The 56,379-nt window shown below is 68.4% G+C and carries 53 protein-coding genes and 1 pseudogene (1 of these 54 only partly in view); 22 read left to right on the top strand and 32 right to left on the bottom strand.

The genetic code is table 11. The features are described 5' to 3' along the window. The first annotated feature begins 93 nt into the window (after positions 1–93). The 4 genes from LGR54_RS21345 (at position 94) to LGR54_RS21330 (ending at position 5,174) form a co-directional block, all read left to right on the top strand. A complete protein-coding gene (locus tag LGR54_RS21345; RefSeq protein ID WP_230363982.1) occupies positions 94–1,128 on the top strand; it encodes an LLM class flavin-dependent oxidoreductase in 1,035 nt (344 codons plus the stop codon). A gap of 363 nt (positions 1,129–1,491) precedes the next feature. Continuing rightward, on the top strand, positions 1,492–2,184 hold the full coding sequence (locus LGR54_RS21340) for a gluconate 2-dehydrogenase subunit 3 family protein (protein ID WP_230363981.1): 693 nt from the start codon (positions 1,492–1,494) through the stop codon (positions 2,182–2,184). A gap of 3 nt (positions 2,185–2,187) precedes the next feature. Next, on the top strand, positions 2,188–3,954 hold the full coding sequence (locus LGR54_RS21335) for a GMC family oxidoreductase (protein ID WP_230363980.1): 1,767 nt from the start codon (positions 2,188–2,190) through the stop codon (positions 3,952–3,954). Then, entirely contained in the window at positions 3,951–5,174 is a 1,224-nt protein-coding gene (locus tag LGR54_RS21330; protein WP_230363979.1) for a cytochrome c, read from the top strand. The genes LGR54_RS21335 and LGR54_RS21330 overlap by 4 nt, the downstream gene beginning before the upstream one ends. A gap of 63 nt (positions 5,175–5,237) precedes the next feature. On the opposite strand, the gene LGR54_RS21325 is transcribed toward LGR54_RS21330, so the two are convergent. Next, positions 5,238–6,464, bottom strand: a complete 1,227-nt coding sequence (locus LGR54_RS21325) for an MFS transporter (protein ID WP_230363978.1) — start codon at positions 6,462–6,464, stop codon at positions 5,238–5,240. Between the two features lie 117 nt (positions 6,465–6,581). Here LGR54_RS21325 and LGR54_RS21320 point away from each other — a divergent pair, with 117 nt between their 5' ends. The 3 genes from LGR54_RS21320 to LGR54_RS21310 all read left to right on the top strand — a co-directional run bounded on the left by LGR54_RS21320 (position 6,582) and on the right by LGR54_RS21310 (position 8,691). Next, positions 6,582–7,361 (top strand): helix-turn-helix domain-containing protein, encoded by a 780-nt coding sequence (locus tag LGR54_RS21320; RefSeq protein ID WP_230363977.1) that lies wholly within the window; start codon positions 6,582–6,584, stop codon positions 7,359–7,361. Positions 7,362–7,470: 109 nt separating this feature from the next. After that, positions 7,471–8,397: a cation transporter gene (locus LGR54_RS21315; protein ID WP_230364000.1), complete on the top strand. Its 927-nt coding sequence runs from the start codon at positions 7,471–7,473 to the stop codon at positions 8,395–8,397. A 117-nt stretch (positions 8,398–8,514) separates the two neighbouring features. After that, entirely contained in the window at positions 8,515–8,691 is a 177-nt protein-coding gene (locus LGR54_RS21310; RefSeq protein ID WP_230363976.1) for a hypothetical protein, read from the top strand. Here the strand turns inward: LGR54_RS21310 and LGR54_RS26120 are convergent. Both LGR54_RS26120 and LGR54_RS21305 read right to left on the bottom strand, forming a co-directional pair. Further along, positions 8,688–8,984 carry a transposase gene (locus tag LGR54_RS26120; protein ID WP_370638253.1) on the bottom strand — a complete coding sequence of 99 codons (297 nt, stop codon included), beginning with the start codon at positions 8,982–8,984 and terminating at the stop codon, positions 8,688–8,690. The two genes, LGR54_RS21310 and LGR54_RS26120, sit on opposite strands and share 4 nt — an antisense overlap. A gap of 460 nt (positions 8,985–9,444) precedes the next feature. Continuing rightward, complete coding sequence (locus tag LGR54_RS21305; RefSeq protein WP_230363975.1) at positions 9,445–9,984, bottom strand: hypothetical protein; 540 nt, start codon at positions 9,982–9,984, stop codon at positions 9,445–9,447. Positions 9,985–10,202: 218 nt separating this feature from the next. Here LGR54_RS21305 and LGR54_RS21300 point away from each other — a divergent pair, with 218 nt between their 5' ends. Continuing rightward, on the top strand, positions 10,203–11,060 hold the full coding sequence (locus LGR54_RS21300; RefSeq protein ID WP_230363974.1) for an AraC family transcriptional regulator: 858 nt from the start codon (positions 10,203–10,205) through the stop codon (positions 11,058–11,060). A 107-nt stretch (positions 11,061–11,167) separates the two neighbouring features. After that, positions 11,168–11,797, top strand: coding sequence for a trimeric intracellular cation channel family protein (locus LGR54_RS21295; RefSeq protein WP_230363973.1), 630 nt, complete (start codon positions 11,168–11,170; stop codon positions 11,795–11,797). A 9-nt stretch (positions 11,798–11,806) separates the two neighbouring features. Here LGR54_RS21295 and LGR54_RS21290 read toward each other — a convergent pair whose 3' ends face one another. Both LGR54_RS21290 and LGR54_RS21285 read right to left on the bottom strand, forming a co-directional pair. Continuing rightward, positions 11,807–13,153 (bottom strand): LLM class flavin-dependent oxidoreductase, encoded by a 1,347-nt coding sequence (locus LGR54_RS21290; protein WP_230363972.1) that lies wholly within the window; start codon positions 13,151–13,153, stop codon positions 11,807–11,809. Positions 13,154–13,295: 142 nt separating this feature from the next. Then, a complete protein-coding gene (locus LGR54_RS21285; protein ID WP_230363971.1) occupies positions 13,296–13,958 on the bottom strand; it encodes a DedA family protein in 663 nt (220 codons plus the stop codon). A 302-nt stretch (positions 13,959–14,260) separates the two neighbouring features. Between LGR54_RS21285 and LGR54_RS21280 the strand changes: the two genes are divergently transcribed. Then, positions 14,261–15,103 (top strand): oxidoreductase, encoded by an 843-nt coding sequence (locus LGR54_RS21280; RefSeq protein ID WP_230363970.1) that lies wholly within the window; start codon positions 14,261–14,263, stop codon positions 15,101–15,103. 43 nt (positions 15,104–15,146) lie between these two features. Here the strand turns inward: LGR54_RS21280 and LGR54_RS21275 are convergent, their stop codons facing one another. The 10 genes from LGR54_RS21275 to lepA form a co-directional block, all read right to left on the bottom strand. After that, positions 15,147–16,034, bottom strand: a complete 888-nt coding sequence (locus LGR54_RS21275; protein WP_230363969.1) for a LysR family transcriptional regulator — start codon at positions 16,032–16,034, stop codon at positions 15,147–15,149. Between the two features lie 148 nt (positions 16,035–16,182). Next, entirely contained in the window at positions 16,183–16,950 is a 768-nt protein-coding gene (locus tag LGR54_RS21270) for a phosphodiesterase (protein WP_230363968.1), read from the bottom strand. After that, a complete protein-coding gene (locus LGR54_RS21265) occupies positions 16,947–17,756 on the bottom strand; it encodes an inositol monophosphatase (protein ID WP_230363967.1) in 810 nt (269 codons plus the stop codon). Before LGR54_RS21265 ends, LGR54_RS21270 begins: the two co-directional genes overlap by 4 nt. Before the next feature lie 4 nt (positions 17,757–17,760). Continuing rightward, a complete protein-coding gene (locus LGR54_RS21260) occupies positions 17,761–18,813 on the bottom strand; it encodes a LacI family DNA-binding transcriptional regulator (RefSeq protein ID WP_230363966.1) in 1,053 nt (350 codons plus the stop codon). Between the two features lie 2 nt (positions 18,814–18,815). Beyond that, positions 18,816–19,622 carry an ABC transporter permease gene (locus LGR54_RS21255; RefSeq protein WP_230363999.1) on the bottom strand — a complete coding sequence of 269 codons (807 nt, stop codon included), beginning with the start codon at positions 19,620–19,622 and terminating at the stop codon, positions 18,816–18,818. 44 nt (positions 19,623–19,666) lie between these two features. Continuing rightward, entirely contained in the window at positions 19,667–20,488 is an 822-nt protein-coding gene (locus LGR54_RS21250) for an ABC transporter permease (protein ID WP_230363965.1), read from the bottom strand. Between the two features lie 54 nt (positions 20,489–20,542). Then, a complete protein-coding gene (locus LGR54_RS21245; protein ID WP_230363964.1) occupies positions 20,543–21,694 on the bottom strand; it encodes an extracellular solute-binding protein in 1,152 nt (383 codons plus the stop codon). Between the two features lie 33 nt (positions 21,695–21,727). Continuing rightward, the gene (locus LGR54_RS21240) at positions 21,728–22,906 is read right to left on the bottom strand and encodes an ABC transporter ATP-binding protein (protein ID WP_230363963.1); all 1,179 of its coding nucleotides are present in this window, start codon (positions 22,904–22,906) and stop codon (positions 21,728–21,730) included. A gap of 414 nt (positions 22,907–23,320) precedes the next feature. After that, entirely contained in the window at positions 23,321–23,509 is a 189-nt protein-coding gene (locus tag LGR54_RS21235) for a YegP family protein (protein ID WP_230363962.1), read from the bottom strand. Between the two features lie 74 nt (positions 23,510–23,583). After that, positions 23,584–25,389 (bottom strand): translation elongation factor 4, encoded by a 1,806-nt coding sequence (gene lepA, locus LGR54_RS21230; RefSeq protein ID WP_230363961.1) that lies wholly within the window; start codon positions 25,387–25,389, stop codon positions 23,584–23,586. 115 nt (positions 25,390–25,504) lie between these two features. Here lepA and LGR54_RS21225 point away from each other — a divergent pair, with 115 nt between their 5' ends. Both LGR54_RS21225 and LGR54_RS21220 read left to right on the top strand, forming a co-directional pair. Further along, entirely contained in the window at positions 25,505–26,140 is a 636-nt protein-coding gene (locus tag LGR54_RS21225; RefSeq protein ID WP_230363960.1) for an MBL fold metallo-hydrolase, read from the top strand. Positions 26,141–26,227: 87 nt separating this feature from the next. Continuing rightward, positions 26,228–27,109: an MBL fold metallo-hydrolase gene (locus LGR54_RS21220; RefSeq protein WP_230363959.1), complete on the top strand. Its 882-nt coding sequence runs from the start codon at positions 26,228–26,230 to the stop codon at positions 27,107–27,109. A gap of 6 nt (positions 27,110–27,115) precedes the next feature. On the opposite strand, the gene LGR54_RS21215 is transcribed toward LGR54_RS21220, so the two are convergent. The 9 genes from LGR54_RS21215 to pdxY all read right to left on the bottom strand — a co-directional run bounded on the left by LGR54_RS21215 (position 27,116) and on the right by pdxY (position 38,278). Further along, the gene (locus LGR54_RS21215; protein WP_230363958.1) at positions 27,116–29,122 is read right to left on the bottom strand and encodes an EAL domain-containing protein; all 2,007 of its coding nucleotides are present in this window, start codon (positions 29,120–29,122) and stop codon (positions 27,116–27,118) included. A 161-nt stretch (positions 29,123–29,283) separates the two neighbouring features. After that, positions 29,284–30,579 carry an amidohydrolase family protein gene (locus LGR54_RS21210; RefSeq protein ID WP_230363957.1) on the bottom strand — a complete coding sequence of 432 codons (1,296 nt, stop codon included), beginning with the start codon at positions 30,577–30,579 and terminating at the stop codon, positions 29,284–29,286. Further along, entirely contained in the window at positions 30,576–31,520 is a 945-nt protein-coding gene (locus LGR54_RS21205; protein ID WP_230363956.1) for an ABC transporter permease, read from the bottom strand. The genes LGR54_RS21210 and LGR54_RS21205 overlap by 4 nt, the downstream gene beginning before the upstream one ends. Next, positions 31,520–32,587 (bottom strand): ABC transporter permease, encoded by a 1,068-nt coding sequence (locus LGR54_RS21200; RefSeq protein WP_230363955.1) that lies wholly within the window; start codon positions 32,585–32,587, stop codon positions 31,520–31,522. Before LGR54_RS21200 ends, LGR54_RS21205 begins: the two co-directional genes overlap by 1 nt. Further along, entirely contained in the window at positions 32,584–34,167 is a 1,584-nt protein-coding gene (locus tag LGR54_RS21195; RefSeq protein WP_230363954.1) for an ABC transporter ATP-binding protein, read from the bottom strand. Before LGR54_RS21195 ends, LGR54_RS21200 begins: the two co-directional genes overlap by 4 nt. 407 nt (positions 34,168–34,574) lie before the next feature. Continuing rightward, the gene (locus LGR54_RS21190) at positions 34,575–35,639 is read right to left on the bottom strand and encodes a BMP family protein (RefSeq protein WP_370638252.1); all 1,065 of its coding nucleotides are present in this window, start codon (positions 35,637–35,639) and stop codon (positions 34,575–34,577) included. Positions 35,640–35,733: 94 nt separating this feature from the next. Further along, a complete protein-coding gene (locus tag LGR54_RS21185; protein WP_230363952.1) occupies positions 35,734–36,480 on the bottom strand; it encodes an NUDIX hydrolase in 747 nt (248 codons plus the stop codon). Between the two features lie 48 nt (positions 36,481–36,528). After that, the gene (locus tag LGR54_RS21180) at positions 36,529–37,425 is read right to left on the bottom strand and encodes a PhzF family phenazine biosynthesis protein (protein ID WP_230363951.1); all 897 of its coding nucleotides are present in this window, start codon (positions 37,423–37,425) and stop codon (positions 36,529–36,531) included. A gap of 4 nt (positions 37,426–37,429) precedes the next feature. Further along, positions 37,430–38,278, bottom strand: coding sequence for a pyridoxal kinase PdxY (gene pdxY / locus LGR54_RS21175; RefSeq protein WP_230363950.1), 849 nt, complete (start codon positions 38,276–38,278; stop codon positions 37,430–37,432). A gap of 189 nt (positions 38,279–38,467) precedes the next feature. On the opposite strand from pdxY, the gene LGR54_RS21170 reads away from it, so the two are divergent. Continuing rightward, entirely contained in the window at positions 38,468–39,736 is a 1,269-nt protein-coding gene (locus LGR54_RS21170; protein WP_230363949.1) for an amidase, read from the top strand. A 6-nt stretch (positions 39,737–39,742) separates the two neighbouring features. On the opposite strand, the gene LGR54_RS21165 is transcribed toward LGR54_RS21170, so the two are convergent. From LGR54_RS21165 to LGR54_RS21145, 5 genes and pseudogenes are all read right to left on the bottom strand, one after another. After that, complete coding sequence (locus tag LGR54_RS21165; protein ID WP_230363948.1) at positions 39,743–40,453, bottom strand: LssY C-terminal domain-containing protein; 711 nt, start codon at positions 40,451–40,453, stop codon at positions 39,743–39,745. Positions 40,454–40,460: 7 nt separating this feature from the next. Continuing rightward, positions 40,461–44,256 (bottom strand): annotated as a pseudogene (metH, locus tag LGR54_RS21160) (methionine synthase). A 10-nt stretch (positions 44,257–44,266) separates the two neighbouring features. Further along, positions 44,267–44,638 carry an endonuclease domain-containing protein gene (locus LGR54_RS21155; protein ID WP_230363947.1) on the bottom strand — a complete coding sequence of 124 codons (372 nt, stop codon included), beginning with the start codon at positions 44,636–44,638 and terminating at the stop codon, positions 44,267–44,269. 67 nt (positions 44,639–44,705) lie between these two features. Continuing rightward, complete coding sequence (metF, locus tag LGR54_RS21150; RefSeq protein WP_230363946.1) at positions 44,706–45,635, bottom strand: methylenetetrahydrofolate reductase [NAD(P)H]; 930 nt, start codon at positions 45,633–45,635, stop codon at positions 44,706–44,708. Then, positions 45,635–46,630 (bottom strand): metalloregulator ArsR/SmtB family transcription factor, encoded by a 996-nt coding sequence (locus LGR54_RS21145; protein ID WP_230363945.1) that lies wholly within the window; start codon positions 46,628–46,630, stop codon positions 45,635–45,637. The genes metF and LGR54_RS21145 overlap by 1 nt, the downstream gene beginning before the upstream one ends. Positions 46,631–46,754: 124 nt before the next feature. Between LGR54_RS21145 and tsaA the strand changes: the two genes are divergently transcribed. Together tsaA and LGR54_RS21135 are read left to right on the top strand one after the other, a co-directional pair. Beyond that, positions 46,755–47,330: a tRNA (N6-threonylcarbamoyladenosine(37)-N6)-methyltransferase TrmO gene (tsaA, locus tag LGR54_RS21140; RefSeq protein WP_230363944.1), complete on the top strand. Its 576-nt coding sequence runs from the start codon at positions 46,755–46,757 to the stop codon at positions 47,328–47,330. A 180-nt stretch (positions 47,331–47,510) separates the two neighbouring features. Further along, positions 47,511–48,644 carry a L,D-transpeptidase gene (locus LGR54_RS21135; RefSeq protein ID WP_230363943.1) on the top strand — a complete coding sequence of 378 codons (1,134 nt, stop codon included), beginning with the start codon at positions 47,511–47,513 and terminating at the stop codon, positions 48,642–48,644. 124 nt (positions 48,645–48,768) lie between these two features. On the opposite strand, the gene LGR54_RS21130 is transcribed toward LGR54_RS21135, so the two are convergent. Continuing rightward, positions 48,769–49,374 carry an MOSC domain-containing protein gene (locus tag LGR54_RS21130; protein ID WP_230363942.1) on the bottom strand — a complete coding sequence of 202 codons (606 nt, stop codon included), beginning with the start codon at positions 49,372–49,374 and terminating at the stop codon, positions 48,769–48,771. Positions 49,375–49,559: 185 nt separating this feature from the next. Between LGR54_RS21130 and LGR54_RS21125 the strand changes: the two genes are divergently transcribed. The 5 genes from LGR54_RS21125 (at position 49,560) to LGR54_RS21105 (ending at position 53,791) form a co-directional block, all read left to right on the top strand. Next, a complete protein-coding gene (locus tag LGR54_RS21125) occupies positions 49,560–50,150 on the top strand; it encodes an HdeD family acid-resistance protein (protein ID WP_230363941.1) in 591 nt (196 codons plus the stop codon). Positions 50,151–50,160: 10 nt separating this feature from the next. Beyond that, positions 50,161–51,435, top strand: a complete 1,275-nt coding sequence (locus tag LGR54_RS21120) for an OpgC domain-containing protein (RefSeq protein ID WP_230363940.1) — start codon at positions 50,161–50,163, stop codon at positions 51,433–51,435. A 15-nt stretch (positions 51,436–51,450) separates the two neighbouring features. Next, positions 51,451–52,233 (top strand): SGNH/GDSL hydrolase family protein, encoded by a 783-nt coding sequence (locus LGR54_RS21115; RefSeq protein WP_230363939.1) that lies wholly within the window; start codon positions 51,451–51,453, stop codon positions 52,231–52,233. Positions 52,234–52,256: 23 nt separating this feature from the next. Beyond that, positions 52,257–53,207 carry an SGNH/GDSL hydrolase family protein gene (locus LGR54_RS21110; RefSeq protein ID WP_230363938.1) on the top strand — a complete coding sequence of 317 codons (951 nt, stop codon included), beginning with the start codon at positions 52,257–52,259 and terminating at the stop codon, positions 53,205–53,207. Between the two features lie 191 nt (positions 53,208–53,398). Then, on the top strand, positions 53,399–53,791 hold the full coding sequence (locus tag LGR54_RS21105) for a VOC family protein (protein ID WP_230363937.1): 393 nt from the start codon (positions 53,399–53,401) through the stop codon (positions 53,789–53,791). 6 nt (positions 53,792–53,797) lie between these two features. On the opposite strand, the gene LGR54_RS21100 is transcribed toward LGR54_RS21105, so the two are convergent. Next, a complete protein-coding gene (locus LGR54_RS21100; protein WP_230363936.1) occupies positions 53,798–54,463 on the bottom strand; it encodes an O-methyltransferase in 666 nt (221 codons plus the stop codon). Next, positions 54,460–54,771 carry a hypothetical protein gene (locus LGR54_RS21095; RefSeq protein ID WP_230363935.1) on the bottom strand — a complete coding sequence of 104 codons (312 nt, stop codon included), beginning with the start codon at positions 54,769–54,771 and terminating at the stop codon, positions 54,460–54,462. Before LGR54_RS21095 ends, LGR54_RS21100 begins: the two co-directional genes overlap by 4 nt. 124 nt (positions 54,772–54,895) lie before the next feature. Here LGR54_RS21095 and prmB point away from each other — a divergent pair, with 124 nt between their 5' ends. Both prmB and blaOXA read left to right on the top strand, forming a co-directional pair. Next, positions 54,896–55,804: a 50S ribosomal protein L3 N(5)-glutamine methyltransferase gene (prmB, locus tag LGR54_RS21090; protein ID WP_230363934.1), complete on the top strand. Its 909-nt coding sequence runs from the start codon at positions 54,896–54,898 to the stop codon at positions 55,802–55,804. A 98-nt stretch (positions 55,805–55,902) separates the two neighbouring features. Further along, on the top strand, positions 55,903–56,379 hold the 5' portion of the coding sequence (blaOXA, locus tag LGR54_RS21085; protein WP_230363933.1) for a class D beta-lactamase. 357 nt of this gene lie beyond the right edge of the window; 477 of the gene's 834 nt are visible here — the first part of the coding sequence; it begins with the start codon at positions 55,903–55,905; its stop codon lies beyond the right edge, outside the window.

Here is a 56,379-nt window from a genome sequence, read left to right as displayed (position 1 = left end):
GCATCGAGATAAATGGAGACAACCTCCGCTTTCCGGCGGCATGATGGCGCATCCGCCCGTGCCGCCGACTGCGCTTTTGCCGGGAGCAAGCCATTGACGGCCCTGTCCATTCTCGACCTCGTCCGCGTTACCGAGGAGACCGACGCGCGCGGCGCGTTCGACAACGCCCGCGACCTCGCCGCCCATGCCGAGCGCTGGGGCTACAACCGCATCTGGGTGGCCGAGCATCACAACATGCCGGGCATCGCCAGCGCCGCCACCTCGCTGGTGCTGGCCCACATCGCCGCCGGCTCGTCGCGGATCCGGGTCGGCGCCGGCGGCATCATGCTGCCCAACCATTCGCCCTATGTGATCGCCGAGCAGTTCGGCACGCTGGCGCGGCTGTTCCCCGGCCGTGTCGATCTCGGGCTCGGCCGCGCGCCGGGCACCGACCAGACGACGTTGCGCGCCCTGCGCCGCACCAACGAATCCGCCGAGAATTTCCCGCAGGACGTGCTGGAGCTTCAGGCCTTCCTCGCCCCGGCGGCGCCGGGCCAGCGCATCCAGGCGGTGCCGGCAGCGGGCACCGAGGTGCCGTTGTGGATCCTCGGCTCCAGCAATTTCGGCGCGATGCTCGCCGCCGAGCTCGGCCTGCCCTACGCCTTCGCCTCGCATTTCGCCCCGGAGATGCTGCTCTCCGCGCTCGACATCTACCGCAGCCGCTTCAAGCCGTCCGAGCAGCTCGCCCGCCCCTACGCCATGGTCGGCGTCAACGTCATCGCCGCCCCGACCGATGCCGAGGCGCGCCGGCTGGCGACCACCCAGCAAATGTCGTTCGCCGACATCTTCCGCGGCGCGCGCGGCCTCAGCCGGCCGCCGATCGACGACATCGAGAGCTACTGGTCGCCGATGGAGAAGGCGCAGGCGATGCGCATGCTCGCCCGCTCCATCGTCGGCTCGCCGGAGACGGTGCGCGCCGGCCTCGACGCGCTCATCGCCGAGACCGGTGCCGACGAGCTCATCGTGGTGTCGGACGTCTACGACCACGCTCAGCGCCTGCGCTCCTTCCGGCTCATCGCCGAGGCAGCCGGGCTCGACGTGGTGCCGGCGGCGGCTCTGGTCGACACGAATCTGGCCGTCGCCACGTAAGCCGTTCCGCGCCGTTTCGGCATGAAGATTTGCGGTATCTGATTTCCGGGAAATGGCGGAAAAGCGCCATGCCCGGAAACGCGACACTAAACACAATTCAAGCATTTTCAATATTTTAGCTGGCAAACCAACCCAACCGGCAATCCGCAATGGCAGGGTTTCCGCGGTTTCCGTCACGGAATTCGACAAATTGATGGCTCAAATCTATGCATTTCTCGCATGGCTTGGGGTGCATCTGGAATTTTACTAATCTATATCCCCTTCTGGTCGACGGGCGGGTCGGCTGCGATCACCAGAGGGAGTTCGATGCTCACTTCCAGTCCTCCGGGCGTCTCACGCCGCAGGTTTCTCACATCGACGGCGATGGCCGCGCTGCTGGCCGCCAGTGGCAAGGCCTTCGGCGATGTGATCCGCGGCACGCAGCCCTTCTCGCCCTTCGACTACGCGCCGCCGGAAACCCTGCCGGGCGGCCGCTGGTATTTCTTCACGCCCGATGAGGCGCGGACGGTCGAGGCCATGGTCGAGCGGCTGATCCCGGCCGACGACCTCAGCATGTCCGGCAAGGATGCCGGCTGCGCCGAGTTCATCGACCGGCAGCTCGCCGGCTCCTACGGCTCCTATGAGCGGCTCTACATGCAGGGGCCCTTCCAGAAGGGCACGCCGGAACAGGGCGACCAGTCGGAATTCGTGCCGCGCGACCGCTACCGTCGCGGCCTCGCCGCGCTCGACGCCTGGTGCCACGCCAGCCATTCCAAGGCCTTCGCCGAACTGCCGGGCGAGACCCGCGACGAGATCCTCGCCGGCATCGAGGCCGGCAAGATCGAGCTGCCCGGCTTCGACGGCAAGCTGCTGTTCGAGATCGTGCTCGGCAACACCATGGAAGGCTTCTTCGCCGACCCGATCTATGGCGGCAACAAGGACATGGTGTCGTGGAAGATGCTGGGCTTTCCCGGCGCGCGCTACGACTACCGCGACTATGTCGAACGTCACAACGAGAAGCTGGACCTGCCGCCGCTGTCGATTGCCGGCCGGCCGGAATGGAAGACGAAAGGCTAGCCCATGGCTACGAAACTCCCCCGCAAGGATGTGGTGGTCATCGGCCTCGGCTGGGCCGGCTCCATCATCGCCAATGAGCTCACCGACGAGGGGCTCGACGTGGTCGCCATCGAGCGCGGCCCGTGGCGCGACACCGCCCGCGATTTCAACATCGCCACCGCCGCCGACGAGCTGCGCTACAACCAGCGCCAGGAACTGATGGTGCGCCCGGCGCAGAGCGCCATCACCACCCGCAACAACGCCTCGCAGACCGCGCTGCCGATGCGCAACTGGGGCTCGTTCCACCCCGGCAACGGCACGGGCGGCGCCGGCAACCACTGGGCCGGCATCACCTTCCGCTTCGGGCCGGACGATTTCCGCCTGAAGAGCTATCTCACCGAGAAGTACGGCGCCGCCGCGATGCCCGAGGAGCTCACGCTCCAGGACTGGGGCACCGACTGGGCCGAGATGGAGCCGTACTACGCCTCCTTCGACCGTCTCGCCGGCATTTCCGGCAAGGCCGGCAATCTGAACGGCGTCCTCCAGGAGGGCGGCAACCCGTTCGAGGGCCCGCGCTCGGAGGAATACCCGACCAAGCCGATGAAGCAGCCCTATGGGCCGACGCTGTTCGCGGAAGCCGCGCGCAAGCTCGGCTACAAGCCGTTTCCGGTGCCGTCGGCGCTGTTGTCGGAGGCCTATACCAACCCGCTCGGCGTCACCATGGGGCCGTGCACCTTCTGCGGCTTCTGCACCAATTACGGCTGCGCCAACTATTCCAAGGCCAGCGCCATCACCACGGTGCTGCCGGCGCTGGTGCGCAAGTCGAACTTCACCGCGGTGACCAATTCCGAGGTGCTGCGCGTCACCCTCGATCGCTCCGGCACCCGCGCCACCGGCGTCGTCTATGTCGACAGCTCGGGCCAGGAATGGGAGCAGCCGGCCGACCTCGTGGTGGTCAGCGCCTTCACCTTCGAGAATGTGCGGCTGATGCTGCTCTCCGGCGTCGGCAAGCCCTATGACCCGGTGTCGAACACCGGCACCACCGGGCGCAACTACTGCTACCAGACCGCCAATGGCGTGCAGCTGTTCTTCGATGACAAGAACTTCAATTCCTTCATCGGCGGCGGCGCCGTCGGCATGGGGATCGACGAGTTCAACAACGACAATTTCGACCATTCCGGCCTCGGCTTCTTCGGCGGCGGCTCGATCCGCGTCACGCCGATCGGCGCCGCCCCGATCGCCAGCCGCCCGACCCCGCCCGGCACGCCGCGCTGGGGCTCGAAATGGAAGAGCGAGACCCAGAAGGCCTATCTCAGCACCATGAGCATCGGCTGCGAGGCGTCGAGCTACGCCACGCGCGGCAACTATCTGTCGCTGGATCCGACCTACACCGACCGGCTCGGCCGCCCACTGCTGCGGGTCACGTTCGACTTCCTGGAGAACGACCTGAAGATGGCGCAGTTCTGCACCTCCAAGGTCGGGGAGATCGCCCGCGCCATGGGGCCGCGCCAGATCGTCGAGCGGCCGATGAAGGGGCACTGGAACAGCGCGCCCTACCAGTCCTCGCACGTGGTCGGCGGCTTCGTCATGGGCACCGATCCGACCACCAGCTCGGTGAACAAGTACCTGCAGACCTGGGACGTGCCGAACCTGTTCGTGGTCGGCGCCTCCGCCTTCCCGCAGAACCCCGGCTACAACCCGACCGGCACCGCCGCGGCGCTGGCCTTCAAGGCCGCCGACGCGATCCGCAACCTCTATCTGAAGGCGCCGGGCGCGCTGGTGCCGGCATGAGGAAGCTCGCTCTCCTCACGCTCGCCCTCGTCGGCGGCCTCACCGGCACCGCCTTCGCCGGCGACCAGTCCGACTTCGTCACCGTCGAGCGCGGCCGCTATCTCGCCGTGCTCGGCGACTGCGCCGCCTGCCACACCGCGCCCGGCGGCAAGCCCTTCGCCGGCGGCGTGCCGATCGAGACGCCGTTCGGCCGGCTGGTCGGCGCCAACATCACGCCGGACCGCGAGACCGGCATCGGCGGCTGGTCGCTGGACGAGTTCCAGCGCGCCATGTCGGAAGGCGTCGCCAAGGGCGGCTACCACCTGTACGGCGCCATGCCCTACACCGCCTACACCAAGGTGACGGCGGCCGACAACGCGGCGCTGTTCGCCTATCTCAAGACCCTCGATCCCGTGCACAACGAGGTCGAGACCAACCAGCTGCCCTTCCCGTTCAACATCCGGCTCAGCCTGTTCGGCTGGAACCTGCTGAACTTCACCAAGGGCGAATACGTCCCCGATCCGAGGCAGAACGCCGAGTGGAACCGCGGCGCCTACATCGTCGAGGGCCTCGCCCATTGCGGCACCTGCCACACGCCGAAGAACGTCATGGGCGGCGACAAGGCCGGCGAGGCACTGCGCGGCAACGTCGTCGACGGCTGGCTGGCGCCGGACATCACCGGCCACGCGCATCAGGGCATCGGCAAGTGGACCACTGACGAGTTCGTCGCCTACATGAAGGACGGCGCCAACCGCTACGACATCGCCTCCGGGCCGATGGCCGAGGTGGTGGAAAAGTCGTCCAGCCAGTGGACCGATGCCGACCTCAAGGCGGTGGCGACCTATCTGAAGAGCCTTGACGGTTCGCCCGCCGCGCCGCCGGCGCCGCTCGCCGCCGCCGATCCGCGCATGGTCGCCGGCCGGGCGATCTACGAGGACCGCTGCTCGGGCTGCCATGTCGGCCAGGGCGAGGGCATCACCGGCCTGTTCCCGAAGCTCGCCGCCGCGCCGCTGGTGAACAATGCCGATGCCACCTCGCTGATCCGGGTGGTGCTGGCGGGAAGCCGGGCCGGGGCCACCGATGCCCGGCCGACCGGCCCCTCCATGCCGGCCTTCGCCTGGAACCTGAAGGACGAGGACGTCGCCAACCTGCTCACCTATGTGCGCAACAGCTGGGGCAACGCAGCCCCGCCGGTGAAGGCCGAGGCCGTCCACGAGCTGCGTGGCGAGATGCAGCCCTAACAGCGATCCGAACCCGGGCCGACAGCCGGCCCGGGTTCACTCTCGACCGCCTCACTTGCCCCCTCACTTGCCCGCCCGGGCCGCCCGCCCGTCGCCGAGGTTCGGCAGCAGCGCGGCGAGGATGCCGATCGCCGGCAGGAAGGCGCAGGCCTCGAAGACGAAGGTGAGGCTGGTCCAGTCGGCCAGCACGCCCAGCACGGCGGCGCCGATGCCGCCGAGCCCGAAGGCGAGGCCGAAGAACAGCCCCGACACCATGCCGACCCGGCCCGGCATCAGCTCCTGCGCGTAGACGACGATGGCGGAGAAGGCCGACGCCAGGATCAGGCCGATCACCACGCTCAGCGCCAGCGTCGCGGTCAGCCCGACATGCGGCAGCACCAGCGAGAACGGCAGCACGCCGAAGATCGAGCCCCAGATGATCGCCTTGCGGCCAATGCGATCGCCCAGCGGGCCGCCGACCAGCGTGCCGACCGCCACCGCCGCCAGGAACACGAACAGATAGAGCTGGGCCTGCTCTTCGCTCGTGCCGAAATGCTGCATCAGGTAGAAGACATAGAAGCTCGAGAAGCTGGCGAGGTAGAACCACTTCGACACCAGCAGGCACACCAGGATCGCCACCGCGCCGATCACCTTGGCCCGGCTGAGGCGCGGGATCAGCGTCGCCGGGCCGCCGCTCGACCGGGCATGGCCATTGGCCTTGTACCAGCTGCCGAGGCCGGTCAGCAGGATGATGCCGCCCAGCGCCGCGAGGCAGAACCAGGCGAGGCTCTGCTGGCCGCGCGGCAGCACGACGGCGACCAGCAGCAGCGGCCCGAGCGCGCTGCCGATATTGCCGCCGACCTGGAAGGTCGACTGCGCCAGCCCATAGGCGCCGCCCGAGGCCAGCCGCGCGATGCGCGAGGATTCCGGGTGGAAGATCGACGAGCCGATGCCGAGCAGCACGCCGCCCAGCAACAGCACCTCGAAGGAGCCGGCGAAGGCCAGCACCAAGAGGCCGAGCAGCGACATACCCATGCCGAAGGGCAGCGAATAGGGCTGCGGCCGCCGGTCGGTGTAGAGCCCCACCAGCGGCTGCAGCAGCGAGGCGGTCACGTTGTACACCAGCGTCAGCAGGCCGATCTGGGCGTAGTTCAGGTCGAAATTGCCCTTGAAGACCGGGTAGGCGGCGATGAACAGCGACTGCAGCATGTCGTTGAGCAGGTGGCAGAAGCCGGCGGCCCCGAGCACGAGATAGTGGGTCCGGGCGGGCGAGGTTCGGTCTGAGGCTCGGTCGGCGGTGAGGTCGGACATGACGGCGTTACGCACCCTGGTTCGCGCCGGTGGCGGCGCTTCGATCCGGCCCCAGTCTTAGCGGCTGGAATGCGGCCCGCTACCGCGTTAAGGTCAACTTCTTACGCGAGTGGGCCAATGCAACGGGGCAGCAGCGTCGAAGATGCGTTTCGGGAGGTCGCCCGGCCGGTGGTCGCGCTCGGCTCCGACTATGCCGACGGGCATGTCATCGCCCCGCACCGGCACCGGCGCGACCAGTTGCTCTATGGCGCCACCGGCGTGGTGCTGCTCGCCACCGCCGCGGGCGCCTGGGTGATGCCGCCGGAGCGCGGCATGTGGATTCCCGCCGGCATCGTCCACGATGTGCGCATCATGGGGCGGGTCAGGATGCGCAGCCTCTATATCGAGCCGGGCGTCATCCGGAACATGCCGGGGCATTGCCAGGTGCTGGGCATTCCGCCGCTGATGCGCAGCCTGCTGGCCGAGGCGGTCTTCGTGCCGGCGGAATACGACCCCGCCGGGCGCGACGGCGCGCTGATGGCGCTGATCCAGCACGAGATCCCGCTGCTGCCGGCGCTGCCCTTGTCGCTGCCGCTTCCCGCGCACAAGGCGCTGGCCGGCCTCTGCCGCAGCTTTCTCCTCGCGCCGACGCCGCATACCAGCATCGACGCATGGAGCGAGGCCGCCGGATGCAGCCGCCGCACCTTCACCCGGCTGTTCCGCCGCGAGACCGGCCTGAGCTTCGTCGCCTGGCGCCAGCAGGCCTGCGTGATGGCGGCGCTGCCGCGCCTCGCCGCCGGCCAGCCGGTCACCGCCGTCGCCCTCGATCTCGGCTACGACAATCCGGCGGCCTTCACCTCGATGTTCCGGCGTATCCTCGGCACACCGCCGGGCGCCTATATCGAACGCGAGGCTTGAACGCGCCGCCCGCCCGCCTTGTCCGGCCTTGGCCGCGCCCGCTACAAAGAGAGTCGGGATCGAAGCCGTGAGCGACGAGGTCGCAGGCGATGCGGGCAGGGAGCGGGCGGTGAACACCGAACAGGGCGTGCTGCGCCTCTCGATCGCGATCACGCTGCTCATGGCGGCGGCGGGCATCGTCTTCGGCCTGCTGTCCGGCTCCTTCGCCATCGTCTTCGACGGCGTCTACGCGATGACCGACGCGACAATGACCATCGTCGCGCTGCTGGTGGCGAACCTGATCGCCTCGTCCACCGCCGGCGGGGCCGCGCGTGGCAAGCTGGTCAGCCACTTCACCATGGGGTTCTGGCACCTGGAGCCGATGGTGCTCGGCCTCAACGGCATCCTGCTCACCGGGGCGGCGATCTACGCGCTGATCAACGCCATAGGCAGCCTGATGGCCGGGGGCCGTCATCTCTCCTTCAACCACGCCATTGTCTATGCGGCGCTGACCATGGTCGTGGCGCTGGTCATGGCGCTGGTCGGCCGGCGAGCCAACCGGACGCTCAATTCCAGCTTCGTCGCGCTGGACGCCAAGGCCTGGCTGATGAGTGGCGGCCTCAGCGGCGCACTGCTCGTCGCCTTCGTCTTCGGCTACGCGACCCAGGGAACGCACCTTGCCTGGATCGCGCCCTATGTCGATCCGGCCGCCCTGGCGCTGGTGTGCCTCATCGTCATTCCCCTTCCCGCCGGCACCATCAAGCAGGCGCTCGCCGACATCCTGCTCGTCACCCCCTCGGAGCTGAAGCAGCATGTCGACGCCGTCGCGGCCGACATCGTCCGCCGCTACGGCTTCCTGTCCTATCGCTCCTATGTCGCGCGGGTCGGGCGGGGGCGGCAGATCGAGCTCTATTTCATCGTGCCGCGCGACCAGCCGGCGCGGAAGCTGGAGGAGTGGGACCACCTCCGCGACGAGGTCGGCGAAGCGATCGGTGGCGAAAGCCCCGACCGCTGGCTCACCATCGCCTTCACCACCGATCCCGAATGGGCGGATTGATCGGCCCGCCATGTATTTCGGTACCTAAATACTTCATGCCGCTCATCGCGCATCTTTCGTGCGGGCGCGTGCCGGTTAGCCGTTGAAGCCGCTTCGGCGCTGCGGTAATGGCTCCGCATGATCAACAAACTCGAAGTCTTGCGGAATCGGCTGCTGGCCGCTCAACGCGATCTGATCAGGGCGGCCGCCGAGGCGGGAACGCTTCCCTCGGACAATGCGCTGCGCAAGATCGCCGATATCGAAGTGACCATCGGCGCCATCGAGGCGATGCTCGACGAGCAGCGCAAGGGCTAGGCTGTAGCCTCATAAGTTCTGATCCATAGGCGGGTCGATGCGAGTATGACGGCGGCGAGGAAGTTCCTTGCGAGCTGGTCGAAGCGCGTGGCGACCCGTCTGAAGTGCTTGAGCTTGCAGAAAAAGCGCTCACCCTGATTGCGCTGCCGGTAGAGGGCAGGATCGATGGAGCGCGGGATCTTGCGGTCCTTCTGAGCGGGGATATGTGCGCCCCCGCCGCGCGCGGCGACGAGATCGATGATGGCCTGCGCATCGTAGCCGCGGTCGGCAACGAGTGCCGGGGTCGGAGGCAGGCCAGTCCATCAGTGCCGCAACGGCAGCCTTGTGTTTGATCCCGGCATTTGATGGTGCGATTTTTTCCATTGAATGGAGGGAAGCACTATGGGCCAGGTTCTTCATGGGGCCGCCACATAGCGGGGCATCGGCCAAGCGGGCGATCGCCCTCCAGGTTCCGCCACCTGTCCCCGCCCCTGCGACGTCCCGCAATCTTCCCAAGGTCGATCTCGATCACGGGCGCGCCACAAGCGGCACGTCTTCCCTCCTCGTCATCATCGGCGCGGTCACGCCTCCATGGTCTCGGCGACAGGGGCGCCTCCCGGATCGGCCGTACCGACGGGCGACCACCGGCCTGCCCGCGCGATCTTCATGCCGCAGCCGGTCGCCCATGGCCGCCTCGTTGCCGGCCCACCTCGGCGGTGCGCCCGCGACATCGACGACGGCATACCGCCGCAACGATCGGGAGCGGCGAGGCGCTCAGTTGTTGATGGCGGAGACGGCGATCCGGCCCTTGTTGCCGATGCCGGTGAACCAGACCTCGCCATTGCCGATCATCACCCCCCGCCAGTTGGCGAACAGGCTGGCATAGCCCTGGGCCGCCACCGCCTGCCGCACCTTGGGCGTGACGATCTTGTCGTAGCTAGCGACGAAGGCCTTCGCGTTCCGTACCGTCGTCGTCTTGCCGTCGATCTTGGTGCGCAGCGGATAGTCGACCATGCCGGCGACGGCGGCGCGATCGTCGGCGGCAACCGCCTTCTTCAGCTTCTCGAAGAACGCCTGATAAGGCTCGTGTCCGCCGAACAGCGCGTCCAGCGTGGCGTTCACTTCGCCGGCGTCCTGCGCCCGCGCTGGCCCCGTGCCGCCCCCGAAGAGGGCGGCGACCAGCAGGACGGCGGCCAGGCCGCACCGATGGCCGCGCCCGTCGTGCCGCGTTCCACGGCTCGCCGGCCGCAGAGACCATGGGCGGCGCCAGCGGGTCGAGATCGACATCCCCGGCACGGCTCTCTCACTGTCCATGTTCGTTTCACCCCGCTGATCCCGCGCCGATCATTACCCAAAAGCCGCCGCCGCTTCATGCGCGGCACGGCAAACCGAGGCGAATAGGGCTGTATACTGATAGTTCGATTTTCACTTGATAGTTGTGGTTGCCGCTATCAGGCTACTCCCCGGCGACGCCGTACCGGCGTTCCACGGCCGGCGCCGATATTCCGGCCCGCCCATGACGGAGTAGCGCCGTGCCCGCCCTGCTGGAATCGATTCCGAACGAATGGGGGCCGAAAGCCGATGCCGACGCCGGATCGGCGACGCTGACGCGCACCGGCCCCAACGACATCCTGATGACCGCGCCGGCGAATATGGCGCTGGTGATGCTGTCGCCGCAGCCGAACCGCGAGGTGGCGCTCGACAGCGACCGCCGCACCATCACCCTGGCGCCAGTCGGCTCCATCGAGATCGTGCCGGCAGGGTCGGAGCTGTTCGCGCGCTGGGTGGTCGACAAGGAGAACCTGCTCGTCGCCCTCGATCAACAGCGCCTGTCGCGGCTGGCCGGCGAGGAGTTCCAGAACGACAGCTTCGAGCTGCAGCCGCCGCGTATCGGCGGCGTCGACCGCAAGGCGCTGCGGCTGTCCCATCTGCTGCGCGAGGAATTCCAGCGTGGCGAGCACGCCAGCCCGCTGTGCTTCGATGCGCTGATCACCCTGTTCGCCACGCATATGCTGCGCACCTATTCCTCGCTGCGCGACCGGCCGGCGGAACGGCACAGCGGCGGCCTCGCGCCGAAGACGTTGCGGATGGTGAACGACTTCATCCAGGAGAATCTGGCGCAGCCGCTGTCCATCGGCCGCCTGGCCGAGATCGCCGGCCTCTCGCCGAGCCACTTCCTGCGCGCCTTCCGCCGCACGCTGGGGCAGGCGCCGCATCAATATCTGCTCGGCCAGCGTCTCGCCCTGGTTCAGCATCTGGTGACCACCACCGACCTGCCGCTGGCCGACATCGCGGCCGCCGCCGGCTTCTCCAGCAATAGCCACATGACCGCGACGCTGAAGCGCCTGCGGGGTGTCACCCCCACAGAGCTGCGTCGCGGCGGCCTCTAGCCCGCACCCGGCATCGCCGCCGCGAGCCCCTGCCCGCGGCTCTTGCCGTATGGCCCTCCCCCGGTCGAAGCTGCGGCCATGCCGATGTCGAGGGGGGCCTGGGACAGATGTCGTCGGAAGAACTGCTTGGCCTGCTCTATCTCACCGCCATCGTCGCCGAGGCGATGACGGCGGCGCTCGCCGCCGGCCGCCGCCAGATGGACTGGTTCGGCGTCGCGCTTCTGGGCAGCATCACCGCGCTCGGCGGCGGCTCGGTGCGCGACGTGCTGCTCGGTCGCCACCCGCTGTCCTGGATCGAGCATCCCCATTACCTGCTGATCACCGCCGGCGCGGCGCTGGCGACCATCCTGATCGCCCGCTACATGCGCCAGCTGCGCCGGCTGTTCCTGTTCCTCGACGCGGTGGGGCTGGTGGTGTTCACCATCATCGGCTGCAACATCGCCGCCGGGCTCGGCCTGCCCGCCATCATCGTCATCGCCTCCGGCATGATCACCGGCTGCGTCGGCGGCGTGGTGCGCGACGTCTTGTGCGCCGACGTGCCGCTGCTGTTCCGCGCCGAGCTCTACGCCACCGTCTCCATCGTCACCGGCGCGCTCTACCTCGCCGGCCAATGGGGAGGCCTGCCGCACGAGCCGGTGATGCTGGGGGCGATGCTGCTCGGCCTCGCTTTGCGCCTCCTGGCACTGCGCTTCGGCTGGAGCATGCCGAAATTCGTCTACACGGAATCGCTGCACTAAGGGCGGCGCTCAGCCGGCGGCGGCGGCCTCCCCGGCGAAGAAGCGGTTCTCCGGGCGCGGCAGGCCGAGATGCTCGCGCAGCGTCGCGCCCTCATAGTCGCGCCGGTAGATGCCGCGCCGCTGCAGCTCCGGCACCACCTTGTCGACGAAGTCGTCGAGCCCGGCCGGCAGGAACGGGAAGGTCACGTTGAAGCCGTCCGAGCCCTCGGTCTCCAGCCATTCCTCCATCTCGTCGGCAATGCTCTCGGCCGTGCCGACGAAGGCAAGGCCGGCATAGCCGCCGAGCCGCTGGGCGAGCTGGCGCACGGTGAGGTTCTCGCGACGCGCCATCTCGATCACCCGCTCGCGGGCGCTGCGGCTGGCATTGGTCTCCGGCACGTCGGGCAGCGGCCCGTCGGGATCGAAGCGCGAGGCGTCGTGGCCGAGCGAGATGGAGAGCGAGGCGATGGCGCTGTCGTAATGCACCAGGCTGTCGAGCTTGGCCCGCTTGGCGCGCGCCGCCTCCAGGCTGTCGCCGACCACCACGAAGGCGCCGGGCAGGATCTTGAGATGGTCGCGCGGCCGTCCCAACCGGTCGAGCCTGCCCTTCACGTCGGCATAGAAGGCGCGGCCGGAGGCGAGGTCGGTGGCGGCGGCGAAGATCACCTCCGCCGTCTCGGCGGCCAGCTGGCGCCCCGGCTCGGAAGCGCCGGCCTGCACGATCACCGGCCAGCCCTGCACCGGCCGGGCGATGTTGAGCGGCCCGCGCACCGAGAAATACGGCCCCTTGTGGTTGAGCACATGCAGCCGCTCGGGGTCGAAGAAGAGCCCGCTCTCCGGGTCGCGCGGGAAGGCGTCGTCGGCGAAGCTGTCCCACAGGCCGGTGACGACGTCGAAGAACTCGCGGGCCCGCACATAGCGCTCGTCATGCTCCATGTGGTCGTCGAGGCCGAAATTCAGCGCCGAATCGGGATTGGAGGTGGTGACGATGTTCCAGCCGGCGCGCCCGCCGCTGATGTGGTCGAGCGAGGCGAAGCGCCGGGCGATGTGGAACGGCTCCTCGAAGGTGGTCGAGGCGGTGGCCACCAGCCCGATGCGCGAGGTCGCCATCGCCAGCGCCGACAACAGCGTGAAGGGCTCGAAGGAAGTGACGGTGTGGCTGCGCTTCAGCGCCTCCACCGGCATGTTGAGCACCGCCAGATGGTCGGCCATGAAGAAGGCGTCGAACTTGCCCTCCTCCAGCTTCTGCGCCAGCCGCACGAGGTGGCCGAGGTTGAAATTGGCGTCCGGCCAGGCGCCGGGATAGCGCCACGCGCCGGTATGGAGGCTCACCGGCCGCATGAAGGCGCCGAGGTGAAGCTGCTTGCGAGTGCTCATGCCGGTCATTCCCGTGGCCGTGGCGGGCGGAGGCGAGCCCTATAGCTATGCCGCGACGGCGCCGCCGCAAGCGGCGACCTGTCGGTTCCCCGGCACATGAGCAAAAGCACCCGCCCGAGGCGGCGATCGCGGAAAAACCTTCTCAGCTCTCGCTGGCCTGCGGCAGCGCGGCGCGGCGCCGGCGCGGCGCCGGCTTGGCCAGCTTGCGCAGGATCAGCGTCGTGCCGATCAGGAACACCACGGTGAGCACCGCCATCACCGCGATCCACTCCACGCTGCCGAAGCTGCCGAGCTGCGAGGCGGTATGCCCGGCGAGCCAGCCCGGCGCCAGCATCACCGCCGCCCAGGCGATGGCGGAGGTGACGTTGGCGATCTGGAAGTGGCGGTGCGGCATCGCCATCATGCCGGCCACCAGCGGGATGGTCGAGCGGATCGGGCCGAGGAACCGCCCGAAGAACACCGAGGCGAAGCCGTAGCGCTTGAAGAACAGCCGGGCGCGCGCCACGCTCGGCCGGTATTGCGACAGCGGCCAGCGGTAGATCACGCTGCGGCCGACGCGGCGGCCCAGCAGATAGGAGACGGCGTCGCCGAGAATCGCGCCGATGATCGAGCCAATGAGGATCGGCAGCGGCTCGACGATCCCGGAGCCCATCAGCCCGCCGATCAGCATCATCAGGGCGGTCGCGGGAATGAACAGGCCGATGATGACGAGGGATTCGCCGAAGGCGATGAGGCCCGCCAGCAGCAACGCGTAGGACTGATGCGTCTCGATGAAGACGCCCACCTGGCCGATGAACTGTTCCATGAAAACTCTTCTTGCCCGATGCGTGCGTCAATTGATTGACAGCCCGCGCCGGTTCCGCCCCCCAGTGGCACGCAACATAGCCGCTGCGGCTCGCCGCTAGGCAGGGGTGGCGCGATCACAAGCCGGCTAGGTCCCCCTCGCCCCCCCCGGCATGGCCGGCCCGGCCCTCCGCCCCGAACTGATTAGTGAATCACACTCAGTATTCTATGAAAATAATGCCGGATTAATTCACGACGGTCCGGGAGCTACCGTCTCTCCATCAACACGGCGCCGCGCTGCGGGCCAATCGGATGGAGATCGACATGCGTACCTGGTTCATCACCGGCGCCTCCCGTGGTTTCGGCGCCCTCATCGCCCGCGAGGCCCTTGCGGCCGGCGATAATGTGGTCGCCACCGCCCGCGACCCGCGCACCGTCGTCGACACGCTCGGCGAGCATCCCCACCTCCTGGCCGTCGCCCTCGACGTCAACGACGAGGCGCAAGCCTTCGCCGCCGCCGGCGAGGCGGTGAAGCGCTTCGGCCGCATCGACACGCTGGTCAACAATGCCGGCTTCGGCCTGCTCGGCGCGGTGGAGGAATCCAGCGCCTCGGAAGTCGAGCGGGTGTTCCGCACCAATGTGTTTGGCCTGCTCAACGTCACCCGCGCCGTACTGCCGCACATGCGCCGCCAGCGCGCCGGGCACGTCATCAACATCTCCTCGCTGGGCGGCTATGGCGCCTATCACGGCTGGGGCGTCTACGGCGCCACCAAATTCGCGGTGGAAGGCCTGTCGGAGGCGCTGTCGCAGGAACTCGCCCCGCTCGGCATCGCCGTCACCGTGGTGGAGCCCGGCTTCTTCCGCACCGACTTCCTCGACGACCGCTCGCTGGTGAAGACCCGCGCCGAGATCGACGACTATCACGAGACGGTCGGCGCCATGCGCAGCTTCGCCGCCGGCGCCAACCACGCCCAGCCGGGCGATCCGGCCAAGCTGGCCAGGGCCTTCATCGCGCTGGCCAATGCCGAGAACAAGCCGCTGCGGCTGCCGCTCGGCAGCGATGCGGTGGCGCGGATCGAGGACAAGCACGCCTTCGTCGAGGGCGAACTTGCCGAGTGGCGCGCCCTCGCCCTCTCGACCGACCACGACGATCAGGCCGCCGCCTGACCCGCGAGACCGTGAGAGCCGCCGGCCGCCCGGCCGGCGGCTCTTATGTGCCGCGAGAAAAATCGACGAAGGCGCGCAGCGAGGCCGGCATCTGACGCCGGCTCGGGTAATACAGGTAGAAGCCGGGATAATGCGGGCACCACTCCTCCAGTACCCGGACGAGCGCGCCGCTGGCGAGATGTGGGCGCGCCTGCGCCTCGAACAGATAGGCCATGCCGACGCCATCGAGCGCCGCCTCCAGCATCAGGTCCTGCTCGCTCAGGGTCAGCGGCCCGTCCACCTCGACGGCGATCTCCTCCCCGCCCCGCTCGAACTCCCACGCATAGAGCGCGCCGCCGAGGAAGCGGAAGCGGATGCACGGCATGCCGCGCAGCGCGCGCGGATCGCCGGGCATGCCGTGACGGGCAAAATAGGCCGGCGAGCCCACCACCGCGAAGGCATGGCGCGGGCCGATCGGCACGGTGATCATGTCGGCGGCGATCGCCTCGCCGAAGCGGATGCCGGCATCGAACCCCTCCGCCACGATGTCGACGAGCGCGTCGCTGACCATCAGCTCGACCCTGATGTCAGGATAGGCGGCGAGGAACCGCGCCAGCAGCGGCCGCAGCACCAGCCGCGCGCACAGGCGCGGCGCATTGAGGCGCAGCGTGCCGAACGGCCGGTCGCGGAAGCTGTTGAGCTCGTCGATGGCATCGTCGATGTCGCGGAACGCCGGCCCCACCCGGCCGAGCAGCCGCTCGCCCGCCTCCGTCAGCGCCACGCTACGTGTGGTGCGGTTGAGCAGCCGCACCCCGAGCCGCTCCTCGACGAGGCGCATCGAGTGGCTGAGCGCCGACGGCGTCACCCCCAGCTCGGCCGCCGCGCGACGAAAACTGCCATGCCGCGCGATGGCGAGGAAGACGCCGAGGTCGGCGGGATCGATACGCGCCATTGATGAATTCGTCTCGCTAATGGGACTTCGAGCATCGGCGAGGATGCACAATGCTCCCCGGCTTCACCAGCGGCGTTTTATCGGCCTCACCGGCCATCCAAGCGGCGGAACTGGCCTCATCGTCCACCTCACCGGCCCTCCGGCGAGGCTAGCGGTCGCGGCAGGGGAACTCCTGCTGGTGCACCGCGATGCCGTCCTGCCCCGCGAGGATCACGGCATAGGCCGGCGGCTCGAAACTCACCCGGTGCGGCCCGGAAAAAGCCAATGCCGACTGATGGTTGGTGCTGCGGACGGTGGCGAAGGGAAGGCCCTCCCACAGCCCGCTGGCCAGCCGATGCACATGGCCGGCGAAGAGATGGCGCACATTTCCATGCCGGCGCAGCACCGCCGCAAGCCGGTCCGCCTCCGCCAGCCGGGAATTGTCGAGGGAGGGAATCCCGATCGCCACCGGCGGATGATGAAGGAATATCAATACGTTAGATGCCCCTGCCAGCGCCGCATCCAGCCAGTCGAGCCGCGCCGCGCACAGCCTCCCCTCGACATGACCGGGCTCGTGGGTGTCGAGCAGCACCGCCCGCCAGTCGCCGAGATCGATAGCCGCCTGCACGAAGCCATCCGCCCCGGCGACACCGGGAAAGGCGGCGGCGGAAGCGGCGCGATCGTCGTGATTGCCCATCATCAGCCGCCAGGGCGCCTTCAGCGCCGTCAGCCGCGTAGCCAGCGCCGCATAGGCCGCCGGCTCGCCATCGTCGGTGAGGTCGCCGGAGAACACCACCAGATCGGCATCGGCATGGTGACGGTTGAGGTCGGCGAGGCAGTCCTCCAGCCGCGCCAGAGGGTCCGAGCCCTGCAGCATCCCGCCCGGCGACACCAGGTGGAGATCGCTTACCTGAATGATTTTACAGGTCTTTCTCACACCGACGTCTCCCGCAGCGTCGCCTCGATCAGCGCCAGCAACTCGTCGCGCAGTTGCGGCGCGCAGCCGATCACCGGCCCGCCGGCAAGAAGATCGCCGGCCTCGAAGTCATTGGTCCAGCCCCCCGCCTCGCGGATCAGGCACAGCGCGGCCAGACAGTCCCAGGCGTTGATATGCGGCTCGTAATAGGCGGCGTGGCGTCCGCAGGCGACGTGCGCCAGCCCCAGCGCGCCGGAACCGTGGCGCACGAACATGCCGCCCGCCGCCAGCAGCTTCTCGATGAACGTCGCCACCACGCGCGGCGGCACTCGCCCATTGGCGCCGACGCTGACCAGCCCGCTGCGCAGGTCGTTGCGCGCATCGACGCGGATCGGCGCGCCGTTCAGCGCCGCCCCCTGCCCGGCGACCGCACGGAAAAGCTCGCGCGCATTGGGATCGAGGATGAAGCCCGCCACGGTGACACCATCCTGCATCAAAGCGAGCGAGACACACCAGTTGCGGATGCCGTGCAGGAAGCAGCTGGTGCCGTCGATGGGGTCGAGAACCCAGATGAATCCTGATCCCGAGGGCGTGAAGCCGTACTCCTCGCCGAGAAAGCCGTCGTCGGGAAACGCGGCGGCGATCCGCCTGCGCACCAGTTGCTCGACCTCGCGGTCGGCAATACTGACCACGTCCTGCCCGCCGGTCTTGGCCTCGACGACGAGGCTGGCGATCTCGCCGAAATAGCCCAGCGCCAGCGCGCCGGCCTCCTCGACGACGGCGCGCGCGACATCGAGCCTATCAGAAAGAAGATCAAGCTTTGTCAACGAGTTACTCCGCCGAAGGCCGGTTAGCAGGGAGGGAGGGAGGGACGGGCATGCTCGCCCGTTCGACGAACACTGCCTTTAGGCGTGTCGTGGAGGGTTCGGCGGCAGGTGAGGCCAGCCTTCGGTCGAGATGAGCCACCGTATGGACGGCGATCTCCGCCGGGTCCTGCCTGAAGGTGCTGAGCCGATAGGCGTCCCAGCTCGCCTCGGGTATGTCGTCGAAGCCGATCACCGCGATGTCCTGCGGGACGCGCAGACCGAAACGGTACCGCGCCGCGTCCATCACCCCGAAGGCGATGAGATCGTTGACGCAGAACACCGCCTGCGGCCGCTCCACCGTCGCGAACAGCGCCTGCGCCGCCTGCTGGCCGCCGGCATAGTCGGAATCGGCGCCGCGAGCCGCGGCCACTTGCGCCCCGAAGCGACGCGCCTCGTCGAGGAAGGCCTGCTCGCGCTCGACAATGCTCGGCGTGCCCGAGGCCGAGCCGGCGAGACCCAGCCGCGTGAGCCCACGCGCGAGGAACAGCCGCGCCGCCTCGCGGGCGGCGACCTCGTTGTCGACCTTCACATGATCGCAGCCGGGTTCGGAGCGGCCAATGGAAATCAACCGCTGGCCGTTGCGCCGGGCAAGCTCGACGAAAGAAGCCGGCGGCGAGCCGGACAGAATGATCGTCGCCTCGGCGCGATAGCCGAACAGCGCCGCCTGCGCCGCCTCCAGCTCCGCCGCTGAGGAACCGGTATTGATGAGGAACGGCAGATTGCCGCGCCGGATCAGCGCGGCGGTCAGCGCGGCGACGAGATGGGCGCGGAACCCGACTTCCGGCCTGGTCGCCACCAGCCCAACCAATCGGCTGCGATTGGCCAGCAGGCCGCGCGCGAGGTCGTTGACCTGATAGCCGAGCTCGGCCGCCGCCCGCATCACCTTCTCGCGCGTCTCGGGCGAGACGCTGGCCCCCGGGGTGAAGGCGCGCGACACCGCCGAGCGCGACACGCCGGCCCGCTCGGCCACCTGCTGCGCGCTGACGAAACCGCGCACGCCGTCATCGGTAAGGGACATGATCAGCGGCCGACCTTCGACAGCACGTCGGATTTCAGGAAGCGTTCCACCACCAACATGAAGCCGATAGAGGGAACGAGCAGCAGCAACGCCGTGATGGAGGCCACCTGGTAGTTGCCGCCCGCGCCGGCAGTGTAGAGAAGCAAGGGCAGCATGTTCACGTCCGGCGCGCCGACGAAATAGCTGCCGGTGAACTCGTCGAGCGATTCGAGGAAGACGAAGATCGCGCTGGCGAGCAGGCCCGGCGCCGCCAATGGCAGCGTCACGTCGAGAAAGGCCCTCAGCGCCCCGGCGCCAATGGAGCGCGCCGCCTCCTCCAGCTCCGCGTCGACGGCCGAGAAGGCGGCGGTGGCGATCCAAACCGCATAGACGAGGCCGTGGGTGACGTGCACCAGCACCACGCCGGGATTCGTGCCGTTGAGACCGAGCTGGTAGAACAGCCGCGCGACGTTCACATAGACCGTCAGGTTCGGGAAGGCCTGCGGGATGAGGAAGGCGATCAGGATCACCGCGCGGAACGGCAGCCTGAGCCGCGCCAGCGCGTAGCCGGCGGGAATGGCGAGTGCCAGCGAAACCGCGACCGTCAGTCCCGCAACGGTGAGGCTGTTGGCGAGTGATTCCATCGCATTGCCACGCGCCGCGAACACCCGGCCCCAATAGCTGAAGCCATAGTCGATCGGCAGCGCATGCGGGAAATACCAGCGCTCCGCCACCGTCCATAAAAGCAGGTTGGCGAGCGGTCCGAAGATCACGAAGGCCAGTAGGCCCAGCACCAGCCCGCGCGGGATCCACCACAGATCGACGCCCATGGCCGAGCGGGCGTGCGAGGCGCTTGTGACGTCGACCTGCGCCATCACGCCCGTTCCTTCACGCTGTGGCGCAGATACAGCCATGCCACGCCGGCACTGGCGATCAGCGAGACCACGCCGAGCGCGTTCGCCACGCCATAGTCACCATAGGCGTTGATGCGGAAAGCGATGTCGGCGGTGATCATGGTCGGCGACTGCGCGTTGATCATCAGCGGCACCGACAGCACCGACATCATGGTGACGAAGGACAGCACCAGCGCCACCATCAGCGTCCCCGCCACTTGCGGCACGAGGATTTCCAACAGGATGCGCAGCCGCGAGGCGCCGAGATTGCGCGCCGCCTCGAGGGTGCCGCGGTCGACCGACGCCATGGCGCCGGCGACCAGCAGCGCCACGAAGGGCGCCTGTTTCCACACGAAGGCGATGACGATGCCGCGCCAGTCGAGGAAGCTCGCCGCCTCCATCGGCGTGATCAGCCCGGCGCCGATCAACACGTTGTTCATCAACCCGTTTTTGGCGAGGAAGGTCCGCAGCACCTGCCCCACCACGATGAACGGGACGAACATCGGCCAGCGGTAGAGCCAGCGCAGCAGGGCGACCGCGCGCGGATTCTCGCCGAGCGTCAGATAGCCGCCGATGGCGAGCGCGAGCGCGCCGATGATCGCCGTCGACAGGCTGACAATCATCAGCGTGAACACGATGTCGGAGGTGTAGAGCTCGAAGGTCTTGATGAAATTACCGAAACCGAACCCGCCGCCGACCTCGAAGGCGCCGGCCACCGAGGCGGCCAGCGGCACCACGAACAAGAGCAGGATCACCGCGAGGGCGGGCAGGACGAGCAGCAGTCCCAGAGCGGGTGTCGGCATGTCGGCTATCCCGAGAGAAGCGGCCACCCGGTACGATCGGGTGGCCGATGAGGCTCAATTGGTGGCCTGGCGCTCATAGGCTTCGAGGATCGCGCTGTTATAGGGCGCGATGGGGAACGGCTTGCCGTTCTTCGCCAGATCTTCCGGGGTGATGGCGATGAACAGCTTGTCCCACGTCGCCTTGTCGAGCTCCGGCTGGACGTACTGGGCGTCGATGCCCGGATACCAGTTGAAGCGCTTCACGATGCCCTCGGCCTGCACCTTCGGGCTGGTGGCGAGCTCGACGAACTTCTCGGCGAGTTCCTTGTTCGCGCTCTTGGCGGGGATCACGTAATGCATCGGCTGGCCGGGCATGCCGGGCGCCGGCAGCACCAGCTTGAAGTCCGGCGGCAGCTGGCCGTTGGCCTGCCAGGAATAGAACATGTCGACCCACACCGGCCCCATGGCGATCTCGCCGCGCGAGAGCAGGTCGAGCGTACCGGCATTGCCGGGCGTGAGCGTCGCGTTCTTGGTGAAGTCGCGCAGCGAGGCGAAGGCGGCGTCCCACTTCTTGGTCTCGGCCGCCTCGAAGGGACCGTTCATCAGCTTGCCCGCGTCGCCGTCGCCGAAAGCGTAGATCCAGCCCATCACGAAGCTGACGCCGGAGGCGCCGCCCTTGATGCCGTTATAGCCGAACTGCTTGGGATGGGCCTTCGCCCACTCGGCGAGCTCGGCGTAGCTGCGGGGCGGGTTGGGCACCAGCGCGGGATTGTAGGCGATGGCGGTCTGGCTGTTGAACATCGGCATGACGTAGCCGGTCACCTTGGTGCCGAGCGCCATGTCGGCATTGGCGCGGCTCACCAGCTTGCCGGTGGAGATCTTGTCGCGATACGCCTCGAGATAGGCGCCGGTGATCATCGGGCCGACGAACTTCTCGTGCACCACCGCGACATCGGTGTCCCAGGTGGTGGTGCCGGCCTGCTTCTGCGCCTCGAAACGCTCGACGATCTTCTGCGAGCCGGCATCGCCCGGGCCGGTGCCGACCACGCGCACCGTGTTGCCGGGATACTGCTTCTCGAACAGCGGCGCGAGGTACTGGTTGACGTAGTCGACCATATTCTGGTCGCCGGCGGTGATGACGGTCAGCTCGGCGGCACTGGCCGGCGCGGCGGCAAGGCCGAGCGTCAGGGCCGAGGCGACGAGCGCAGGCTTGAGGAGGCTCTGCATGGATCGGATCTCCGTTGGAAGAAGGATGGCAGGTCAGCTTGCCTGGAGGACGCGCTCCACCGGACCGCGCGGGGCCGCTGGAGAAAGCTCGGCCGCCGCCTCTCGCGCCGTCGTATCGGACGCGCCTGTCGAGGCGGGCAGGTTGAAGAGGAACAGCTTGTCGCCGGGGATGCGCAGCTCCACGCCGGCGCCGCCGTCGAAGGGACGGGCAGCATCGGCGAACAGCGTCTGGTCGCCGACCCGCACCGAATGCCGCCAGCCGCCGCCGAGATAGCTCGCCGCCTCGACGCGGCCGGCGATGGCCAGCCCTTCCGCCTTCAACGCCTGTGCGCCAGCGACAACCATCTCCACCGCCTCGGCGCGGAAGCGGGCTTCCAGCCGGCCGCTCGACAGCAGGCGTCCATCAAGGTTCAGCGTGGCGGCGGACGACTGCCGGCCAGCCGCGATATGGACCGCGCCGCCGGCGACCCGCCCCTCCAGCACCAGCGCGTTCTCCGCCCCCATGAAGGCGGCGACGAAGGACGAAGCGGGGCGGCTGTACACCTCTTCCGGCGAGCCCTGCTGGGCGATGCGTCCGGCCTCCATGATGACGACGCGGTCCGCCATCGCCATCGCTTCCTCGCGGTCATGCGTGACGATGACGGCGGTGATGCCGAGCCGGCGCTGCAGCGCGCCGATCTCATGGCGCACCTTCAGCCGGATGCGGGCATCGAGATTGGAGAGCGGTTCGTCGAGCAGCAGGATCTGCGGATCGACCGCCAGCGCCCGGCCGAGCGCCACCCGCTGGCGCTGCCCGCCGGACAGCGCGGCCGGCTTGCGGGCTCCGAGCCCTTCAAGGCCGAGCAGCGCCTCGATCTCGGCGACCCGCCGGTCGATCGCGGCGCGGGAAAGCCCCTTAAGCTTCAGCCCGTAGCCGATGTTCCGGGCGACCGTCATATGCGGCCACAGCGCGTAGGACTGAAACACCAACGCCATGCCCCGCCGGTCCGGCGGCATGAGCGTCACGTCGCGCCCGTCGACCGCGACCGTGCCGGCGGAGGGTGTCACGAAACCGGCCATGGCCCGCAACAGAGTGGTCTTGCCGCAGCCGGAGGCGCCGAGCAGGGCGACGAACTCGCCCTTGCCGATGGCGAGGTCGAGCCGCTCCAGCACGCGGGTCGCGCCATAGCCAACCGACAGATCGGTGATGCGAAGGAAGGCGTCGTCGTTCATTCCGGGTCCTTGCACAGCTGTGCAACATCAGGCGCGGATCGCCGCGGCCACGGACCGGAACTAGCTTGCTTTCATTGCAGACGGATGACGGCTCGGGGATGCCGGCGCGCCGACACGTCACGGCAGGCCGAACGACAAAAAGGGATAGGCCGGATCGAGGCTCGGCACGCCCCGGCGCGGTTCTCGGAAACGTGGATCGCAAGAAAAGTGCGAGGTCACTGCTGCCGGGAACGACGTCACGAAACAGGAACCGCCTGTCTTCGCAACGAAGCGGCCTGACAAACGCAATGCGGATCGATGAGATCGGGGCTCGCCTATGACGGCCATCCGCACCGTCGCCCTGCGGCGAGGCGCGTTTCCGGCAAGAAACGTATCCGCACGGCCGCCGATCAAGGCACCGTGCGGACCGTAATGTCAGACATCAACCTTGGTCTGATCGACGACGGTGGCGCCCGGCGCGTTCTTCTTGATCGATTCGATGGCGCTCAGCGCCGATGCCTTGGCTTTGTAGCCTTCCGACGAAAACATGCTTTCGCCGTTCGACGCCTTGAACCGGAACCGGAATTCGCCGGCCTTATCCTTGTAGACCTCAAACTTGTACATTTCCCACCTCGTCATTTTTTGACGTTAGGCGGCCATGTCAGCACGAATTGGCACGCTTGGGTAGCGGGGGAGGGTCAGTCGTCCACCTTGAGCGCGGCGATGAAGGCTTCCTGCGGAATCTCGACGCGGCCGAACTGGCGCATCTTCTTCTTGCCTTCCTTCTGCTTGTCCAGAAGCTTGCGCTTGCGGGTGATGTCGCCGCCATAGCACTTGGCCGTCACGTCCTTGCGCAGCGCCTTGATGGTCTCGCGGGCGATGATCTTGGCGCCGATGGCGGCCTGGATCGGGATGTTGAACAGATGCTGCGGGATCAGGTCCTTCAGCTTCTCGCACATCGCCCGGCCGCGATATTCCGCCCGCGCGCGGTGCACCAGCATGGAGAGCGCGTCGACTGGCTCGGCATTGACCAGGATCGACATCTTCACGAGGTCGCCCTCGCGATATTCGGTGATGTGATAGTCGAAGGAGGCGTACCCCTTCGAGATCGACTTCAGCCGGTCGTAGAAGTCGAACACCACCTCGTTCAGCGGCAGGTCATAGGTGACCATGGCGCGGGCGCCGACATAGGTCAGCTCGATCTGGTTGCCGCGCCGGTCCTGGCAAAGCTTCAGCACCGCGCCGAGATAGTCGTCCGGGGTGAGGATGGTGGCGCGGATCCACGGCTCGCGGATCTCCTTGATCTTCACCACGTCCGGCATGTCGGCTGGGTTGTGCAGCTCGAGCACCGTGCCGTCGTTCATCTCGATCTCGTAGATGACCGAGGGGGCGGTGGCGATCAGGTCGAGGTTGAACTCGCGCTCCAGCCGCTCCTGGATGATCTCCAGATGCAGCAGGCCGAGGAAGCCGCAGCGGAAGCCGAAGCCGAGCGCCGCCGAGGTCTCCATCTCGAAGGAGAAGCTGGCATCGTTGAGGCGCAGTTTGCCCATCGCCGCGCGCAGATCCTCGAAGTCGGCGGCGTCGACCGGGAACAGGCCGCAGAACACCACCGGCTGCGCCGGCTTGAAGCCCGGCAGCGCCTCGGCGGTCGGCCGCTTCTCCTCGGTGACGGTATCACCGACGCGGGTATCGGCGACTTCCTTGATCGAACCGTTGAGGAAGCCGATCTCGCCCGGGCCGAGCTCGGCCATCGCCACCATCTTCGGAGTGAACACGCCGACGCGGTCGACATCGTAGACCGCATTGGTGCGCATCATCTTGATGCGCTGGCCCTTCTTCAGCACGCCGTCGACGATGCGCACCAGCACCACGACGCCGAGATAGACGTCGTACCAGGAGTCGACCAGCAGCGCCTTCAGCGGCGCCTCGCGGTCGCCCTTGGGCGGCGGCAGGCGGGTGACGATGGCTTCCAGCACGTCGGGGATGCCGAGGCCGGTCTTCGCCGAGATCAGCACCGAATCGGAAGCGTCGAGGCCGATCACGTCCTCGATCTGCGCCTTCACCTTGTCCGGCTCGGCAGCCGGCAGGTCGACCTTGTTGAGGACCGGGACGATCTCGTGATTGTTGTCGATCGCCTGGTAGACGTTGGCCAGCGTCTGCGCCTCGACGCCCTGCGAGGCATCTACCACCAAGAGCGAGCCTTCCACGGCGGCGAGCGAGCGGTTCACCTCATAGGCGAAGTCGACATGGCCGGGCGTGTCGATGAGGTTGAGGACGTATTCGTTTCCGTCCTTCGCCTTGTAGGACAGCCGCACAGTCTGCGCCTTGATGGTGATGCCGCGCTCGCGCTCGATGTCCATATTGTCGAGCACCTGATCCGACATCTCACGCTCGGACAATCCGCCCGTGATCTGGATCAGGCGGTCGGCGAGAGTCGACTTCCCATGGTCGATGTGGGCGACGATGGAAAAGTTGCGGATGTTGGCGACGGGCTCGGTGCTCATGGCGCGCGGGATAGCATTGGCGCTCACCGCTCACAAGCGTGGCGGCGGCTTCTGGGCGGCTTGCAGGCTGGCATCCGATCGACCACATTCCCGGCACCTCACCCATGGAGTGGTCATGTCCGAGCTCAAGATCGCCGTCGTCCCCGTCACGCCATTCCAGCAGAACTGTTCCATCGTCTGGGACGAGACGACCAAGCGGGGCGCGGTGATCGATCCGGGCGGCGACCTGCCGCGTATCCTCGCGGCGCTCGAAGAGCTTGAAGTGACAGCGGAAAAGATCATCCTCACCCATGGCCACATCGACCATGCCGCCGGCGCCGCCGATCTCGCCGAGCAGTTGAAGGTGCCGGTTGAGGGACCGCATATCGGCGACAAGTTCCTGCTCGACGACCTCGTGGCCAATGGCGAGCGCACCGGCATTCCCGGCAAGGCGGTCACGCCCAGCCGCTGGCTCGAGGAAGGCGACAGCGTCGATATTGGCGGCATTCCGTTCGAGGTGCTGCACGTTCCCGGTCATACGCCGGGCCATGTCGTGCTGTTCAGCCGCGACAACAGCTTCGCCCTCGTCGGCGACACGCTGTTCCAGCGCTCGGTCGGGCGCACGGATTTCCCCTATGGCGACCACGACCAGCTGATCACCGGCATCAAGACGAAGCTGCTGCCGCTCGGCGATTCCGTCACCATCCTGCCCGGCCACGGCAGCGCCTCGACCATCGGCACGGAAAAGCGCAGCAATCCCTACATCCGCTGATTTGCCGCAGCGTTAAACGGAACGTTACTCGCGCTGCGGCGCAGCACGGCCAATCATGGCGAAGCCTCGTGCTGGGGAGCTTCGCACATGCCGCCATCACCGTGCCTGCGCCGCGTCCGCGCCGTCCTGATCCCGCTTGCTGCCACCTTCGCCGTCACCTTCGCCGCCCCGGCGCTGGCGCAGGCGGATCGCTGCCCGAAGCTGGTGGCGGAGGCGCCGGCCCGGGTGCTTCCCGCAGCGTTCCGTCCCTCCCCGCAACCACTGGAAAGCGCGCTCCGCCAAAACCTGTTCCGCATCGCGGCCGGTGCTCCCGACGAGGTGACGCTGAACTATATCGGCCACTCGACCTTCCTGATCGAGACTGCCGGCGGCGTCACCGTCGCGACCGACTACAACGACTATGTCCGTGCCGATGTCGTGCCCCGCGTGGCGACGATGAACCGGGCGCACAGCACGCATTTCTCGCTCAACCCCGATCCCGGCATCGAACATGTGCTGAAGGGGTGGGGCGACACGCCCGGCCAGCCGGCCCGCTACGATCTCGACGTCGGCGACTTGTGGATCGGCAACCTGCCGACCAATACCCGCGACTGGGAGGGCGGCACGGTCCGCAACGGCAACTCGATCTTCGTGTTCCGCGCCGCCGACCTCTGCATCGCCCATCTCGGCCATCTGCATCACACGCTCACCGAGGACGACATTGCCGCGCTCGGGCGCATCGACGTCGTGCTGGCCCCGGTCGATGGCAGCTACACGCTCGATGTCGACGGCCTGATCGAGGTGCTGAAGGCGCTGGAATCGCCACTGGTCATCCCGATGCACTACTTCAACCCGTCGACCCTCGACGCCTTCCTGAACCGCCTTGGCGGACGGGACTTCGTCATCGAACGGCAGGCCGGATCGAGCCTGGTGGTCTCGCGCGCGAGCCTGCCGCGCAAGCCGACGGTCGTCGTGCTGCCGCCGCGCTGAGGCGCGCTATACGTCGCTGCGCGCGAGGCGCTCCAGCCAGCCCGTCGCGACGCCGGCCTCCATCGGGTGGCCGAACAGGTATCCCTGGCCGCATTCGCAGCCGAGTTCCTGCACCGCCGCCGCCTGCTCCTCGGTCTCGATGCCCTCGGCCAGAACCCGCATGCCGAGGTCCCGCCCCAGCCCCGCCACCGCGCGGACCAGCGCCCGGTCGGCCACCGAATTCGCCATGTCGACGATGAAGGAACGGTCGAGCTTGATCGTGTCCACGGGCAAGCGACGCAGATGCGTGAGCGAGGCGTGGCCGATGCCGAAATCGTCGAGGGCGATGGCGAAGCCCTGCCGGCGAAGCTCCATCAACGCGTCGACCACGGCTTCGCCCCGTGCGCCGAAGGTGACGGTCTCCGACACCTCGAATTCGATCTGTGCGGCCTCGACGCCAGTGGCAAGGATCGCCTCGCCGACACCCGCGAGGCTCGCTCCTCGCTGGAAATTATTGCGAGACAGGTTGATGGCGATACGGCCCGGATCGATTCCGGCCTGCCGCCACAGACCGATCTGCCGGCAGACCTGCCGGACGACGACGTCGCCGATCGGCACCATGAGGCCGATGCTTTCGGCCTCCTCCAGGAACTCACCCGGGAGCAGCAGGCCGCGCACCGGATGGCGCCAGCGCAACAACGCCTCGAAGCCGAAGGGGCGGCGGTCCACCATCCGCACCAGTGGCTGATAATGAACCTCGAACCCGCCGACGGCGAGCGAGGCCCGCAGATCATCGATGCATTTGTAGCGCTCATCGGCTGCACGGCGCATGGCGGGATCGAAGAGATGAACCCGGCGCCCCTCCTCCGCCTTGGCCGCATAGAGGGCGAGATCCGCATTGCGTTGCAGCACATCGGGACGATCGCCGTCACGCGGCCATAGCGCGGCACCGAAGCTGGCGCTCACCGTCAACCGCGTCGCCATGGAGGGCTCTTCCACGACGGACGCCAGCGAGCGGCGGACGAGATCGGCCCGATCGGTCAGGGCTTCCGGGGTGCGGAGCCCCGGCAGGATGACCGCGAACTCATCGCCGCCGAGCCGGGCGCAGACATAGTGCGGCCCGACACAATCCGACAGCCGCCGGCCGATTTCACGCAGCACGGTGTCGCCGACCGCGTGGCCGTAGCTGTCGTTGATCTCCTTGAAGCCATTCAGATCGATGGCGAGAAGGCCACCGACCGAGGCCGGATCGGCCATGGCGCGCTCGAGCTGTTCGGCGAAGCGGCGGCGATTGGCGAGCCCGGTCACGGTGTCGTAGCCGGCATAGAATTCGGCGCGACTGGTCGCCTCGACCCGGTCGGTCACGTCCCGCTGGTTGACCAGGACGGAGAGCCGCCCGGTCACGGGATCAATGGTGGTGCGGGCGTCGATGCCGTGCCAGCGCCGCCCCCTAACCGTGTCGACGATGAAGTCGCCGGACACCGTCCGCCCCATGAAGGCGTCCGGCCGTTCCGCGTCCCTCGCCACCACGGCGCCCCACATCTGCAGACCTTCGGACGGATCGGCGAACATCGAGGCGAAGCTGCGACGTTCACCCGGGAAGCACGCTTCGGCGGCCGGGTTGCGATAGCTGACCCAGCCCTCCTCGTCGAACAGCAGGACGTTCACGAGCGTGTGCCGCAGCGCCTCGCCGGCCCGCAATTCGTCGGTCAGGCGGGCATAGTGCTCGACCTCCATGAGCAGGCCGACATTGCCGTTGTCGAGCCGCACACCGCTCATCAGCGCATCGACGGTGAAGGGACGGTGCTTGGGATAGAAGGTCCACCGCTCAGCCACGATCTCGCCGGCGGATATGCGCTCGACCAGCCGGCCGAGGCGCTGGCGCATGGCATCGGAGTGCGGCGTGAAATCGCGCGCGAAGAACTCGGCTTCCTGCCCCGGCTCGATGCCCCACAAATGCAGGGCCGCCTCATTGGCGAAATGCTTGCGCATGCGGCCAGTGTCGAGGATCCACACGGGCCGCTTGAGCGCCACCAGCCCTTCCGTCCGACAGGCCGGAAGGGGTCGAGCCAACAGACTACCGGTACCCGCCATCACTTCCGCCGCCAATACGGCGTGCCCCCGCTGCGGATCCAACGATTGTAGAGTACGAGCAATTGTTTACGGCAGCAATCGCCGTCACCTTCCGCCGTGCCCTATCCTTCCCGGCCGGGAGCATAAGCCGCAGGGTCGAGAACGCCCGGCCGGCCCGGCAGATCGAGCACGCTGGCGCGCGGCGTGCCTTCGGAGATCACCCGTCCCCGCCGTACCACGAACAGCCGCGCCGCCTTCAGCCGGATCGCCTCGATGGGATCGGCGGCCTGCAGCACCACCAGATCGGCGTTGCAGCCCGGCGCGATGCCATAGCCCTCCAGCCCCATGATGCGGGCAGGATTGGTCGTCACCGCCTCGAAGCACCAGGCCATCGCCTCGCGCGCGGTCATCTGCCCGACATGCAGCGCCATGTGCGCCACCTCCAGCATGTCGCCGGAGCCCAGCGAGTACCAGGGGTCCATCACGCAGTCATGGCCGAAGGCGACGTTGACGCCGGCGGCACGCAGTTCCGGCACCCGCGTCATGCCGCGCCGCTTGGGATAGGTGTCGTGCCGCCCCTGAAGGGTGATGTTGATCAGCGGGTTGGCGATGGCATGGACGCCCGCTTCGGCGATCAGCGGGATCAGCTTCGAGGCATAGTAATTGTCCATGCTGTGCATGGAGGTGAGGTGCGAGCCGGCGACACGCCCCTGCAGCCCGAGGCGCTGCGTCTCATAGGCCAGCGCCTCGATATGGCGGGACAGCGGATCGTCGCTCTCGTCGCAATGGATGTCGACCCGCAGCCCGCGCTCGGCGGCGATCTCGCACAACGCCTTCAGCGACGCCGCGCCGTCCGCCATGCTGCGCTCGAAATGCGGGATGCCGCCGACAATGTCGACGCCCATGTCGAGCGCGCGCACCAGATTGCGAGCGGCGTTCGGCGAACGGTAATAGCCGTCCTGCGGAAAGGCGACGAGCTGAAGGTCGATATAGTCCTTCACCCGGTCGCGCACCTCGAGCAGCGCCTCGACCGCCAGCAGCCGGTCGTCGCAGACATCGACATGCGAACGGATGGCCAGCAGTCCCTGGCTCACCGCGAGGTCGCAATAGCGCAGCGCCCGCTCGATCACCGCCTCATGGGTGAGCAGCGGCTTCAACTCGCCCCACAGCGCGATGCCCTCCAGCAGCGTGCCGGATTCGTTCATCCGCGGCAGGCCGAGCGACAGCGTGGCGTCCATGTGGAAATGCACGTCGACGAAGGGTGGGCTGACCAGCCGGCCACCGGCATCGATCACCTGTCCCGCCTCGGCGTCGATCCCCGGCTCGACCGCGATGATGCGGCCCCCCTCGCAGGCAATGTCGAGGCCCGAACGCCCGTCGGCAAGACGGGCGTTCCGAACGAGAAGATCAATGCTCATCGTTGTCCCTTGAAATAAGGCTTCATCAAAGCGCGCGGATAGTCGGCGCGGCGTGCCACCAGCACAAGCGCGGCGATCGAAAAAAGATAAGGCAGCATCAGGAAGATCTGGCTCGGCACCGCTCCGCCAGTGATGGTCTGCAGGCGCAGCTGGTAGGCGTCCAGCGCGCCGAACAGCAAGGCCCCGAGCAGCGCCTTGCCCGGCCTCCACGAGGCGAAGACGGTGAGCGCGATGCACACCCAGCCGCGCCCGTTGATCATACCGAAATAGAAGGCGTTGAAGGCCGAGAGCGTCAGGAAGGCGCCGCCCAGCGCCATCAGCGCCGAACCCGCCATCACCGCGCCGAGGCGAAGCCCGACGACGGACAGCCCCTGCGCCTCCACCGCCTCGGGATTGTCGCCCACCGCCCGCAGGGCAAGGCCGAGCGGGGTGCGTGCCAGCACCAGCGCCAGAACGATCACGCAGGCGAAGGCCAGCACGGTGAAGGCGGTCTGCTGGCCGAGGATGGGGCCGAGGAACGGCACGTCGCGCAAAATCGGCAGATCCAGCGGCGGAAAGGCCTCGATGCGCGGCGGCGTCGCGACATTGGGAAACGCGACACGGTAGCCGAAATAGGCGATCGATGTCGCCAGCAAGGTCACGCCAATGCCCGTCACGTGCTGCGAGAGGCCCAGCGGCACGGTCAGTACGCCATGCAGCAGGCCGAACAGCGCGCCGACCAGTGCCGCCACCAGCACCCCGCCCCACAGGGGCAAGCCGAGATAAACAGCCAGCCAGCCGGACATGGCGCCGGCGACGAAGATGCCCTCGATGCCGAGATTGAGCACGCCGGCGCGCTCGCAGAGCAGCGCGCCCAGCACGCCGAAGATCAGCGGCGTGGCAATGCGAAGCGTGGCGGCCCAGAAATTGGCCTGGGTGAGAATTTCCAGCGCGGCCCACATCAGGCGGCCTCCCGGCGCACGAGCACGATGCGGAACCGGGTCAGCAGCCCGCCGACCAGCACGCTGAGCAGCGACAGCGCCACCACGAGATCGGCGAGATAGTTGGAGACGCCGATGGCCCGGCTCATCGAATCCGCGCCGACGAAGACGGCGGCGATGAAGACCGCTGCCGGGACCACGCCCAGCGGCGACAAATTCGCCAGCGTCGCCACCACGATGCCGGCATAGCCGAAGCCGGGCGAGAGATCGGCGGTCAGATAGCCCTTGAGCCCCGCCACCTCGCTGGCCCCGGCCAGCCCGGCGAGGCCGCCGGACAGCAGCCCCACCAGCGCCATCGCCTTGCTGACCGGCAGGCCGGCATAGCGGGCGGCGCGGGCATTCTCCCCCACAGCCCGGATGCGGAATCCCCAGACGGTGCGGGTGATCAGCACATGCAGGCCGATGGCGCAGGCCACCGCCAGCACCAGCCCCCAATGCAGGCGCAGGCCGGGCACCAGCTTGGGCAAAGTGGCTTCGTCGAGCACCGGCGCCGATTGCGGCCAACCGAGCGCCATCTCGTCCTTCATCGGCCCTTCCAGCATCATCTGCACGAAGAGCAGCACCACGAAGTTGAGTAGCAAGGTGACGACGACCTCGTCGGCCCCGAAGCGCATCTTGAAGAACACCGGCACCAGCAGCAGCGCAGCGCCGGCAAGCGCGGCTCCGACAAGCACTGTCGGGACAAGGAGATAGGATGGCAGGTCGAGCAGGCCCGCGCCCAGCGCCACCGTGGCCAGCGCGCCGGCATAGAGCTGTCCCTCGGCGCCGATGTTCCACAACTTTGCCCGGAAGGCGACGGCGGCCGCCAAACCCGTGAAGATCAAAGGGGTTGCCCGCGTCAGCGTCTCGGCGAAGGCGAAGCCGCTGCCGGCGGCACCCTGCACCATGAACAGGAAGGACTGGAGCACCGGGGCACCCGACAGCGCCAGCGGGATGGCGGTGAGCAGCAGCGCCACCAGCCCCGCCCCCACCGAGACGGCGAGGGTCAGCCAGACCGGGGTGCGCTCGCGCGGAACGAAGCGGATCATGCGGCCTCCTCCGCCGAATGGCCGGCCATCATCAGGCCAACCGTGCGCATGTCGAGGCCGGCGACGTCCATGGCCGGCGACAAATGGCCGGCATGCATCACCGCGATGCGGTCGGACAGCGCGAAGAGCTCGTCAAGATCTTCAGAAATCAGAAGAATTCCCGCGCCACGCCCGCGCGCGGCGAGCAGCCGCCGATGCACGTCGGTGGTGGCGCCGATATCGAGGCCGCGCGTCGGCTGGTGCGCGAGGATGAGGCGCGGAGCGCGCTCCAGCACGCGGGCCAGCACCACCTTCTGCATGTTGCCGCCGGACAGGGCACGGATCGGCGCCTCCGGGCCGGGGCAACGTATGTCGTAGTCGCGGATCGCCTGCGAGGCGCGGGTGCGGATCGCGGCTCGCCGCAGCAAGCCGTGCCGCTGGTTCTCCGGGTCGGCGAGCGTCTCCAGCACGTAGTTTTCGGCGACGGTGAGCGCGCCGATGGTGCCGTCGCGATGACGGTCTTCCGGGATGCGGCCAACGCCGGCGGCGAGCCGCGCGCCCGGATCGGCACGGGTCGCGACCTGCCCGATGATCTCGCAGCGGCCGCGGCGCGGCGCCTTCAGCCCGGCGACCAGCGCGGCGAGCGCTCCCTGGCCATTGCCGGAAACGCCGGCGATTCCAATGATTTCGCCGCCACGCAGTTCGAGATCGGCGCCCTCCAGCCGGTCCCGCTCGCCGGGCGCGCCGACATCGACGCCAGCAAGGTGGAGCACCGGCGCGCCGAGAGCCGCCGGCATGCGCTCGCGCGCGGGGATCTCGCGCCCCACCATCAACTCGGCCAGCGTTGCCCGGTCGGCACCCGCCGCCGGCCGGTCGGCGACCTTGGCACCGCCGCGCAGTACCGCCACCCGCTCGCACAGCGCCAGCACCTCATGCAGCTTGTGGCTGATGAAGATGACGGCAAGTCCTTTTGCAGCAAGGGCTTTTACGGTCGTGGCCAGACTGTCCGCCTCCTGCGGGGTGAGCACCGCGGTCGGTTCGTCGAGGATCAGCACCCGCACGTCGCGATAGAGCGCCTTCAGGATCTCGATGCGCTGCTGCTCGCCGACCGAGAGCCGCCCGACCGGCACGCCGAGATCGGCTTCGAGCCCCGATTCCTTCATCAGGCGCGCGACTTTCGCCCGTGCGGCCGCCTTGCCGAAGCCAAGCCGCCACAGCGGCACGGTGCCGAGCACGATATTCTCGAAGCCGGTGAGGTTCTCGGCCAGCGTAAAGTGTTGATGCACCATGCCAATTCCGGCCGCCAACGCCGCCTCCGCCGAACCTCCGGGAAGTGGCGCCAGCCGCCCCCCGGCATCGGCGATATGCACCGTGCCCTCGTCGGCGACGTAGTGGCCGAACAGGATGCTCATCAGCGTCGTCTTGCCGGCCCCGTTCTCGCCCAGCAGCGCGACGATCTCGCCGGCATGCACGTCGAGGCTGATGACGTCATTCGCTACCAGATTACCGAAACGCTTGGTGATGCCGGACAGCGACAGCACCAGCGGGCGAGTATGGTGCGGTGTACGATCAGGCTGATCGGGTGCGGTCGGTGCGATCATGAGGATGCCTTCTGAATCTTCCTGACGGGGAGCAGCCCCGGAAGGGGGACCGTCGGTGTCCCCTCCTCGGGGAAGCGAGCCGTCACCACCGGCCCCTCCATCTTTCTTCCTCTCCTCGTCGGGCCGAAGCAGGTCGTCGAGGCCGCACGATTGCGGAGTGTCGAAGACCCCTCGCCCCACCCCTCTCCCCACGGGGAGAGGGAGGCACCAGGTGCTGCACCCGCCCTCCTTCGGTCTTCCGTAGAAGAAGCGGAGCGGAGGAGGATCCCGGCCGGCGCCCTCCGGGCTTCGGGCGGGGCGGGAGGGCGGCGTGCCGGGTCGGTGACGGGACGACGGCAAGGCGCCGGATGGCGGCGCGACGGCGGCTGCCGCAGGTCCGACCGCCGCCCCCCCCCGCCGCCACGCCCTCACATGGTCGGCTTGGGCTCGGCGTCGTTCACGTTGACGCGGAACATGCCGTCCTTGATCTCCTTCTCGCGCACCAGCACGAGCTCGATCACCTCCGGCGGCACCACCTTGGGGTCGAGCGGGGCGAGGCTCGCGCCGCCATGCGCCATGTAGGAGAACGGGCCGTAATCCTCGGCGGTGAAGGTGCCGTCCATCACCGCCTTGATGGCGCGGTCGACGGTCGGCTCCATCTGCCACAGCGCCGAGGCGATCACCGTGCCGGGATATTGCGCGGAGGTGTCGATGACGTTGCCGATCGCCTTGACGCCCCGCTCCTTGGCGGCGTCGGACACGCCGAAGCGCTCGGCGTAGAGAATGTCGGCACCCTTGTCGATCTGGGCGAAGGCGGCTTCCTTGGCCTTGGGCGGGTCGTACCAGGAGTTGATGAAGGTCACGAGGAACTTCACGTTCGGGTTCACCGAAACCGCGCCTTCCATGAAGGCCTGCATCAGCCGGTTCACCTCGGGGATGGCGTAGCCGCCGACCAGGCCGATGATGTTCGACTTGGTCGTCTTGCCGGCCACCATGCCGGTGAGGAAGGACGGTTCGTGGATGAAGTTGTCGAACACCGACAGGTTCGGCTTGGTGGGACCGAAGGACGAGCCCATCAGATAGGCCGTGTTCGGGTAGTCGGCCGCCACCTTGCGGGCCGGGCGCTCCACCGCGAAGATCTCGCCCACCACAAGGTCGGCGCCTTCCTGCGAATATTGCCGCATCACCCGCTCATAGTCGGTGTTGGCGACGTTCTCGGAGAATTTATAGGTGATGTCGCCGCGCGCCTCGGCCGCCTTCAGCGCCTTGTGGATGCGCGACACCCATTGCTGCTCGACCGGGACGGTGTAGATCGCCGCCACCTTGATCGGCTTCGCCTTGGCGGCGAAGGCGGCGCCGCCGAAGCCCCCGAGCGCCAAGGCGCCGGCGCCGAGCGCCAGCAGCTGGCGGCGATCGACGAGCCCTGACGAAACTTGCCCCGACGAAACTTGCCCTGACGAAAAAAGCGGCACGGTTTCCGTTGATTTGCGCATCTGTAGCACCTCTCCCGAGCCTGGGGTTCGCCCCGTTTTCTGGCCGACAGCTTATGCGAGTGGCGTGCCAATTTCGAACTGTTTGGTCCGAAATTCACGGTTTCCCCCGCTCGCCCTCCCAGCAGGCCAGAAGATAACTGCGAATGAAAGGCGGCATCGCCTCGCTGACGTCGTCCGGGCCACGCGCGACGACGACCTCGTCGAGTTCGGAGCGCTCCTCGGTGGCGAGAAAGCCGCGGATGCGCGCGGCGAGCTCGTCGGCGCCGAGTGGGCTACGCAGCTCCCGCATCAGCGCGATGCGGGGACCGGCGAACACCCCCATCCAGCCCGGCACGATCTCGACATCGGCCGGCGCCAGGCCGGTCTCCTCACCGAGTTCGCGCAGCGCGCTGCCGGCGAGATCGACGGTGCCATCCGGCCGCAGGTCGCTCAGATCCGGTGTGCCGGCGGCGAAATAGATGCGCCCGGCATTGGCGGTCCAGCCGGCCATGCGACCGAGCACGAAAGCACCATCCGCCGCGCGCAGCGCCGCCATGGCGAAGGCGTTGCAGACGTCCTCGCCCGGCTTTCCGTCCCCCGGGCAGTCGTGCCGCAACCACCAGAGCAGCGAGGCGAAGTCGGCTTCGCGGTAGCGGCCGCTCAGCACGCCGTCCGCAACCGCGTGACGGGCCAGCACCAAGATGCGGCCGTTCCACAAGGCGGGATTCGCCGCCGTTTGCGCGGCGAAGAAGGCGTCGACCTCGGCCCGCCGGCTGTCCGCATAGTCCCAGCCGCCGGGCTCCAGCCGCATGTCGAGGCGGTCGAGCGGCATGACCCGCGCCGCGCCGCCAGCGCCGATCACGCGCCGGCCCCCTGCGCGACGGCCGAGGCGGGGTCGGGCGCGCCGGCCTCACACATGCAGCACGCCTTCGGCCACCACCACGGCGCCGCCGCCGATGGTGACGCGGGACAAGGCGTCGCCGGCGACGTCCAGCCCCAGCCGCACCAGGCTCGACCGACCCATCTCGACACCCTGGAGGATGTCATAGGCGGTGAAGCCCTCGGCCGGCTTCTCGCCCTGCAGCAGCACCGCCGCCAGCGCCGCGGCGGCCGAGCCGGTCGCCGGATCCTCGTGGATGCCCATATTGGCGCCGAACATGCGGGCGCGGAAATCGCCCTCGCCCTCGTCGTCGCGGCAGAACACATAGACGGAATCGGCGGTACCGCCGAAGGCGCCGATGAGCCGCCCGGCGCTCGGGCTGATGCGGGCGAGCGCCGAGCGCGACGCCAATGGGATGCAAACGAAGGGCACGCCCGCCGAAGCGACGACCGGGCGATAGGCGTCGAAGCCGATATCCGACCGGTCGAGGCCCAGCGCCTGCGCGCAGGCCTCGACGCTCGGCGCCTCCTCGTCGAGGATCTCCGGCAGGCGGGGAACGGTGAAGGTAGCGGTGCCGGCGTGCGGATTGCGCAGGCTGACATGGCACGGCACCGGCCCGGCACTCTCCTCCAGCACGAAATCGGTGGCGAGTTCCACCTCGTCGCGCAGGGCGAGCAGCACCGCGGCGCCGACGGTGGGGTGGCCGGCGAAGGGCAGCTCGTGATTGATGGTGAAGATGCGCAGCCGCGCGCGGTGCTCCTCGTCGGTCGGCGGCAGCACGAACACCGTTTCCGACAGGTTGAACTCGCGGGCGATGGCCTGCATCTGGTTGCCGTCGAGCCCTTCGGCATCGAGGACGACGGCGAGCGGATTGCCCGCAAGGGCGCGGTCGGTGAAGACATCGAGCACGACGTAGGAGCGGGCCATGGCCTTACAGCTTCTCTGGGGTGAAAACGCGCGAGGGTGTCACGAATTCGTCCTGGGCGGCGACGGTGAGGATCTCCCGCGAGCCGGCCGCCGCGGTACGGGCAAGCAAGCCATAGGCCGAAGACGAGGCCTTGCCGAGCGCCTCCGCCGCCGAATGGCTGCTCTTCCAGTGCACGAAGAACAAAGCCGCGATGGCGTCGCCGGCACCGTTGACGGAAATGCCGAGCTTGGGCGTGCGCACCCGGTAGCAGCCGTCCGGCCCCGAGGCCAGCATGTCGATGGAATCGGCGGGTGTGTCCTCGGTGTGCAGGCTGGTGACCAGGATGACGCGCGGGCCGGTGGCGTGCACCGCCTCGCAGGCCAGCCGCGCATCCGCCAGCGTCGTGGTGGCGCGCCCGGCTAGGAAATCCAGCTCGAACTGATTCGGCGTGATGATGTCGGCGGCCGGCACGGCGCGGTCGCGCATGAATTCCGGGATGCCGGCCCGGACATAGACGCCGGTGTCGACGTCGCCCATCACCGGATCGCAGCAATAATGCGCCGCGCTGTTGGCGGCCTTCACCCGGCCGACGGCGTCGAGGATGGCATCGCCGATCTGCGCCGACCCCATATAGCCGGACAGCACGCCGTCGCAGCGCGGCAGCGCGCCGAGATGATCGATGCCGTCGACGAGATCCTGGATATGATCGGCGCCGAACACTTCGCCGCGCCAGGCGCCATAGCCGGTGTGGTTGGAGAACTGTACGGTCTGCAGGCCCCACACCTCGTGGCCGAGCCTTTGCATCGGAAACATGGCCGATGCGTTGCCCACATGCCCGTAGGCAACCCAGGATTGAATAGAAAGGATATTCATTCGTACGCGCCCCAGTCCCGGCAAGAACGATCCGCGCATAGCGCCGGCGATGCAAGGGTACAAACGAAATTAGATGTGCGGATCCATAATGTTGGCGTGTAGCGTGTCGCATGCGATACGCTTTTGGTCGACAATATCCGGTGCATTCGCCACCGTGAACAACCGAAACCCATTCAACCCCGAGAGATCATGACCGCAATGCTGTCCGCCTGCGCCCTCGCCGCCGCCATTCGCTCGGGCGATCTCGCTCCGGCCGAGGTCGCGGCCCGTTGTGCCGAGGCGATCACCGCGCGGGAGGGGGAGATCCAGGCCTTCGCCGCCCTCGACGTGGAGAAGCTGCTGGCCCGCGCGCAGCGGCCGGGCCTCGCCGCGCTGCCGTTCGCCGGGCTGCCGGTGGGGGTCAAGGACACGTTCGACACCGTCGACTTCCCGACCGCCTATGGCTCGCGGATCTACCGCCGTCACCGCCCGGCCGCCGACGCCGCGATCGTGCGGATGATCGCCCGCAATGGCGGCCTCGTCGCCGGCAAGACCTCCACCACCGAATTCGCCTTCACCACGCCGGCCGCGACGCGCAACCCGCGCCGCCCCTCGCACACGCCGGGCGGCTCCTCCTCCGGCTCGGCGGCGGCGGTGGCGGCGGGCATGCTGCCGCTGGCCATCGGCTCGCAGACGGCGGGCTCGGTGATACGGCCGGCCTCCTATTGCGGCGTCACCGGGTTCAAGCCGTCCTTCAAGCTGATCCCGATGCTCGGCAGCAAGACCTTCTCCTGGTCGCTCGACACCATCGGCCTGTTCGCCGCCGGGGTCGCCGACGTCGCCTTCGCCGCCTGCGCGCTCTCCGGGCGGGAGCTGTCGATCGACCCCACCGCCCGGCCGCCGCGCCTCGCCGTCATCCGCACGCCGCGCGCCGGTGCCGCCAGCCACGATGCCGACGCCGCCCTCGAAACCGCCATGCGCGCCGCCGAGCGGGCGCGAGCCCATGTGCGCGAGGTGACGCTGCCGCCGGAAGTGGAGAGCGCCGACGAGGCCCATGCCATCGTGCAGGCCTATGAGGCGGCGCTGGCGCTCGCCGACGAGTGGGACCGCCATCGCCGCCAGCTCTCGCCGCAGCTCGCGGTCTATCTGGAGCAAGCCGCCGCCGTGACGCCCGACACCTATGACGCGGCCCGGCGCACCACCCGCCTGGCGCGCCATGCCTTCGCCGACCTGGTGGAAAGCTACGACGCCGTGCTGACCTATTCCGCCCCCGGCGAGGCGCCGGAAGGGCTCGCCTCCACCGGCTCGTCGATCTTCAACCGGCTGTGGACGCTGCTGGGCGCGCCCTGCGTCAACGTCACCGGCCTGACCGGCGCCAGCGGCCTGCCGGTTGGCGTGCAGGTGGTCGGCCGCTTCGGCCGCGACCGCTCCGCCCTCACCGCCGCCGCCTTCATCGAGAAGGCCATTCGCGCGGCGTGAGGGCGCTCAGCCGCCGGCCAGACCACCGAGGGCGCGCCACAGCCGGTCCTTGAGGCCGACGAATGGCGGCGGGGCGACGACGGTCGCCGGCTGCGACGCCGCACGGCCCCCGGCCACCAGCCGGCCGAAGCGGATCTCGCCATCGGTGCGGTAGCGCTCGCCCTCGCCATTGCGGCCGAGCAGCACCGGGCCGAGGCCGGTGACCTGGTAGATGGCGGTCAGCATGCCCGCGCGGTCGAGGTCGTCGATCAGCCGATCGCGCGCGGCATCGACATCCGGGTCGAGGCGCGGCGGGAGGGTGCCTGTCGCCACCGCCGAGCCGAGCCAGACCGGCTGGCGCTCGGCGCCGAGGTCCAGCACCTTCCACAGGAGCAGGCTGTCGCGGCGCCCGGCCGGGTCGACGCTCTCCGCCTCGAAGGCGAGGTCCGGCAGGCGGCCGGCATAGGATAGCTGGCCCGCCGGCGCCGCTGCGTGCCAGCCGGCGGCGGCCATGGCGCGCACGACGTCCTCCCGCGTGCCGACAAGACCGACATCCATGGGATCGCCGGGCAGGCCGCGCGCGGTCAGCGTGACCTTCGGCAGCGACCGGATGCCCGGCTGCTCGCCATGATGGGTCCACAGCCGCGGCGCCATCACATAGGCGAGCGCCGCCCAGATGAGGACGACAAGCAGCACCCAGTGCCGGATGCGGCGGGCCGGCCCACTCGGAACGGTCATGCCGGGCCTACTCCGCCGCCGCCGGCTTGTAGGCGGCGGTGTCGTAGTTGAGCACCGGCGCCAGCCAGCGTTCGGCCTCTTCCACGCCCATGCCCTTGCGCGCGGCATAGTCCTCGACCTGGTCGCGCTCGATACGGCCGACGCCGAAATAGGCGGCGTCGGGATGGGCGAAATACAGCCCCGACACCGCGGCGCCCGGCCACATGGCGAAGCTCTCGGTGAGCTCCACCCCGATGGAGGAGGTCGCGTCGAGCAGCTTGAACAGCGTCGCCTTCTCGGTGTGGTCGGGCTGGGCGGGGTAGCCCGGCGCCGGACGGATGCCGCGATAGGCCTCCTTGATCAGCCCCTCATTGTCGAGCGCCTCGTCCGGGGCATAGGCCCAGAACTCGCGGCGCACCCGCTCATGCATGCGCTCGGCGAAGGCCTCGGCGAGGCGGTCGGCCAGCGCCTTCAGCAGGATCGAGGAATAATCGTCATTGGCCTTCTTGAACGCCTCGGAGCGCTCATGCTCGCCGAAGCCGGTCGACACGCAGAAGCCGCCGACATAATCCGCCACGCCGCTGCCTTCGGGGGCGACGAAATCGGCGAGCGCGATGTTGGCACGTCCCTCGCGCTTGCCCATCTGCTGGCGCAGCGTGTGCAGCGTCGCCAGCGGCGCGTTGCGGCTGTCGCCGGCATAGAGCGCGATGTCGTCGCCCACCGTATTGGCCGGCCAGAAGCCGATCACCGCGCGGGCGGTGAGCCACTTCTCGTCGACGATCTTCGTCAGCATCTTCCGCGCGTCGTCATAGAGCGCGCGGGCGGCGATGCCGACCTTGGGATCGGCGAGGATGGCGGGGTAGTGGCCGATGAGCTCCCAGGACTGGAAGAACGGTGTCCAGTCGATATAGGGCACCAGCTCGGCGAGGTCGTAGCTCTCGAACACGCGAGTGCCGAGGAAGGTCGGTACCGGCGATTGATAGCCGGCAAAGTCCAGCGCGAGGCGGTTGGCGCGCGCTTCCGCCAGCTTCACCCGGACCTTGTTGCGGTCGCTCTTGGCATGGGCGTCGGCGAGCTTGGCGTATTCGGCGCGGATGTTCGCCGCATAGTCGGCGCGGGTGTTGTCGTTGAGCAGGTTCGACACCACGCCCACCGCGCGCGAGGCGTCGGTGACATAGACCGCCGGGCCGCGCAGATATTGCGGGGCGATCTTCACCGCCGTGTGCACGCGCGAGGTGGTGGCACCACCGATCAGCAGCGGCAGGTCGAAGCCCTCGCGCTCCATCTCGGAAGCGACATGCACCATCTCGTCCAGCGAGGGGGTGATGAGGCCGGACAGGCCGATGACGTCGACCTTCTCCGCGCGGGCGACTTCGAGGATCTTCGCGGTCGGCACCATGACGCCGAGGTCGATCACCTGGTAATTATTGCACTGGAGCACGACGCCGACGATGTTCTTGCCGATGTCATGCACGTCGCCCTTCACCGTCGCCATCAGGATCTTGCCGGCGGCCGGGGCATCGGTGAGGCCGAGCTCCAGCTTTTCCGCATCCATGAACGGCATGAGATAGGCCACCGCCTGCTTCATGACGCGGGCCGACTTCACCACCTGCGGCAGGAACATCTTGCCGGCGCCGAACAGGTCGCCGACCACGTTCATGCCGGCCATCAGCGGGCCCTCAATGACGTGCAGCGGCCGCGCGGCGGCGGCGCGGGCCTCCTCGGTGTCGGCCTCGACGAATTCGGTGATGCCGTTGACGAGGGCGTGCTCCAACCGCTTCTCCACCGACCAGGTGCGCCAGGTGAGATCGGCCTCCTTCTTCTCGCGACCACCGCCCCGGAACCGCTCGGCGACGGCGAGCAGCCGCTCGGTGGCGTCGTCGCGGCGGTTGAGCACCACGTCCTCGCAGGCCTCGCGCAGCTCCGGCTCGATCTCGCTGTAGGGCGCGAGCTGGCCGGCATTGACGATGCCCATGTCCATCCCCGCCGAAATGGCGTGATAGAGGAACACCGCGTGCATCGCCTCGCGCACCGGCTCGTTGCCGCGGAACGAGAAGCTGAGGTTCGACACGCCGCCCGACACATGGGCGTGCGGCAGGTTCTGCCGGATCCAGCGCGTCGCCTCGATGAAGGCGACGCCGTAGCCGGCATGCTCCTCGATGCCGGTGGCCACCGCGAAGATGTTCGGATCGAAGATGATGTCCTCGGGCGGGAAGCCGACTTCCTCGACGAGGATGCGGTAGGCGCGGGCGCAGATCGAGGTCTTGCGCTCGAAGGTGTCGGCCTGGCCCTGCTCGTCGAAGGCCATGACCACGACCGCGGCGCCATAGGCGCGCACCAGCCGGGCATGATGGCGGAAGGCGTCCTCGCCCTCCTTCATCGAGATCGAGTTCACGATCCCCTTGCCCTGGATGCACTTCAGGCCGGCCTCGATGACGCTCCACTTCGAACTATCGACCATGATCGGCACGCGGGCGATGTCCGGCTCGGCGGCGACGAGGTTGAGGAAGGTCACCATCGCCTTCTCGCTGTCGAGCAGGCCCTCGTCCATGTTGACGTCGAGCACCTGCGCGCCGTTCTCCACCTGGTCGCGCGCCACCGCCAGCGCGGCGGTGTAGTCGCCATTGGTGATGAGCTTGCGGAAGCGCGCCGAGCCGGTGACGTTGGTGCGCTCGCCGATGTTCACGAAGGTGGCGACGGGTGCGGTCATGACGCCTGCTCTTGATGCGGGATGAGGGAAGGACGGCGGAGACAGACATTCATGCCCGCATCTCGAAGGGTTCGAGGCCCGACAGGCGCAGGAGCGGGGCGATCTCCGGGATGTCGCGCGGCGCATGCGCGGCGACGGCGCGGGCGATCGCGCCGATATGGTCCGGCGTGGTGCCGCAGCAGCCGCCGACGATGTTGACGAGGCCGGAGGCGGCGAACTCGCCGACCAGCTTCGCCATCGCCTCCGGGCTCTCGTCATAGAGGCCGAACTCGTTGGGCAGGCCGGCATTGGGATAGGCGCAGACGAAGGTATCGGCGATGCGCGAGAGCTCGTCGATATGGCCGCGCATCTCCTTGGCGCCGAGCGCGCAATTGAGCCCGATGGAGAAGGGCTGGGCGTGGCGCAGCGAATTCCAGAACGCCGCCGGGGTCTGGCCGGAGAGCGTGCGCCCCGACAGGTCCGTGATAGTGCCGGAGATCATCACCGGCACGCGGATGCCGCGCGCCTCGAACAGCCGCTCGATGGCGAACACCGCCGCCTTGGCGTTCAGCGTGTCGAAGATGGTCTCGATCAGCAGGAGGTCCGAGCCGCCATCGATCAGCGCGCCGGCCTGCTCGCCATAGGCGGTGGCCAGCTCGTCGAAGGAGGTGGCGCGGAAGCCGGGGTCGTTGACATCCGGCGAGATCGAGGCGGTGCGGTTGGTCGGCCCGATGGCGCCGGCGACGAAACGGCGGCGGCCGTCCTTTTCCTCGGCCAGCTTCGCGGCTTCCTTCGCCAGCTTGGCGCCCTCGACGTTCAGCTCATAGACGAGGCTCTCCATGCCGTAATCGGCCATGGCGATGGTGGTGCCGGAGAAGGTGTTGGTCTCGACGATATCCGCCCCGGCCATGAAATAGGCGAGGTGGATATCGCGCACCGCATCCGGCACGGTGAGGTTCAGCAGGTCGTTATTGCCCTTGAGGTCGCGGTGCCACGCCTTGAAGCGCTCGCCGCGATAGCCGGCCTCGTCCAGCTTCAGCTGCTGGATCATCGTGCCCATGGCGCCGTCGAGCACGAGGATGCGCTCGCGGGCGGCGGCCCGGAGGGCTTTGAGGGTGTCGGTCGACTGGGTCATGGTGTGGCTCCTACTCCCTCTCCCCGTCGGGGAGAGGGTTGGGGTGAGGGGGAGCTACGCGCAGAGTTTCCAAAATCCGCACGAGGACGCCCTCAATGTTGTCGTTCACTTCGTTATTCCAGAAGCGGATGACGAGATAGCCATCGGCTTCGATCCTTCTCGTGCGTTCGTCGTCCGTCTCATGCGCGTGCTGTCCGCCGTCGAGTTCGATGACCAGCCGAGCGTCGACACTCAGGAAGTCGATGACGAAACGCCCAACTGGCGCTTGCCGGCGAAACTTCCAGCCATCGAGCTGGCGATTGCGGAGCCGCGACCAGAGCCGCATCTCGGCGTCCGTCTGATCTCGGCGCAGTCGGCGCGCTCGAAAAGCCCGGCCGTCCATCCCCCTCACCCGCCGCTGCGTGGCGGCCTCTCCCCCTCGGGGCGAGGTTAAGGCGCCGCTCTCTTCTTCACGCCGCCGCCTGGCCGTTGCCCTGCCCTTCCGCGTTCTGCGGCGGGCGGATGCCGAGCAGGTGGCAGATGGCGTAGACGAGGTCGGCGCGGTTCAGCGTGTAGAAATGGAACTCGGTCACGCCGCGGTCGACGAGGTCGAACACCTGCTCGGCTGCCACCGCCGCCGCGATCAGCTTGCGGGTCTCCGGGTCGTCGTCCAGCCCCTCGAAGCGGCCGGCGAGCCAGGCCGGCATGTAGCAGCCGGTCTTCTCCGCGAAATTGTTCGCCTGCTTGAAGTTCGAGACCGGCAGGATGCCCGGCACAATGGGGACATCGATGCCGCGCGCGCGCACCTTGTCGAGGTAGCGGAAATACAGGTCGTTATCGAAGAAGCACTGGGTGATCGCTCGCGTCGCGCCGGCCTCGACCTTAGCCTGGAGGATGTCGAGATCGGTGTCGAAGGACGGGCTCTCCGGGTGCTTCTCCGGGTAAGCCGAGACGGAGACTTCGAAATTGGCGATGCGGCGCAGGCCAGCGACCAGATCGGCGGAGGTCTTGTAGCCCTCCGGATGCGGCTCATAGGCCTGGCCGACGCCGCCCGGCGGGTCGCCGCGCAGCGCCACGATATGGCGTACGCCGGCATCCCAATAGCCGCGCACGACGTCATCCACCTCACCCCTCGAGGCGGCGACGCAGGTGAGATGCGCGGCCGGGGCGAGGCGGGTGTCCCTGACGATGCGCTCGACGGTGGCGTGGGTCCGCTCGCGGGTCGAGCCGCCGGCGCCATAGGTCACCGAGACGAATTTCGGTGCCAGCGGCGCCAGACGGGTGATGGAGTTCCACAGCGTGGCCTCCATCTCCGGCGTCTTGGGCGGGAAGAACTCGAACGACACCGAAATCGGCCGCCCGCCGGAGCGGCGGCTGCGGCGCTCGACATCCGACGACATCAGGCGACCTCCTTGTGCTTTTGGGCGGGCTGCGTCGCGCGCGGATCGCGGGCCAGCCAGAGAGAAACGGTAAGCTTTCCATCGGCTTGCGGGGCAAGCGGGCGATGCGAGCGCGGCACCAGCCCGGCCTGGGACAGCCAGTGCTCGACCACCTCGGGTGCGAAGCCGAGGCGACGATGGGCGTGCGCCTCGCGCAGAAATTCGAGGTCGTGCGGGGCGAAATCCACCACCAGCAGATGCCCGCCGGGCTTCAGCACCCGCGCCGCTTCCTTCAGCGCCCGCGGGGCATCCTCGAGGAAGTGCAGCACCTGGTGGACGATCACCACGTCGAAGGCGTCGCGCGGCAAAGCGAGGCTGTAGATGTCGCCCTGCCGTACCGTGCAATTGCGGGCACCGGCCCGCTCCAGATTGGCGCGGGCGACGGCGAGCATGTCCGACGACAGATCGATGCCGACGCCGCGCTCGATGCGCGGGGCGAACAGTTCCAATATGCGCCCGGTGCCGGTGCCGAGGTCGAGAAGCGACGCGATCTCAATGCCTTGCAGGGCTTCGAGAATGGCCTCCTCGACCTGCTCGTCGGGGGCGTGCAGGCGGCGCAGCGCGTCCCATTCATGAGCGTGGGCGCGGAAATAGGCCTGGGCATGGGCGGCGCGGGCAGCCCGCACCGCCTCCAGCCGCTCATGGTCGCGCAGGAGGATGTCGTCGTCCGGCGCCATCAGGGCGAGCAGCGCGTCGTTGAGGGCGGCGGCGGGGGTCTCGGCGGCGCGGCGGTAGAACACCCAGCTGGCCTCGCGGAAGCGCTCGACCAGCCCGGCTTCGGCCAACAGCTTGAGATGCCTCGAAATTCGGGGCTGCGACTGGCCGAGGATTTCGGTAAGCTCGGAAACGGTCAGCTCGCCCTCGCCCAACAGGGCGAGCAGCCGCAGGCGCGTGTCCTCGCCGGCCGCCTTGAGGCCGTCGAGCAGAGACGCGAAGCTGAGCGGCGATGCCGGCATGGAACCCTCGATGAGATATAAAGATATCTTTATGTCTTTTCGGAAGGGGATGCAAGGGACGCGATGGGCCGGCCGGCGCCGTGCCGATGACGTTTCCCGCCGATGACGTTTAGTGAGGTGTAGCGTGAGCCCGATTGACGCGACAGGGTCGAACCAGCCGGCCGAATTCGGGATCCGCCCCGGCGAAATAACCCGCCCGCTGCCGGCCTCCCCCGACGCCGGGGTGCATTTCATCGGCCGGCTTCGCACGCCCTGGACCCAGCGCAAGGAGTGCCCGAAGAACGGGCGCGAGGCGGAGGCGGTGTGCACCGTCGAACTCGACCCGGCGCTCGTCCCGGCGCTGGACGGGCTGGCGGGCACCACCCATCTCTGGCTGCTTTACTGGATGGACCGGGCGCCGCGCGACCTCCTCGTGCAGGTGCCTCGCGCCTATGGCCGGGGACGCGGCACCTTCGCGCTCAGAAGCCCCGCCCGGCCGAACCCGATCGCCATGAGCGCCGTGCGCCTGCTGGGCATCGAGGACAACCGACTCACGGTGGTCGGGCTCGACTGCCTCGACGGCACGCCGCTGATCGACATCAAGCCGTATTTCGCGTCCACCGACTGCTACCCCGAAGCGGTGGTGGGCTGGCACCGCGACCGCGAAATCATCGATGGCCGTGCGAACAGCAACGACTTTTCAACGATTTCGAAACCATAATGTCCCGGTCGATGTGAGGGACATAGGTCAGGGTTACTGTTGCTTATATGCATCGCCCATGCGTTTCGTGCATGGCTGAAGCAAGCTGGACCATTCGTGACTTAGTCTTGTCTTGAACCCGCCTTGTTCCTGCGTCATGTCGTCGTCGCAAAGGTTGTGGCATTCACTCCAGTAGGCTTGATGATGGTCGTTCGCCTAGGTTTCGCTCCCGCGGTCGCTCTGGCCCTTCTGACGTCGGTCGGTACGGCCGGCGCCCAGTCCTATCCCGTCGAGGCCACGCAGTCGGCCGAGCCGGTGCCGGGCACCGTCGAGGTGCCGGCCGCCATCGATCCCTATGGCACGTCCAGCGCTCCGGCGCAGGGCGGCGTCGCGCCCATCATGGCGCCGCCGGCCGCCGCCGGCGGGCAGCCGGCTCCGGTTTCCGGCTATGCCAATGGCGGCGCGCCCTCCGGCTATCCCACCGGTGCCTATTCCGGCCAGCAGCCGGCCGGCTACTCGGCGCCGAACTACGCCGCGCAGTCCGCCCCCGGCACCGCCGCGGCGCAGCCCGGCTATCCCACCGGCGCCTATTCCGGCCAGCAGCCGGCCGGCTATTCGGCGCCGAACTACGCCGCGCAGTCCGGCCCCTATACGCCGCCGGGCCAGGTGCACGCCGCCGCCCCGGCCGGCCAGCCGGGCTATTCGGCTCCGCAGCAGCAGATGATGGGCGCCAACGGCTCGACCGTCGCCACGCTGCCGCCGGAGGATCAGCCGGAGGAAGGCCCGCCGAAGGAACTGCCCGCCAATCTGAAGCGGCAGACGGTGGACTACGCGACCACCCAGCCCCCGGGCACCATCATCATCGATACGCCGAACACCTATCTCTATTACGTGCTGCCCGGCGGCAAGGCCGAGCGCTACGGCATCGGCGTCGGCCGCGACGGCTTCACCTGGGCCGGCACCGAGAAGATCTCCCGCAAGGCGGAATGGGCCGACTGGCGCCCGCCGGCGGAGATGATCGAGCGCCAGCCCTACCTGCCGCGCTTCATGGCCGGCGGCCCCGGCAACCCGCTGGGCGCGCGCACCATGTATCTCGGCGGCACCATCTACCGCATCCACGGCACCAACCAGCCGTCCACCATCGGCCAGTTCATGTCCTCCGGCTGCATCCGCATGCTGAACGAGGACGTCGAGAACCTGTACGACCGGGTGAAGGTCGGCACAAAGGTCGTGGTGATGCCGGGCAACCCGGCGGCCAAGACCGCCGACGGCAGCGCCGCGATGCAGCCCATTCCGGTGAGCGCCGCCGGCGCGCCGAACGTGGCGGTCCGCTGAGGACTCTTTCCGGCGGGATACTGCCGGGATCCTGAAATACGACATCGCCCGGACGAGGGATCGTCCGGGCGATTTTCGTTTGCGGGCCGGATGGCGGCGCGGCGCACGGTGCAGGCTGCCGCCCTCACCGCCCCCACAGGCGCTGGGCGGGCACGCGCACCTCGATGGCGCTGCCGGCGACGAGTTCGCCGGGCCGTTCCACCCAGGCGACGAGGCCGCGCCGGCCGCGCGCCGCGCCGACAAAGGCGAGGTCGAGGCCCGGCCGTCCGGCATGATGCCGCGCCACCGCCGCCCCGGCGTGGCGGCAGGGCGCGTTCTCACCCTCCACCGCCAGGCAGGCGCCGCCGGGAAAATGCAGCCGGGTGCCGGGCGGCAGCGCGGTGAGATCCGGCAGCCCCTCCACCACCAGATTGGCACCGAGCCAGGACGGCTCCACCCCCGGCAACTCCAGCCGGCCGGCGATGAGGGCGAGCTCGTCCGGCGCCACCAGCGTCAGCTGCCGCGTGTTGCGAATCGGCGTGCCGCGCGGATACCACGGCACCCGCGAATCGGCTTTGCGGGTGAAGCCGCGATGGCGATCGCCGGCCAGCCCCTCGAAATCCACCATCGCCCGATCCACCGGGCGGGTGACGAAGTCCGCCCCATCGGCGATGAGCAGCAGCGACAGCCGGGCCGCCCGTTTGCGGGCGGGCACGGTGGCATCGTCGAACAGCGGCAGGGTTTCGTTCATGCACGGATCTCCGCGAGTGGAGGGCGGATATTAACCGCCCCGCACGACGCCGGGGAAATGCGGACTGCGCGCAGCCGCCGACCGGTCTAAGATACCATCGTTTCCCCGCCGCGCGCCGGAACCCCGAACCGGGGTGGCGCGTTTGCGCTCCGTCGGCGCGGCGCCAGCATGAAGGACGAGACCCGATGTCGACCCCGACCGATTCCTTCCCCTCAACGCCGGCCGGCTCGCTCGCGGGCCACCTGCACGAACTGCGCGCCAAATGGGGGTGGTTCGTCGCTCTCGGCGTCATCCTGATCGTCGCCGGGGCGATCGCGCTCGGCAGCTCCTACGGGCTGGTGGTCGGCACGCTGATCTCGGTCTACTACATCGGCGCGATGATGGTGGTCGCCGGCATCGCCCAGATCTTCCACGCCTTCGCGGTGAAGGGCTGGGGCGGCTTCTTCTTCTGGCTGCTCGACGGCCTGCTCTATCTGGTGGCCGGCGTCATCGCCTTCACCAATCCCGACCTCGCCGCCGCCGTGCTCACTTTGCTGCTCGGCATCTCGCTGATCGTCGGCGGCCTGTTCCGGCTGGTGGCGGCGTTCAAGCTGCGCCCGGCGGCCGGCTGGGGCTGGATCCTGTTCTCCGCCATCATCGCCATCCTGCTCGGCATCGAGATCACCGTGCAGTGGCCGATCAATTCCATGTGGATTCTCGGCTTGTTCCTCGGCGTCGATCTCATTTTCAACGGCTTCACGGTATTGATGCTCGGGCTCGGACTGAAGAAGAAGTAAGCGAGGTTTCGTGAGGCAGAGCGCCACCGCCCGACGTGTCGCGCAGGAACAGCCGGCCGGACAACCGGCCGGCATGACGGCGGAAACGTCGGAGCACCGGGGCGTTCCAGCCAGCACCACTCCTCCGGCCGCCGGCACGCCGGGCACCGCCCCGGCGCCGCCGGCCGCCAGCGGGCGCGACCTGCGGCTCGACCTGTTTCGCGGGCTGGCGCTGTGGTTCATCTTCCTCAACCACATCCCCAACAATGTGGTGAACTGGATCACCAACCGGAATTTCGGCTTCTCCGACGCCACAGAGATCTTCGTCTTCATCTCCGGCTACACCGCCGCCATGGTCTATGGCCGCGAACTCGACCGCTCCGGCACGCTGGTGACCTCGGCGCGCATCCTCAGGCGGGCGTGGCAGCTCTACATCGCCTTCATCTTCCTGTTCGTGATCTATCTCGCCGAGATCTCCTATGTCGTCGGCTCCTTCTCCAACCCGCTCTATGCCGAGGAGATGGGCGCGCTGCAGTTCCTCTCCGAGCCGGACGTGGCGCTGGTGCAGGCGCTGCTGCTGAAGTTCCGGCCGGCCAACATGGACGTGCTGCCGCTCTACATCGTGCTGCTCGCCGGCTTCCCGCCGGTGCTGTGGGCGCTGAAACGCTGGCCCGACGCCACGCTCGCCGTCTCGGCGCTGGTCTATGCGCTGGCGCTCAATCTCGGCATCAACCTGCCCGGCTATCCCGACGACCGGATGTGGTTCTTCAACCCGTTCTGCTGGCAGCTGATGTTCGTGTTCGGCGGCTGGTGCGGGCTCGGGGGCAGCGACCGCCTCGGCGGGCTGATCCAGAACCGGCTGGTGGTGGCGCTGGCGCTCGCCTATCTCGTCGTCTCGCTCGCCGTGGTGGTGAGCTGGTGGTGGCGGCCGCTGGAAGGGCTGGTGCCGGAGGCGGTCGGCGTGTTCATCTACCCGATCAGCAAGACCGACCTGTCGCCGCTGCGCTTCCTGCACTTCCTCGCCCTCGCCGTAGTGGTGGTGAAGCTGGTGCCGGTGGATGCGCGCTGGCTGCGCTCCCGGGTGCTGCGGCCGATGATCCTGTGCGGGCAGAACTCGCTGGAAGTGTTCTGCTTCGGCGTCTTCCTTTCTTTCGCCGCACATTTCGTGTTGAACGAGATCAATGGCTCGCTGACCATGCAGTTCATCATGAGCGCGGCGGGCATCTCCCTTATGGTGGCTCTCTCCGTGCTGTTGTCATGGTATGCTCGCGTGGAGCGCGAGATTGCCGCGCGGAAATATGGGTAGACGGCGCGGATCGACGTGAAACGCACGACGCTCGGACTGATACTGGCTTGCACGGCGTTCCTGGCGGGCGGCGCTACCGTCCCGGCACGCGCGGAGCCCGTTTGTGCCGCGCCTTCCGAGCTCACCCGCGCCGGCTTCGGCCTGCCGCGCCTCGCCAAATCGCTCGAGGACAAGACGCCGACCACCATACTGGTGCTGAACTCCTCGGCCACGGTCGAGAAGAAGCCGGCCAAGAGCACCGGCGCCGCCAAGGATGCGGTGCCCAAGCGCTTCCCGAGCTATATCGAGGAGATCCTGCGCGCCCGCTATCCCGATGGCGGCATCGTGGTGGCGACGCAGAACCAGCCGCGCGCCACCGCGCAGGCGATCCTCACCGTGCTGCCCGACCTTTTGCGCGTCAACAAGCCGTCGCTGCTGATCTGGCAGACCGGTACCTATGACGCCATTCTCGGCGTCGACACCGGCGCCTTCGGCGACGCGGTGAGCGATGGCGTCCGCCTCGCCCACGAGGCCAAGACCGACGTGATCCTCGTCGGCCCGCAATACAGCCCGCGCACCTCCGTCGCCTTCGACGTCGCGCCCTACACCAACACGCTGCAATGGACCGCGCGCGGCAACGCCGTGCCGTTCTTCGACCGCTACGACGTCATGCGCTACTGGCAGGACGAGGGCATCTTCGACCTCGACGCCGACCGCCCCTCCCCGACCCTGTTCGACGACGTGCATGGTTGCATCGGCCGGCTGCTGGTCGGCATGATCGCCGACGGGGTCGACAAGAAAACCCTCGGCTCCCGCTAACCCCAACCCCGGCACCCACCAAGATGCACCTGACCCGTCTCGCGCTTCCGGGCCTCGTCGCTGCCACGCTCTCCGTGACACTCGCCTTGCCGCTCGCCGGCACGCCGGCCGCCGCTGCCACTTTGCTGGCGCCGAGCTGCCCGGCCGGCAACGTGGCGCTGACCCGGCTCAGCCAGCCGCTGCCGCGCTTCGCCAAGGCGCTGCGCGAGGGCGGGCCGGTGAAGATCGTCGCCATCGGCTCCTCCTCCACCGCCGGGGCGGGAGCGAGCTCGCGTGCCGCCGCCTATCCGAGCCGGCTGGAAGCGGCGCTGCGCCAGCGCTTCCCCGGCATCGAGCTCACCGTGGTCAATCGTGGCATCAACGGGCAGGACGCGCCGGAGATGCTGGCGCGCTTCGAGACCGATGTCGCGGCTGCGAGCCCGACGCTGGTGCTGTGGCAGGCCGGGGTGAACGCGCTGTTCCGCGCCAACGGGCTCGACACCGCCGAGGCGCTGCTGCGCGAGGCGATCGCCCGCACCCGCGCGCTCGGCGCCGACATCGTGATCATCGACCCGCAATATTCGCCCAAGGTGATCGGCGACCCGGAAGCGCTCGACATGCTGCGCCTGCAGCAGCGCGTCGCCGACGAGGAAGGGGTGGGCGTGTTCCACCGCTTCGCGCTGATGCGCGAATGGCACGAGGCGAAGGGGCTGGCCTTCGACGCCTTCACCTTCAAGGACGGCTTCCACATGAACGATTTCGGCTATGAGTGCTTCGCCAAGGGACTTGGCGTCTCGCTCGCGGCCAATGTCGACAGCCAGCTGCGCTCGGCGGATGTGAGTGGCCCGGCCTCGCTGGCCAAGCCCGCCAAGCCGGGTGCCGTCCTGACCGGAACCGCCATTCCCGGCGCGGCGGCGCCGACCGGCAAGACCTCGGCGCCGGCGGCCACCGGTCCGGCGCCCGAAGGCCTGCCGGACAGCACGGCGACGCCGTGAACGCAGGCGGCGTCCCGACGGCGCCGTCCTTCAAACAAGCTCGCTGACATGAGCCGGATCGTCCGGCCGGACGGATCCTCCCGATTCCGGTGGTAGCGAACGCGGGATCGCGCGTTTCACCTGTTCCCCGCATGCCCTTCGGCAGCGATTATCGTGAGGCGCGCCGCCACGCCAGAACGAGGGAATCGCCGGTGTCCGTCATCAGCCACATCACATTGGGAACGAACGACAAGGACCGGTCAGCAACATTCTACGATGCCGTGCTGGGAGCCATCGGCTTCGCCCGGCTGCCCAAGCCGCCGGAAAAGCCCCTCGCCTATGAGCGCGACGGCCAGATGCCGACCATCTACATCTACACGCCGGAGGACGGCCGGCCGGCGACATGGGGCAACGGCACGCATGTCGCCTTCATCGCCGAGACCAAGGCCGCGGTGCGCGCCTTCCACGAACAGGCCCTAAAGCTGGGCGGACGGAGCGAAGGCGAACCCGGGCCGCGCCCGCATTACGGGCCGAACTATTACGCGGCCTATGTGCGCGATCCCGACGGGAACAAGCTGCAGGCGGTCTGCTACGCGGCGGAGTGAGCCGCCTCACACCACCAGCGCGAGGGCGAAGCCGTCATAGCCCTTGGAGCCGACCGTCTGGACGGCGGTGGCGACGAGGCGCGGCTCGGCGGCGACCATCTCCATGAAGCGGCGGATGCCCACGACCGATTCGTCGGTATTCGCGGGATCGGCGGCCCGCCCGTCGCGCACCACATTGTCGGCGACGATCACCGTGCCCGGATGCGACAGCGCCAGCGCCGCCTCCAGATAATGCGGGTTGCCCGGCTTGTCGGCGTCGATGAAGACGAAGTCGAACGGCGCCTCGCCGGCGGCGATCATCGCCGCCAGCGTCGTGCGGGCGGGGCCGACCCGCACCTCGACGCGATCAGCCAGACCGGCATGGGCGATGTTGGCGCGCGCCACCTCGGCATGGTGCGGGTCGAATTCCAGCGTGACGAGACGGCCATCTTCCGGCAAGGCGCGGGCCAGCCAGATCGTCGAATAGCCGCCGAGCGTGCCGATCTCCAGGATGCGCCGGGCGCCGCGGATCATCGCCAGCAGCATCAGCAGCTTGCCCTGATTGGGCGCGACGTTGATCGCCCTGAGGCCGGCGGCGTCGCTCGCCGCGAGCGCCGAGGCGAGGGCCGGATCGGGCGGCAGCAGCGTGTCCTCGATCCAGTGATCGACGCGCAACCAGACCGCCTCGCTCATGCGTCGTCGCCGCGATCGGAGAAGGCGCCGCCGAAGCGCTTCATCACCGCCTCGCGGGCGGCGAGCACCTTCTTCTCGTAGTCGATCGCCATCGGCTCGGTGAGCACGCTTTCCAGCCCGGCGAGCAGCGCCCACAGTGCCGGAACCTCCGCCTCGTCCTCGACGAATTCGGCCAGCGCCTCGCCATCGCCATCGTCGACGGTGCGGGACAGGAACTCGAACAGCACCACCGCCACCGAGCGATCGATGTGCAGGACGATCTCTTCGGACGACTTGTCGGTAGGGCCGGTGGACGGCTTGGCGGCCATGTCATGCTCTCCGCGTTTCACCCCATTCCTCTCATTTTCCGGGGCGCGGCGCCACACGCTTTCACATCAACTTGCTTTCACGCCGCCACCATGCTGCTAGACCCGGAAACACAGGAGAATCCCGGTGAGCGCGGAACACGACCTCCACACGCTGCGCGACTTTCTGCGCTACGCCGTCAGCCGCTTCAACGCGGCCGAGCTCGGCTTCGGCCACGGCACCACCACCGCGCTCGACGAGGCCGCCTTCATCATCCTCGAGGCGCTGCACCTGCCGGTCGACGAGCTCGATCCCTGGCTCGACTGCCGGCTGACCGGCGGCGAGCGCGCCCGCCTCGCTCATCTGATCGAGGAGCGCTGCCGCACCCGCAAGCCGGCGGCCTATCTGCTCGGCCGTACCTATATTCGCGGCGTGCCGTTCAAGAGCGACGAGCGCGCCATCGTGCCGCGCTCCTTCATCGGCGAGCTGATGGCCGGCGACCTGTTCGGCGGCGAGGGCTTCTCGCTGGTGCCGGAGCCGGAGGCGGTCGGCCGGGTGCTGGACCTGTGCACCGGCTCGGGCTGCCTCGCCATCCTCGCGGCGATGCTGTTCGAGAATGCCGAGGTGGACGCGGTCGACCTCTCGCCCGAGGCGCTGTCGCTGGCGGCGGAGAACGTGGCGCTGCACGAGATGCAGGACCGGGTGACACTGCACCAGGGCGACCTGTTCGCGCCGCTGAAGGGCAAGCGCTACGACCTGATCATCACCAACCCGCCCTATGTCGACGCCAAGACCTGCGCGGCGCTACCGCCGGAGCATCGCCACGAGCCGATCATGGCCTTCGCCGGCGGGCCGGACGGGCTCGACATCGTCCGGCGCATCCTCAAGGAGGCGCCGAAGCATCTCGCCCGCGACGGCGGCCTCATCTGCGAGATCGGCACCGACCGGGAGATACTGGAGGCCGAGTATCCCGAGTTGCCTTTCCTGTGGCTCGACACCGAGGACAGCGAGGGCGAGGTGTTCTGGCTGTCGGCCGGGGATTTCACCGGGCGCTGAACGCCGGGGACAAGCAGGAAATCGCCCGGCGGCGGCCGGATTTCCGCCACGGGCGGCGGGTGCTGTGCGCGGCAAAGCAACTGCCCGTGAGGAAGCCCATGCGCCGCCGTTCCGCCCTCGCCTTTTCCGCCCCCATGCTTGCCGCTGTCGTCCTCGCCGCCTCCGCGCTCGCGCTGCCGGCACGGGCGGCGACGCTGTGCACCGTGCTCGCCGACGCGGCGACCGGCAAGGTGCTGACGCAGGACGGCCCCGGCTGCGAGGAGCGGGTGACGCCGGCCTCCACCTTCAAGATCGCCATCGCGCTGATGGGGTACGACGCCGGCATCCTCACCGACGCGCATGCGCCCTCCTGGCCCTACAAGCCGGGCTACCCGGCCTGGCGCAAGGAGTGGAAGGCGGATGTCGACCCGACCTACTGGATGAAGGAATCGGTAGTCTGGTACTCGCAGGAGATCACCCGCAAACTCGGCATGGAACGCTTCCGCGCCTATGTCGACGGCTTCGGCTACGGCAACCGCGACGTCTCCGGCAACAAGGGCAAGAAGGACGGGCTGACCGAAGCCTGGCTCTCCACC

This window comes from Ancylobacter sp. Lp-2, assembly GCF_020523795.1.
In the GTDB taxonomy this organism is placed as follows: domain Bacteria; phylum Pseudomonadota; class Alphaproteobacteria; order Rhizobiales; family Xanthobacteraceae; genus Ancylobacter.
Note: the sequence above shows the minus strand (reverse complement) of the source record. Positions and strands in the feature narration are given on the sequence as shown.

Excerpts from the sequence above, each read along its gene's own strand:
- LGR54_RS21280 (WP_230363970.1), top strand. The coding sequence starts at position 14,261 with ATGCGTACCTGGTTCATCACCGGCGCCTCCCGTGGTTTCGGCGCCCTC.
- LGR54_RS21095 (WP_230363935.1), bottom strand. The coding sequence starts at position 54,771 with ATGGCCGCCAAGCCGTCCACCGGCCCTACCGACAAGTCGTCCGAAGAG.
- LGR54_RS21135 (WP_230363943.1), top strand. The coding sequence starts at position 47,511 with ATGATGGTCGTTCGCCTAGGTTTCGCTCCCGCGGTCGCTCTGGCCCTT.
- LGR54_RS21170 (WP_230363949.1), top strand. The coding sequence starts at position 38,468 with ATGACCGCAATGCTGTCCGCCTGCGCCCTCGCCGCCGCCATTCGCTCG.
- LGR54_RS21310 (WP_230363976.1), top strand. The coding sequence starts at position 8,515 with ATGATCAACAAACTCGAAGTCTTGCGGAATCGGCTGCTGGCCGCTCAA.
- lepA (WP_230363961.1), bottom strand. The coding sequence starts at position 25,389 with ATGAGCACCGAGCCCGTCGCCAACATCCGCAACTTTTCCATCGTCGCC.
- LGR54_RS21245 (WP_230363964.1), bottom strand. The coding sequence starts at position 21,694 with ATGCAGAGCCTCCTCAAGCCTGCGCTCGTCGCCTCGGCCCTGACGCTC.
- LGR54_RS21240 (WP_230363963.1), bottom strand. The coding sequence starts at position 22,906 with ATGAACGACGACGCCTTCCTTCGCATCACCGATCTGTCGGTTGGCTAT.
- LGR54_RS21290 (WP_230363972.1), bottom strand. The coding sequence starts at position 13,153 with ATGAGCACTCGCAAGCAGCTTCACCTCGGCGCCTTCATGCGGCCGGTG.
- LGR54_RS21285 (WP_230363971.1), bottom strand. The coding sequence starts at position 13,958 with ATGGAACAGTTCATCGGCCAGGTGGGCGTCTTCATCGAGACGCATCAG.
- LGR54_RS21210 (WP_230363957.1), bottom strand. The coding sequence starts at position 30,579 with ATGAGCATTGATCTTCTCGTTCGGAACGCCCGTCTTGCCGACGGGCGT.
- LGR54_RS21275 (WP_230363969.1), bottom strand. The coding sequence starts at position 16,034 with ATGGCGCGTATCGATCCCGCCGACCTCGGCGTCTTCCTCGCCATCGCG.
- LGR54_RS21165 (WP_230363948.1), bottom strand. The coding sequence starts at position 40,453 with ATGACCGTTCCGAGTGGGCCGGCCCGCCGCATCCGGCACTGGGTGCTG.
- LGR54_RS21145 (WP_230363945.1), bottom strand. The coding sequence starts at position 46,630 with ATGCCGGCATCGCCGCTCAGCTTCGCGTCTCTGCTCGACGGCCTCAAG.
- LGR54_RS21180 (WP_230363951.1), bottom strand. The coding sequence starts at position 37,425 with ATGGCCCGCTCCTACGTCGTGCTCGATGTCTTCACCGACCGCGCCCTT.
- LGR54_RS21100 (WP_230363936.1), bottom strand. The coding sequence starts at position 54,463 with ATGAGCGAGGCGGTCTGGTTGCGCGTCGATCACTGGATCGAGGACACG.
- LGR54_RS21130 (WP_230363942.1), bottom strand. The coding sequence starts at position 49,374 with ATGAACGAAACCCTGCCGCTGTTCGACGATGCCACCGTGCCCGCCCGC.
- LGR54_RS21330 (WP_230363979.1), top strand. The coding sequence starts at position 3,951 with ATGAGGAAGCTCGCTCTCCTCACGCTCGCCCTCGTCGGCGGCCTCACC.
- LGR54_RS21155 (WP_230363947.1), bottom strand. The coding sequence starts at position 44,638 with ATGGACGGCCGGGCTTTTCGAGCGCGCCGACTGCGCCGAGATCAGACG.
- metF (WP_230363946.1), bottom strand. The coding sequence starts at position 45,635 with ATGTCGTCGGATGTCGAGCGCCGCAGCCGCCGCTCCGGCGGGCGGCCG.
- pdxY (WP_230363950.1), bottom strand. The coding sequence starts at position 38,278 with ATGAATATCCTTTCTATTCAATCCTGGGTTGCCTACGGGCATGTGGGC.
- LGR54_RS21200 (WP_230363955.1), bottom strand. The coding sequence starts at position 32,587 with ATGATCCGCTTCGTTCCGCGCGAGCGCACCCCGGTCTGGCTGACCCTC.
- LGR54_RS21250 (WP_230363965.1), bottom strand. The coding sequence starts at position 20,488 with ATGCCGACACCCGCTCTGGGACTGCTGCTCGTCCTGCCCGCCCTCGCG.
- LGR54_RS21205 (WP_230363956.1), bottom strand. The coding sequence starts at position 31,520 with ATGTGGGCCGCGCTGGAAATTCTCACCCAGGCCAATTTCTGGGCCGCC.
- LGR54_RS21195 (WP_230363954.1), bottom strand. The coding sequence starts at position 34,167 with ATGATCGCACCGACCGCACCCGATCAGCCTGATCGTACACCGCACCAT.
- LGR54_RS21335 (WP_230363980.1), top strand. The coding sequence starts at position 2,188 with ATGGCTACGAAACTCCCCCGCAAGGATGTGGTGGTCATCGGCCTCGGC.
- LGR54_RS21235 (WP_230363962.1), bottom strand. The coding sequence starts at position 23,509 with ATGTACAAGTTTGAGGTCTACAAGGATAAGGCCGGCGAATTCCGGTTC.
- LGR54_RS21325 (WP_230363978.1), bottom strand. The coding sequence starts at position 6,464 with ATGTCCGACCTCACCGCCGACCGAGCCTCAGACCGAACCTCGCCCGCC.
- LGR54_RS21340 (WP_230363981.1), top strand. The coding sequence starts at position 1,492 with ATGGCCGCGCTGCTGGCCGCCAGTGGCAAGGCCTTCGGCGATGTGATC.
- LGR54_RS21255 (WP_230363999.1), bottom strand. The coding sequence starts at position 19,622 with ATGGGCGTCGATCTGTGGTGGATCCCGCGCGGGCTGGTGCTGGGCCTA.
- LGR54_RS21110 (WP_230363938.1), top strand. The coding sequence starts at position 52,257 with ATGCACCTGACCCGTCTCGCGCTTCCGGGCCTCGTCGCTGCCACGCTC.
- LGR54_RS21190 (WP_370638252.1), bottom strand. The coding sequence starts at position 35,639 with ATGCGCAAATCAACGGAAACCGTGCCGCTTTTTTCGTCAGGGCAAGTT.
- LGR54_RS21295 (WP_230363973.1), top strand. The coding sequence starts at position 11,168 with ATGTCGTCGGAAGAACTGCTTGGCCTGCTCTATCTCACCGCCATCGTC.
- LGR54_RS21305 (WP_230363975.1), bottom strand. The coding sequence starts at position 9,984 with ATGGACAGTGAGAGAGCCGTGCCGGGGATGTCGATCTCGACCCGCTGG.
- LGR54_RS21320 (WP_230363977.1), top strand. The coding sequence starts at position 6,582 with ATGCAACGGGGCAGCAGCGTCGAAGATGCGTTTCGGGAGGTCGCCCGG.
- LGR54_RS21220 (WP_230363959.1), top strand. The coding sequence starts at position 26,228 with ATGCCGCCATCACCGTGCCTGCGCCGCGTCCGCGCCGTCCTGATCCCG.
- LGR54_RS21225 (WP_230363960.1), top strand. The coding sequence starts at position 25,505 with ATGTCCGAGCTCAAGATCGCCGTCGTCCCCGTCACGCCATTCCAGCAG.
- LGR54_RS21260 (WP_230363966.1), bottom strand. The coding sequence starts at position 18,813 with ATGTCCCTTACCGATGACGGCGTGCGCGGTTTCGTCAGCGCGCAGCAG.
- LGR54_RS21125 (WP_230363941.1), top strand. The coding sequence starts at position 49,560 with ATGTCGACCCCGACCGATTCCTTCCCCTCAACGCCGGCCGGCTCGCTC.